General features: G+C 48.0%; 47 protein-coding genes and 1 riboswitch (2 of these 48 only partly in view). Of the genes, 34 read left to right on the top strand and 13 right to left on the bottom strand.

All coding sequences use genetic code 11. From position 1 onward, the window contains the following. Window positions 1–39, top strand: partial view of a DUF6544 family protein gene (locus EI981_RS01875; RefSeq protein WP_126994918.1) — the 3' end only. 804 nt of this gene lie to the left of the window's left edge; 39 of the gene's 843 nt are visible here — the last part of the coding sequence; its start codon lies beyond the left edge, outside the window; the stop codon is at window positions 37–39. 113 nt (window positions 40–152) lie between these two features. Here the strand turns inward: EI981_RS01875 and rhaM are convergent, their stop codons facing one another. Both rhaM and EI981_RS01885 read right to left on the bottom strand, forming a co-directional pair. Continuing rightward, a complete protein-coding gene (gene rhaM, locus EI981_RS01880) occupies window positions 153–467 on the bottom strand; it encodes an L-rhamnose mutarotase (RefSeq protein ID WP_126994920.1) in 315 nt (104 codons plus the stop codon). A gap of 242 nt (window positions 468–709) precedes the next feature. Beyond that, complete coding sequence (locus EI981_RS01885; RefSeq protein ID WP_126994922.1) at window positions 710–1630, bottom strand: hypothetical protein; 921 nt, start codon at window positions 1628–1630, stop codon at window positions 710–712. Window positions 1631–1911: 281 nt separating this feature from the next. Here EI981_RS01885 and EI981_RS01890 point away from each other — a divergent pair, with 281 nt between their 5' ends. The 5 genes from EI981_RS01890 (at window position 1912) to EI981_RS01910 (ending at window position 8459) form a co-directional block, all read left to right on the top strand. Then, window positions 1912–2874, top strand: a complete 963-nt coding sequence (locus EI981_RS01890) for an ABC transporter permease (protein ID WP_227011650.1) — start codon at window positions 1912–1914, stop codon at window positions 2872–2874. Window positions 2875–2887: 13 nt separating this feature from the next. Continuing rightward, window positions 2888–3787, top strand: coding sequence for a carbohydrate ABC transporter permease (locus EI981_RS01895; protein ID WP_126994924.1), 900 nt, complete (start codon window positions 2888–2890; stop codon window positions 3785–3787). Window positions 3788–3819: 32 nt separating this feature from the next. Next, window positions 3820–5490: a type 2 periplasmic-binding domain-containing protein gene (locus EI981_RS01900; RefSeq protein ID WP_227011651.1), complete on the top strand. Its 1671-nt coding sequence runs from the start codon at window positions 3820–3822 to the stop codon at window positions 5488–5490. Between the two features lie 34 nt (window positions 5491–5524). Beyond that, window positions 5525–7120: a hypothetical protein gene (locus tag EI981_RS01905; protein ID WP_126994926.1), complete on the top strand. Its 1596-nt coding sequence runs from the start codon at window positions 5525–5527 to the stop codon at window positions 7118–7120. 67 nt (window positions 7121–7187) lie between these two features. Further along, a complete protein-coding gene (locus EI981_RS01910) occupies window positions 7188–8459 on the top strand; it encodes a Gfo/Idh/MocA family protein (protein WP_126994928.1) in 1272 nt (423 codons plus the stop codon). 102 nt (window positions 8460–8561) lie between these two features. Here EI981_RS01910 and EI981_RS01915 read toward each other — a convergent pair whose 3' ends face one another. Continuing rightward, window positions 8562–10874: a helix-turn-helix domain-containing protein gene (locus EI981_RS01915; RefSeq protein WP_126994930.1), complete on the bottom strand. Its 2313-nt coding sequence runs from the start codon at window positions 10872–10874 to the stop codon at window positions 8562–8564. Window positions 10875–11069: 195 nt separating this feature from the next. On the opposite strand from EI981_RS01915, the gene EI981_RS01920 reads away from it, so the two are divergent. The 8 genes from EI981_RS01920 to EI981_RS01955 all read left to right on the top strand — a co-directional run bounded on the left by EI981_RS01920 (window position 11070) and on the right by EI981_RS01955 (window position 21277). Then, window positions 11070–11570 carry an RNA polymerase sigma factor gene (locus tag EI981_RS01920; RefSeq protein ID WP_162616057.1) on the top strand — a complete coding sequence of 167 codons (501 nt, stop codon included), beginning with the start codon at window positions 11070–11072 and terminating at the stop codon, window positions 11568–11570. 3 nt (window positions 11571–11573) lie between these two features. Further along, window positions 11574–13484 carry a TolB family protein gene (locus tag EI981_RS01925; RefSeq protein ID WP_126994934.1) on the top strand — a complete coding sequence of 637 codons (1911 nt, stop codon included), beginning with the start codon at window positions 11574–11576 and terminating at the stop codon, window positions 13482–13484. A gap of 93 nt (window positions 13485–13577) precedes the next feature. Then, window positions 13578–15317, top strand: coding sequence for a sensor histidine kinase (locus EI981_RS01930; RefSeq protein WP_126994936.1), 1740 nt, complete (start codon window positions 13578–13580; stop codon window positions 15315–15317). Window positions 15318–15396: 79 nt separating this feature from the next. Then, window positions 15397–16947 carry a response regulator gene (locus EI981_RS01935; protein WP_126994938.1) on the top strand — a complete coding sequence of 517 codons (1551 nt, stop codon included), beginning with the start codon at window positions 15397–15399 and terminating at the stop codon, window positions 16945–16947. A gap of 214 nt (window positions 16948–17161) precedes the next feature. Continuing rightward, the gene (locus EI981_RS01940; protein ID WP_126994940.1) at window positions 17162–18439 is read left to right on the top strand and encodes a sugar ABC transporter substrate-binding protein; all 1278 of its coding nucleotides are present in this window, start codon (window positions 17162–17164) and stop codon (window positions 18437–18439) included. Between the two features lie 298 nt (window positions 18440–18737). Beyond that, window positions 18738–19610, top strand: coding sequence for a carbohydrate ABC transporter permease (locus EI981_RS01945; RefSeq protein WP_126994942.1), 873 nt, complete (start codon window positions 18738–18740; stop codon window positions 19608–19610). Then, on the top strand, window positions 19610–20446 hold the full coding sequence (locus EI981_RS01950) for a carbohydrate ABC transporter permease (RefSeq protein ID WP_126994944.1): 837 nt from the start codon (window positions 19610–19612) through the stop codon (window positions 20444–20446). The genes EI981_RS01945 and EI981_RS01950 overlap by 1 nt, the downstream gene beginning before the upstream one ends. Before the next feature lie 54 nt (window positions 20447–20500). Further along, window positions 20501–21277: a ChbG/HpnK family deacetylase gene (locus tag EI981_RS01955; RefSeq protein WP_126994946.1), complete on the top strand. Its 777-nt coding sequence runs from the start codon at window positions 20501–20503 to the stop codon at window positions 21275–21277. A 29-nt stretch (window positions 21278–21306) separates the two neighbouring features. Here EI981_RS01955 and EI981_RS01960 read toward each other — a convergent pair whose 3' ends face one another. After that, window positions 21307–21948, bottom strand: coding sequence for an HD domain-containing protein (locus tag EI981_RS01960; RefSeq protein ID WP_126994948.1), 642 nt, complete (start codon window positions 21946–21948; stop codon window positions 21307–21309). Window positions 21949–22460: 512 nt separating this feature from the next. On the opposite strand from EI981_RS01960, the gene EI981_RS01965 reads away from it, so the two are divergent. The 3 genes from EI981_RS01965 (at window position 22461) to EI981_RS01975 (ending at window position 25273) form a co-directional block, all read left to right on the top strand. Next, complete coding sequence (locus EI981_RS01965) at window positions 22461–23804, top strand: NRAMP family divalent metal transporter (protein WP_126994950.1); 1344 nt, start codon at window positions 22461–22463, stop codon at window positions 23802–23804. Between the two features lie 111 nt (window positions 23805–23915). Next, a complete protein-coding gene (locus tag EI981_RS01970) occupies window positions 23916–24197 on the top strand; it encodes a DUF3973 domain-containing protein (RefSeq protein WP_126994952.1) in 282 nt (93 codons plus the stop codon). 209 nt (window positions 24198–24406) lie between these two features. Further along, complete coding sequence (locus EI981_RS01975; protein ID WP_126994954.1) at window positions 24407–25273, top strand: EamA family transporter; 867 nt, start codon at window positions 24407–24409, stop codon at window positions 25271–25273. Between the two features lie 88 nt (window positions 25274–25361). Here the strand turns inward: EI981_RS01975 and EI981_RS01980 are convergent, their stop codons facing one another. Then, window positions 25362–26468, bottom strand: coding sequence for a Gfo/Idh/MocA family protein (locus tag EI981_RS01980; RefSeq protein WP_126994956.1), 1107 nt, complete (start codon window positions 26466–26468; stop codon window positions 25362–25364). 110 nt (window positions 26469–26578) lie between these two features. Here EI981_RS01980 and EI981_RS01985 point away from each other — a divergent pair, with 110 nt between their 5' ends. Next, a complete protein-coding gene (locus EI981_RS01985) occupies window positions 26579–27421 on the top strand; it encodes a LysR family transcriptional regulator (RefSeq protein ID WP_126994958.1) in 843 nt (280 codons plus the stop codon). A 346-nt stretch (window positions 27422–27767) separates the two neighbouring features. On the opposite strand, the gene EI981_RS01990 is transcribed toward EI981_RS01985, so the two are convergent. Next, complete coding sequence (locus EI981_RS01990) at window positions 27768–28895, bottom strand: DUF4261 domain-containing protein (protein ID WP_126994960.1); 1128 nt, start codon at window positions 28893–28895, stop codon at window positions 27768–27770. A gap of 388 nt (window positions 28896–29283) precedes the next feature. Further along, a riboswitch (glycine riboswitch) is annotated at window positions 29284–29401 on the top strand. Window positions 29402–29576: 175 nt separating this feature from the next. Here EI981_RS01990 and EI981_RS01995 point away from each other — a divergent pair. From EI981_RS01995 to EI981_RS02030, 8 genes are all read left to right on the top strand, one after another. Then, a complete protein-coding gene (locus EI981_RS01995) occupies window positions 29577–30968 on the top strand; it encodes an alanine/glycine:cation symporter family protein (RefSeq protein ID WP_126994962.1) in 1392 nt (463 codons plus the stop codon). Between the two features lie 481 nt (window positions 30969–31449). Beyond that, entirely contained in the window at window positions 31450–32553 is a 1104-nt protein-coding gene (locus EI981_RS02000; RefSeq protein WP_227011652.1) for a sensor histidine kinase, read from the top strand. A gap of 99 nt (window positions 32554–32652) precedes the next feature. Further along, on the top strand, window positions 32653–33408 hold the full coding sequence (locus EI981_RS02005) for a response regulator transcription factor (RefSeq protein ID WP_126994966.1): 756 nt from the start codon (window positions 32653–32655) through the stop codon (window positions 33406–33408). Between the two features lie 216 nt (window positions 33409–33624). Next, window positions 33625–34365, top strand: a complete 741-nt coding sequence (locus EI981_RS02010) for an ABC transporter ATP-binding protein (RefSeq protein WP_126994968.1) — start codon at window positions 33625–33627, stop codon at window positions 34363–34365. Beyond that, entirely contained in the window at window positions 34343–35044 is a 702-nt protein-coding gene (locus EI981_RS02015) for an ABC transporter permease (RefSeq protein WP_126994970.1), read from the top strand. The genes EI981_RS02010 and EI981_RS02015 overlap by 23 nt, the downstream gene beginning before the upstream one ends. 11 nt (window positions 35045–35055) lie before the next feature. Further along, window positions 35056–35814, top strand: a complete 759-nt coding sequence (locus tag EI981_RS02020; RefSeq protein WP_162616059.1) for a DUF4097 family beta strand repeat-containing protein — start codon at window positions 35056–35058, stop codon at window positions 35812–35814. 136 nt (window positions 35815–35950) lie between these two features. Beyond that, complete coding sequence (locus tag EI981_RS02025; RefSeq protein WP_126994974.1) at window positions 35951–36169, top strand: hypothetical protein; 219 nt, start codon at window positions 35951–35953, stop codon at window positions 36167–36169. 95 nt (window positions 36170–36264) lie between these two features. Continuing rightward, window positions 36265–36849 (top strand): DUF1349 domain-containing protein, encoded by a 585-nt coding sequence (locus EI981_RS02030; protein ID WP_227011858.1) that lies wholly within the window; start codon window positions 36265–36267, stop codon window positions 36847–36849. Window positions 36850–37146: 297 nt separating this feature from the next. Here the strand turns inward: EI981_RS02030 and EI981_RS02035 are convergent, their stop codons facing one another. From EI981_RS02035 to EI981_RS02050, 4 genes are read right to left on the bottom strand one after another with little or no spacing between them, the layout of a single operon-like run. Continuing rightward, window positions 37147–38010, bottom strand: coding sequence for an MBL fold metallo-hydrolase (locus tag EI981_RS02035; protein ID WP_126994978.1), 864 nt, complete (start codon window positions 38008–38010; stop codon window positions 37147–37149). A 32-nt stretch (window positions 38011–38042) separates the two neighbouring features. Further along, entirely contained in the window at window positions 38043–39680 is a 1638-nt protein-coding gene (locus EI981_RS02040; RefSeq protein ID WP_126994980.1) for a type 2 periplasmic-binding domain-containing protein, read from the bottom strand. A gap of 55 nt (window positions 39681–39735) precedes the next feature. After that, a complete protein-coding gene (locus EI981_RS02045) occupies window positions 39736–40638 on the bottom strand; it encodes a carbohydrate ABC transporter permease (protein WP_126994982.1) in 903 nt (300 codons plus the stop codon). Between the two features lie 14 nt (window positions 40639–40652). Then, window positions 40653–41600 carry an ABC transporter permease gene (locus tag EI981_RS02050; RefSeq protein WP_126994984.1) on the bottom strand — a complete coding sequence of 316 codons (948 nt, stop codon included), beginning with the start codon at window positions 41598–41600 and terminating at the stop codon, window positions 40653–40655. Window positions 41601–41895: 295 nt separating this feature from the next. Here EI981_RS02050 and EI981_RS02055 point away from each other — a divergent pair, with 295 nt between their 5' ends. Beyond that, on the top strand, window positions 41896–44202 hold the full coding sequence (locus EI981_RS02055; protein ID WP_126994986.1) for a helix-turn-helix transcriptional regulator: 2307 nt from the start codon (window positions 41896–41898) through the stop codon (window positions 44200–44202). 124 nt (window positions 44203–44326) lie between these two features. Here EI981_RS02055 and EI981_RS02060 read toward each other — a convergent pair whose 3' ends face one another. Further along, entirely contained in the window at window positions 44327–44977 is a 651-nt protein-coding gene (locus EI981_RS02060; protein ID WP_126994988.1) for a TetR/AcrR family transcriptional regulator, read from the bottom strand. A 271-nt stretch (window positions 44978–45248) separates the two neighbouring features. Between EI981_RS02060 and EI981_RS02065 the strand changes: the two genes are divergently transcribed. The 4 genes from EI981_RS02065 (at window position 45249) to EI981_RS02080 (ending at window position 49049) form a co-directional block, all read left to right on the top strand. Then, window positions 45249–45449: a copper ion binding protein gene (locus EI981_RS02065; protein ID WP_068779339.1), complete on the top strand. Its 201-nt coding sequence runs from the start codon at window positions 45249–45251 to the stop codon at window positions 45447–45449. A gap of 217 nt (window positions 45450–45666) precedes the next feature. Beyond that, a complete protein-coding gene (locus EI981_RS02070; RefSeq protein WP_126994990.1) occupies window positions 45667–48087 on the top strand; it encodes a heavy metal translocating P-type ATPase in 2421 nt (806 codons plus the stop codon). Between the two features lie 58 nt (window positions 48088–48145). Next, the gene (locus EI981_RS02075) at window positions 48146–48349 is read left to right on the top strand and encodes a cation transporter (protein WP_126994992.1); all 204 of its coding nucleotides are present in this window, start codon (window positions 48146–48148) and stop codon (window positions 48347–48349) included. A 184-nt stretch (window positions 48350–48533) separates the two neighbouring features. After that, window positions 48534–49049 carry a ClbS/DfsB family four-helix bundle protein gene (locus EI981_RS02080; RefSeq protein ID WP_126994994.1) on the top strand — a complete coding sequence of 172 codons (516 nt, stop codon included), beginning with the start codon at window positions 48534–48536 and terminating at the stop codon, window positions 49047–49049. 23 nt (window positions 49050–49072) lie between these two features. Here the strand turns inward: EI981_RS02080 and EI981_RS02085 are convergent, their stop codons facing one another. Further along, window positions 49073–49885, bottom strand: a complete 813-nt coding sequence (locus tag EI981_RS02085) for an ABC transporter permease (protein ID WP_126994996.1) — start codon at window positions 49883–49885, stop codon at window positions 49073–49075. Continuing rightward, complete coding sequence (locus EI981_RS02090) at window positions 49882–50910, bottom strand: ATP-binding cassette domain-containing protein (RefSeq protein ID WP_126994998.1); 1029 nt, start codon at window positions 50908–50910, stop codon at window positions 49882–49884. Before EI981_RS02090 ends, EI981_RS02085 begins: the two co-directional genes overlap by 4 nt. 297 nt (window positions 50911–51207) lie before the next feature. On the opposite strand from EI981_RS02090, the gene EI981_RS02095 reads away from it, so the two are divergent. The 3 genes from EI981_RS02095 to EI981_RS02105 all read left to right on the top strand — a co-directional run. Then, on the top strand, window positions 51208–52254 hold the full coding sequence (locus EI981_RS02095; RefSeq protein ID WP_126995000.1) for an NAD(P)/FAD-dependent oxidoreductase: 1047 nt from the start codon (window positions 51208–51210) through the stop codon (window positions 52252–52254). Window positions 52255–52501: 247 nt separating this feature from the next. Next, complete coding sequence (locus EI981_RS02100) at window positions 52502–52813, top strand: hypothetical protein (protein WP_126995002.1); 312 nt, start codon at window positions 52502–52504, stop codon at window positions 52811–52813. Window positions 52814–52996: 183 nt separating this feature from the next. Then, window positions 52997–57671, top strand: the 5' portion of a protein-coding gene (locus EI981_RS02105) for a BREX system ATP-binding domain-containing protein (protein WP_126995004.1). 389 nt of this gene lie beyond the right edge of the window; 4675 of the gene's 5064 nt are visible here — the first part of the coding sequence; the start codon lies at window positions 52997–52999; its stop codon lies off the right edge, out of view.

Genomic DNA, 57671 nt, shown 5'->3' on the forward strand with positions numbered 1-57671 from the left:
GATAGTGCTAATTTTATGATTGCGTATGGAATGGAGTAACCGTGAGTACTACATCCGCAGAATAACTTTTATAAATTTAAGAGCAGAATACAGTGCCTTTGTGAGTAAAGCTGTTAAAAAAATGAGCCGCAGGCATGCGGCTCATTTTTGAATCATGGCAAGTAGAACACTTGCTTCAAGTTTTTAGCCACGGGGCTGTTGTCTGGATTGGACTTCATAATGGGGGCCATGTAGGCCCACCACTTTTTGCAGATGTCTGTCTCTGCGATTTTATCGAAATCGGCTTTGTTCTCAACCTCCAGATAAGCGAACAGGGTATCGGCCTCCTGGTCGAGGAAGATCGAGTAGTTGGAAGCGCCGTGTTCCTTCAGGGCCTGCTTCATGTCCGGCCATAGCTGATTATGGCGTTTGTGATATTCAAATTGATTCCCTGGATGTAAATACATGATGAATGCGATTCGTTCCATGACTGATGATGTCCTCCTCTCGGTGTGATCTCGTTGAACAAATGATGATCCGGATCAAAGCAACCGGAATGTTCAACTTCTATAGTTAATGACTCTATCGCTTAAGAAGTACCCTTTCTTCATAAGCTTTTGCTCTATGATTTCCTCACTTCTACGCCCTTTATAAAGGGAATATCAGATGTGCCGCTGCAGAAGCGTTCTAGTGTTTGAGCTACAGCATTCTATATGAGGGCATATATTCTTTATAAGTTGATCACTACAATCGCCAGCACACCAAGCGAGATGCCGATCCGGCCCAGGCGGCTGAGCTTCTCGCGGAAGATAAGAACCGAGCATAGGGTAATCGACACAATAATGCTTCCCTGCACGAGCGGGAACAGATAGGAGCTGGGCACCACTCCGGCCAAATCGGTGATAATTAGATTGCCGATCAGCGAAGTAGCTGCCAGCAGTAGGATCGGCACTATATTTTGATACAGTAGAGCGCTCTCCTGAGATAGGGAGATGCGTTCTTTTTTATTCCCTGTAACGGCCAGCACTGTATAAGTTAATACATAAAACAGACAGGCGAATAAGAAGCCGATAAGCATCAGTCCCTTGGATTCGGTGCCCTCCATTCTGAATTGATGGAGCCGTTGAATAACCGCTAACATCCCGTTGCATAAGAAGGTTAACAGGCAGTACAACTTCCACCTCGATCTACTCCTATCCCTCGCCGTATCTATATGGCCCCTTGGTTCGCTATTATCCGAATTCATATTAATGAAGTAAAAGGCGGCCAGGAACAGCAGCACTGCCAGGGCGACAGTAAGCTTCAGCGCTTCGCCAAAGGCAGCTATGCCGGTGAGCGCCGGGATAATCATGCTTGCTGAGAAGTAGAAGGCTGTGTAAGAGAGCGGCCCTGCGCTAATCGCCAGATTATAGAAGATGATCGTCAGCGTAAAGCAAAGTCCAAATAAGATTCCTAATACCCATGTATTGGCACTAACCTGCCGAATATCGGGCTGAGCGAGACTGAACAGCAGCAATCCCGTAGACGCGATCAGTGTAAACCCGGCATTGATAAGTAATCTGTCTCGTAGATGCTGTGCCTTGATCAGCTTCATAGATAGCGTCTGCCCTGCGAACAGTAGAATGGCGACAACAATAAGTAGAATATTCAACCCTAGCCCCTCCAATAACAATGTCACAATAATCAATAAGCCGGGTTGCTGTATATGTACTATTAACAGTCCAGCTTACACAGTAAAGACAGTATATGCGGCGGGTCTCTGTTCGTAAACGATCATCATTTAAGCTAGGCATTCATTTTTTAAGATCATAAATTTTGAGTGTCGGAATTAAATAACGGCGATTTACGGACCGGCAAGCGGCCTCTTATGATTAGGGCAGGTTATCGTCGACGGATAGCAGCCTCATTCATTTACAACAGGAGGGGACAAATTTGTTAATAGCCAAGAAGCAGCGTGCTCCTGCGAGTACAAAGACAGCGGCGGGCAGGAATTATAAATGGCTGATGGTGAAACGCAACAAGGCGCTATACTTATTTATACTACCGGCATTTTTATACTTCTTTATATTTGCCTACATTCCGATGTACGGCGTGCAGATCGCGTTCAAGGATTTTATCGCCACGAAGGGCTTCGGAGGCAGTCCGTGGGCCGATCCCCTATTTAAGCATTTTATAACCTTCTTCAGCTCGGTGCGGTTCGGTGAAATATTCTGGAATACAATCCGGATCTCCCTGTATTATTTGCTTATCAGCTTCCCGGCTCCGATTATACTGGCGCTGATGATCAACGAGGTTCGCGGCACCCGGTTCAAGAAGCTGGTGCAGAATATTACCTATATGCCCTACTTCATCTCCACCGTTGTTTTGGTAGGCATGATCGACCTGTTTTTCTCCAACTCGGGGCTGGTCAACCAACTGACAGGGTTATTTGGTCTCGAACCGGTATTATTTCTGCAAAAGGAAGCGTTATTCGATCATATGTATGTATGGTCAGGCGTGTGGCAGGCGACAGGGTACGGCTCGGTCATTTATTTTGCGGCGCTGGCTGGAGTATCGCCCGAGCTGCATGAAGCGGCTACAATCGATGGGGCGACTCGCCTTCAGCGGGTGATTCACGTCAATATTCCGGCAATTATGCCGACAATCATAATTATGCTAATTATCAGCGTCGGCGGGATTATGAACCTGAGCTTTGAGAAGGTGCTGCTGATGCAGAAGGATATCAATATCGCCAGCTCGGAGGTGATCTCGACCTACGTGTACAAGCTGGGGATTCAGAAGGCGCAGTACAGCTTATCGTCTGCGGTCGGCCTGTTCAACAATCTCATCAATCTGGCTCTGCTCATCATGGTTAACAGAGTCGCTCGTAAAGTTGGCGAGACATCATTGTGGTAAGGAGGGAGATTTCGTGCAAGTACAAGAGACAAAGGCTGATAAGCTGTTCAATACAACGAACATCGTTATTCTGGTTGTTATTTTGCTGCTCACGCTGTATCCGTTATGGTTTATTGTAAGCGCTTCGATCAGCAACCCGGATCTGGTCAATTCCGGCAAAATGCTGCTATGGCCCAAAGACATCTCCTTCGCCGGCTATAAGAGCATCTTCCATGATAGCAGTATCCTGAGAGGGTACTTCAACACGATCCTCTATACGGTTGGCGGAACGGTAATCAATTTAATTGTGACCGTGATGGCGGGATATGCGCTGTCGCGCAAAGATTTTGTAGGAGGTAAATTTTTCACCATTATGTTCCTCATCACGATGTTCTTCTCCGGCGGTCTCATTCCGACATTTATGACGGTGAAGAGCGTAGGGCTATACAATTCACCCTGGGTGATGGTCATTCTGGGAGCTACATCCATGACCAACATTATTATTACGAGGACCTTCTTCCAGACAACGATTCCGACGGAGGTTCAGGAAGCGGCGCAGATTGACGGCTGCTCCAACATACGCCTGTTCCTGCAGGTCGTGCTCCCGCTATCCTCGGCGATCGTGGCTGTAATGGCATTGTTTAGCGCCGTCGCTCACTGGAACGGTTACTTCACCGCCTTGATCTACATCCGGGATGAGCAGTGGAAGCCGCTGCAGATTGTGCTGCGTGAGACGCTGCTGAAGAGTCAATTCAACGCCAATCTGCTTCAGCAGGGTGGCGATACGGCAGGACTGCTGCAGGAGGAGCTGCGGGCGGCGGAGCAGATCAAGTATGCGCTGATCGTCATTGCGTCTTTGCCGGTTATGGCGATGTATCCTTTTGTCCAGAAGTATTTTGTCAAAGGGGTCACGCTCGGATCGGTCAAAGGCTGACAATATAAACATAAATAGAGGAGGAGCAAGGAATGAAAAGAGGGGTAAAAGCAAGAGGCTTCGCAGGGTTCATGGTCATGATTCTGGTGTTCGCCTCAATGGTGGGCTGCTCGACATCGACCAATTCGGCTAACTCGGGTAATGGGACGAAGAATAATTCCTCAGCCTCGAACAACAAAGGGGCCGCGGGTGAAGGCCCGGATTACTTGAATCCGGTCGGTGAATATCCGATTACGAAGGATAAAATTACGCTGACGGTGATGGGCAAGAAGGACCCGGGCGGCACCGAGTGGAGCGAGCTTGAGATCTTCAAACGGTTGGCGGAGAAGACAAACCTTGATCTGAAGTTTGAGCTGGCTGAGGGCGACACCTTCAACGAGAAGAAGAATATTGCGCTGGTTGGCGGGGAATATGCCGACATTATCCTGAGAGGTGTAGAGAAGACCGATGAAGAAACCTATGGGCCGCAGGGGATCTTCCTCGACCTGACCGATCTGATCGATAAGTATGCACCGAATATTAAGGCGCTGCTTGACAAGGAGCCGGCTGTCCGCGCCGCTGTTACTTCAATGGATGGGAAAATCTACGGTCTGCCTTACTACTTCAAGACGGCGACAACACAGGGGCATCTTAGCTTTTTTGATTCACAGTGGATGAAGAATGTCGGTATCGAGACCCCTCCAACGACAACGGATGAGCTCTATACGATGCTGAAGGCGTTCAAGGAGCAGGATGCGAACGGCAACGGCGACCCGAATGACGAAATTCCGTTCTCCGGCGTCGGCCTGATCGCAATGCAAAACCTGCTGATCCCTGCATTCACCGGAATGACCGGCGGCATCGGCTTCGATGTCAATGATGCGGGCGAAGTAGTCTATGTTCCGGCGATGCCTGAGTATAAAGAGTTCCTAGCCTACGCCAACAAGCTGTATAAGGAGGGCCTGATCGACCGGGAGTTCTCTACCCAGACTTCCCAGCAGTGGCAGGCGAAGGTGAAGGGTGGATTGGTAGGCGTATACAACGCTTCTCCGACCCTGCTTGACCCTGAGACGACAAAGACGGAGCAGCTTAGTCTGGTTCCGCTTACATCACCGACGAATGATAAGCGAGTTGTGAAGACGCCGGATAGTCTGTATACCAGCCGCGCTGTCATCACCGATAAATGCAAATATCCGGAGGCCGCGATCCGACTGCTCGATATGTTCTATGCGACGGAGGAGAACGCAGTAGACGGCTTCTATGGCAATACGGTCTTCCTGGGCTATGAAGGCGAGCATTGGAAGTACACGGATGACACTAAGACCAAGTATGAATGGATTTCGCCGATCACAGGCTTCAGCGATATTAATAAGTCAGTCTCCGTGAACATGGAGCTGCCTGGGCTGCTGGACTTCACGGCTATCCCAGCGAATTATCCTCTAATGGAGATGAAGGTGAATCAGGTCAATCAGAATCAAGTTCCGTATTATCGAGATGCCTATCCGGTTAACGCCCGCTTCACGACGAAGGAATCAGAGAGAGGGAATGTCATCGAGAATGATCTGTTCTCTTATGTCAACCTGATGACAACGAAGTTCATTATTGGCGAGGAGAGTCTGGATAACTTCAATAGCTATATTGAGACGCTGGATAAAATGGGGCTGCCGGAGCTGATGGAGATTAAAACGGCGGCACTGCAAAGGTGGAACGAAGCGATAAAATAATCAAGTATTCTATCGGAAGGACGGAGGGATACCTGTGATCTATCATATCGACTCGATTGATGAATTAATGGCCTTGCCTATGGAGGGGCTGCAGAATGGCGATGCCGCCATTCTGTCCGGCCTGTCTGACTGCGTTGGGTCAGGCGGATTCGCTGCAAGGCTAGAGTGGCAGCCGGATTGCACGCTAAGCCATAACGGCGGCACGGTGATCGCGCCTGAGGCAGTGCGGCGTGTCAGCGAAGCCGGGCTCGCGGGCCAGAAGTCTGCCGGGATAGCCGGCGTGTCTCCTGGCGAGGCAAGCGCTCTGCTGCCTCCTGGAAGATGGCGGCTGCTTCATGGGGGTGTAGGCGATTTCCGCTATTTTGGTATCTTTGGCCCCGAGCGGCCTGCTGATCATGCGCTTGAGGCGATGGTGAACGATCCGGAGATCAAGCGTATTGAGGCCTATACCGATCTGCGCTTTACGAAGCGCCACAAATTTCACCGCAGCGGGCTGGAGCTGGACTTCAACAACTGCACGGTTACTGCGGATGGCATCGAGCCCGCTCAGCCTAATGATCCTTTTGGCGCTATTATGCATTTCTGCGGGAGACTTACCGGGAGCACACAGCAGTTAACACTGACCGAGCCGCTGCGGGAGTTGGAGGACATTTTCGAGGTCGCGGACAGCAGCGCCTTCCAGCTGTACGACTGGTGGGTAGTGACGGTAAACCCTTTGGCTGGCAAGGAAGAGAAGGAGATCGATAAGCTGTTGATGGTGACTGAGATTATCGATGCGACACATGTACGGCTCAACTATAAAATGGGCTGGGAACTTGCTGAAGGACGCATTCTTACTTATCGGAGAGCCCAGCCTGTTCGCCAGATCCATGTACGCAATATGGTGTTCTGGGGGAATGCTGGAGGCGAGGAGCAGGGAGCCCAGCCATTAGCGCTCGAATATGCGGTGGAGTGCAACGCCTCCGGGCTTAAGGCTTATCACACCTATTGGCCTGTCATTATGCGCAGGCACAATACTCATTATGTGACCGAGGGCTGCACGCTTGTTAATCCCGTTGAGGTGATCGTAGGCGGCACGGGTTATTTAACGCAACAAATTCATTGCCTGTATGGTAAGGTACGTGACTGTACGACCAGCAATGCGCGTCATCTGAACGACTTTACTGGCAGCGCCTACTGTATGGTCGAGAACTGCCATGGCGATGGCGACTATCATGGCGCCTTCGTCACGCATGGCCAGTTCGAGCACGATTTGACTTATATCGGAAATTCCGGTCTGATTTCCTTCGCCAACAGCGGGCCGACCTGGGGGGAGAGCGCCAAGAGGATTGCTGTGAAGCGGCATTCCGGCTGCTGGATGATCGCCCGGTCCAAGGTCTCCGACCTGACGCTCGAGGATGTGCATATCGTGAAGACGCAGAATTATCCGCAGTGCGGTACGATGCTGATTAATGCCGATGGCGTGCAAATCCGCGGCTGCACCGCCGATAAGCTGATTTTTACGCAGCGGAGTTCGCGTTCCCGGCGCCCGAATGTTGTTCAGGACTGCGCCTTCGCGGATGGAATTGAGATTGCACGCCAGGGGGCGCAGGCGGTAAAGAACAAAATTAGGATTCGGGACGAATTGTAGAATTAGCGGATTCCATGCTTACTCATGAGGAATCATTCATATCAGGACTTGAGGAGAGGGTTGCATCATGGCAAAAATTACGTTGGCTCTGGTTGGAGCAGGGGAGCGAGGGCAGTTCTCTTATGCTCCTTACGCCAGAACACATGAATATGAGCTTGAATTTATGGCAGTGGCCGACCCCAATGAGGGCAGACGTGCGTCATTCCAGAAGGAATATCATATTAAGGATGAGATGGCGTTCGCTTCAGGCGAGCAGTTCTTCGCCCAACCGAAGCTGGCGGATGCGGTGCTGATCTGTACTCAGGATAACCAGCATTTCGATTACGCCTGTCAGGCGATTCGCAAGGGCTATATCATTATGCTGGAGAAGCCGATATCTCCCAATTTGCAGGAATGTCTAGAGCTGCAGAGACTGGCGGAGGAGTATGGAACGACGATTGTGGTATGCCATGTTCTACGTTATACGAAATTTTATCGCAAAATGAAGGAGCTGATCGATAGCCGAGTCATCGGCGACATCGTCTCTGTGACTCATGCGGAGAATGTGGCATATTGGCATTATGCGCATAGCTATGTACGCGGCAATTGGCATGTAACGGCCGATTCTTCGCCAATGATTCTGGCCAAATGCTGCCATGACATGGACATCCTCGCTTGGCTGCTGGATTCGAAATGCAGTACCGTATCCTCCTTCGGCGATCTGAAGTATTTCAAGAAGGAGAACGCGCCCGAAGGCTCGCCGGAGCGTTGTACCGACGGATGCAGTCATAGCGGCACCTGCCCGTATTATGCGCCGAACATTTATCTGACCGAAGACACCAGCTGGCCGACCTCCTGCCTTGGCTCGGACATGAGCTACGAAGCGAGGAAGCGGGCATTAATGGAGGGGCCCTATGGCAAATGCGTATTCCATAACGATAATGATGTAGTCGATCACCAGGTTGCGACCCTGCTGTTCGATAACGGAGTAACTGTAGCCTTCACCATGAGCGCCTTCACGAACGATTGCGACAGGACGATGAAATTCATGGGAACGAAGGGGGAGATCCGGGCCTCGATGGAGAAGAACGTGATCGAGGTTACGGAATTCGCAACCGGTACGACGAATGAATACAGGATTAATCCGAGCAGCGCCAAGCACAGCGGCGGAGATGAAGGCATCATGGAGGAGCTGGTCGCGATTATCAAGGGGGAGAGGGATAACACCAATCTGATCCAGCAATCGGTTCACAGCCATGTGATGGCCTTCGCCGTCGAGGAGTCGCGCCTGACCGGGAGAACCGTTCAAATCGCTGATTTCGAGAAGCGGGTGATGGACGCTCAACAAGTGAGCGTGTAGCTATATTTATTTCAGAAACATAAGGGACAGCCATTTCTACACTTGAATTGTGTAGATGGCTGTCCCTTTTTTAAGCAGCAGTAACAGATACAGCATTCGAAGCTACGGCTCATTCCGGCTATCCTTATATTCCAGCCGATAATCACCTGGCGTCATCCCCTCGTATTTCTTGAATAGTCGGGTAATGCCGACTTCACTTGCATACCCCAATTGTAGGGCAATCTCCCTGATGGACAGATCCGTCTTGACGAGCAGTTCCTTAGCTCTGCCCAGCATATGCTTGGCGATATAATCTTTGATATTTTCATGCTTATACTTCTTGAATACATTGGAGATGTACTGGGGCGTTACCTCGAATTCCTGCGACAAACGATTCAAATCAAGCCATTGCTCTCCGGCGTTTTCATCGATATATTCGGCAATTTGCTGAACCAGCTTTTCCGTTTTGCTGATCACTCGATGCTCCGACAGCCGAGCGATGTTGTCAATCATATTGAGGAACCGCCGCTTGGCCACATCGAGTGAAGCATGGCCAATCATCTGCTCAATGATCCGTTCATCGGTCACAGGATCATCTCCTTTGGTGACAAGGGAGAAATTCATCACCTTCAGCAGAGTGGAGGCCATTTCGTAGAGCAGCAGCTTGGCTGCTCCTACCCCGATATTTTTAGACGTATTAATCTCAAAGATGGTATTCAGGAACTCCTTGGCCTCTTCGTATTGCCCTCTCTTCAGCAGCTCAATGAGCTGATGCTCTGTCTCCATCGAATAATAATAGTCAAAATGCAGATGGCCCAGATCACCGAAGCAGACGGTCTCATATACATCCCGCAGCTTACTGTACTCCAGCGCCTTCTTGGCTTCATCGTAGCAATTCTGCAGATTGACTAGCCGTGAATGAGGGGTACTGATGCCCAGGTTCAAATTCAGCCGATAATGCTTAGCGGCAAATTGGATCAACGTATTCGCCTGCTGCTTGGCCATTGCAACAGCTCCGGTAGGATCGAGACCTTCGCGCAGATTAAGCAGGTAGATCGATTGATTCCGGCCGGCGTCTAGGAAATAGCATATGAAATACTCGCTCATCAGCTCGCAGCCGACATTCTCCGCTACGACGCGTGTTAGCGACAGGCTCTTCTCTGACAGATTGGCATGGTCCATAAAAAATGAGCTGTCCATATCGATCTCCAGAGCGCCGATTAGGAAGGTATCACTAGCGAAAAGGATGCCGATCGAGGAGATCTGCTGAGCGGCCTCATCATAATTCGTCATCATGCCCCGGATCAGGTTCAGCAGATAATCGCGCCGTACGATCGGAATTTGCTTCTCAATCACCTCATTCATCTCTTTGCCGTTCTTGATTTGGTCAAGCAGCGTATTTTTAATATTCTCATATTCGTTCCGGCTGTCTCCTGGAGCTTGAGCATGCGATTGGATCAGATCATTGATCTCCTTCAGTGGCTTATAGCTGCGTTTGGCCAGGAAGCGGACGATGAACAGCCCTCCGATCAGATAGATGAGGAAGATGGCGATAAAATTCATTAAGTATTTTGTATTCTCTTTGAAGTACAGGCTCTTCGGTGTGGAAGAGATATATTTCCATCCATTCTTCTCAGATACGACCTTATTGATAATTTCTTCATGCGAGCTCCTGCCGTTTACCAACCCGTCTATCTTCTGCATATCGATTTCCGGTGCATTGTCCGAGCTGATGATCAGTCGGTTATTCTTATCCAGAATATAAACATCCGAATTGGTGACTTGGCGCATCTGGTTGACAAGGGTGAACATTTTCTTAGCATCGATGAAGAAGATGACTTGACCTAGAGGATCGGAGCTAGTCGTCATCGGGAACGACTGGATATAGGGAAGCACCTCAATTGTGGTGCTCTCATATTGATTCATTGTCTGAATGGTCATATATTCCTGAAAATGATTACCGTGCAAATAGTCCTTGGCGAAGGTGCCATAATCCAGATCCTTGAATTCGTACATCAGATGGAAGAACTTCCGGGCATCCATCTGAATATTAGGCGTAACAATCTCATCTGTACGATTCATATAGACGAAATAGTCGAACAGAAGCTCACGAGGTTTTCTTTTACTAGCCATGTCCTTCATCAGCTCGCTGTAGCTGTCTGTAGCCCCTTTGGCGGCAAGCTCCAGCTTTTTATTGAATACAATCTCATTGCTCAGCTCGCCTATATAGAGAAGGTCGTCCTCGATTCCCGTCTTAAGCTGATTCAGCAGAGTCACGGTGGATAGCTCGGTCTGCTTCGTAATCCGCTGGTTGATCTCGGCATAGTAGACGAACGCGCTTGAGAGCGTAAGAATTAAGATGGAGACATAAGACAAGACGAAGATGATATAGACGCTATTCTTCTTTTTGAATCTCGGCTTGTAGGACTGGAACAATGGCTCACTTCCTAATGTTAAAATAATTAAATCAGGATCAAATTTAGCGTACCACGCTTTTAAAGCGTTTTCAAAGCATTAAGTTATGCATTTTTATCTATTATTGCTAGGGTGTAAATATATATTTTTTCTGAATGATACAAATACAGGGGCTTCATCGTTACTTCCCATGAAGAGAGGAAAGGGAGTGAGAGGGTGGACACATTTTTGAAAATATACGATTGCTACTTCGACGATTTGTACCGGTATGTGCTGTTCCGGGTCGGCAATCGTTGGGATGCGGACGATCTAGTTAGCGATATTTTTCGCAAGGCGCTGGAATACAGCTGTAAGCATGGTGGAACGATCCCGGAATACGACCGGGCTTGGTTGTTCGCCATTGCACATAATCGGATTGTTGACCATTATCGTCGCAAGAAGGAGGCCGCTTACGGCGTTGATCCGGAACAGGGAGGCTACGAGCATATCCGGGAGATGTTCCAGGAGACGTCAGTTCAGAACGAATGTCTGGAGGAGGCACTGCTTCAACTAGAGAATGAGGATAGGGAGATGGTGCATCTGAAGTATATGGTTGGCTTCGCCTACCATGAGATGAGCCGGATGCTGGACAAGACGGAAGGTTGGCTGCGTACGCGCATGCATCGGATACGGAAGAGACTAGCAGTCGACATTGATCGCTGTCTGGAGGAGGGATGAGTCATGTCTGAGCAGAATCCGAAGTGGGTGGATGATCTGAAGAAGGTTCACGATCGGTTGCAGGTCGATGAGACGTTCAAGGCGGAGCTGCGGCGTTCCCTTATTGAGGAAGGGCAGAGCTATCCGCAAACAAGGCGTTCAAGGCGTCCGCAAGACAAGCGGAAGCAAAAATATATAGCTTGGGGTGCTGCAGCAGCAGTGGTTGCGATAGTGGTACTGCTCTGGAATTTGCTCCCCGTTCAAGACATGCCGCGTGTTAACGCCGCCGATTTGAGGTTGAAGCTGCAGTTCAATACGGTGCAGCAGCTCGGACAGGAGACGAGTGTAGCTATGGCGATGGATCAGGACGTAACTTATTACGCGATACCGACGGAAGGAGTCTACCGTCAGCATGGAGTTAGCTATGAACAGATCGTAACGGGAAAGGTGTCGGAGCTTGCGATCTCACCGGATGGGAAGCGGCTGGCTTATGTGGACGGGCGTGAGCTTCATATCTGGGAGGCGGATACGAAACAGACCAAGCGGGTCTTAGAAGCACCGGTACCGCTCGGCGAATTGGCCTGGTCGCCGGATGGGAAGCAGGTTGCCTATGTGCGGCATGATCCGGCCACGGATACCCTTTGGGAAGCGCAGCTATCCTCTGGTGAACAGCACTATTTGACCAAGGGAAGCTCTCTGTCTTATTTTCCGAATGAGGAGAAAATACTGTATGCCCGGCAGGAACAGATTTACACGCTTGATCTGGAATCCGGTACAGAGAAGCTATGGGGCGATGGATATTCGCCAGTGATCTCTCCAGACGGCAAGTATGTGCTTTATGTGCGGAAGGATGGTGGCGATCCGCAATTGGAGGATGCTTGGGTATCCGATTTGGATCGTCAGACCGAGCAGAAGATTACGCATAACCGCCCGATGGATGCCTGGGAGGATGGTCAACCGAAGGAAGGGGAGTATCAGTCTTCCTACAGCCTGGAAGGTCTCGTCTGGAACACCGATGGCCAGAGCATTGCCATGTATCAGGTTACGGAGACCAATGTTGAGTGGAGGCAGCTTGTCCGATATACGCTGGCAGAGCGGGAGGCTGGTCCAGAAGAAGTGGTAGGTCAGGCGGTAGAGGCGCTGATTTACCGAGATGAACGGCATGCCCATGACTTCTTCAGCTACGATCCCGGTTATCTAAAAGGAACCTCTCCGCGTCAAGTTGGCTATACAATTGTGAATACTGCAACTGAAGCGAACGGCAAGGCGGTGGTTACTGCAAAAATAGATTACTCCTATCAGTTCCCGTACTATAAAGTGGAAACTTACCAGTTCACCCTTACACGAGGAAATGACGGATATTTGATCGACAACATGGAGGAAACAGATAGCATCCGGATCTCGGATTGGAATGGCGAAATGGTCACGACGACGGAGGATGATCAGCGGGATCAATTGATTTTTCCTCTCGAACAAGTTCCGGTGGACAGTGGCTGGACCCATGTCGGTTTCGGAAATATCGTCTACCGTGAATCGGATCACGGACGCACGATCTGGTTCCTCGTCAAACAGCAACAGGGCGATCATTATCGGATGCGCCTAATGCGTTACAATTGGGATAAGGGAACGTTCAAGTCCTTAGGCACTCTTGACGGGGTGACGGAGTCGTCGATGATGATTATTGACGAAGCGGAGCAATGGGCTGCCATTGATGTTTCGCTTGGAGAAGAGAAGCGTGATATTGCCGTACTGTCACTTAAGGGGGCAGATGCTTCTCCGGTATATCTGTCTGACAAACTGCAGGGGCCGGGGAATTATGAGGATATAGGTACTCGCTTGTGGAAAGGGAAGAGCCTCAGCTTCTACGTAGAGTGGAACAGGCGCGATGTGTTTTTTAATTACAGTGCGGATACAGATACGACACAGAATAAGTAATTGTTTGATAGATATAGAAGATTCTTCTGTTACGGGAGAATCTTTTTTGTTTTAAAATAGAGATAACTTTTATGGTTATAGGAGAGGATTAGGATGTTCCTGATGAAGCGGAGTCTGTTCGCCAAGATCCTGCTAAGTATGCTGATTACGACGACAGTTCCCCTATTAATCACCAATTATATGTCCTATCATACGATCGGGCGCGCGGTCCAAGAGCAGTTGGTCGAATTGAACCAGAGTTCGATGGCGATCAAGATGTCGGGGATCACGAAGTATATTCATGACGTATCGCTGCTCTCCTATACGTACTACGGCGACCCTGAGTTAATGCGGCTTCTGACCAAGAGGGAGACGCAGACTCCGGCGGAATCCGTATATATCAAGCAGAGAATAGGGCGGAACTACGCGGCTTTTCCTGAGATCAGGTCGATCATTTACAAGAGTGCGTTGACGAATAAGCCGTTCATTGTAAAATCCGATCTCAATGAGCGTATCCCGATGCCGGACTTTGCCGAGCAGCCTCAGGCTGTGGAGGACGGTGGTGAATTCAGTCAGGAATATTCGATTGTGGAGTGGGGCGGAGAGAAGAGACTGCGGATTAACAAGACCTTCATCGATACATCGGACCGAGAGCTACTCGGGATGACGACGATGATCGTACGGGATACGGAATTGAAGCAGCTGGCCAATCCTCTAGGAACCGATGAAGATAGCAGGACGTATATTTTCCTACAGGATGATCTGCAGCTATTGTATGCGACACCGGGTCCGGATGAAGATCAGGATTGGATAGAGCGGCTGCGCGAAGAACCCAGAGCGGTCAAGGGACTGATCAATGATCCGAAGGGAATATACATTTACTATAAGGATGATGCTTACAATCTTCCGATTACACTAGTACGGTTCATCCCTCAAGCGGTTATTGACCAAGCGGGGAAGAAGGCGCTGAACGAATCCTTCACCATTCAGCTGATTGTAACCGTGTTTATCACAGTGATGGCGGGTCTGATCTCGTACTTCATGCTGTTCCGGATTAAGCGGATTCTCAGGCATATTAAGCATATCCAGATGGGTAATTTCGACATCCAGGCGAATTCGACGAGCTCCGACGAGCTGGGCGTTCTGGAGGACCGGTTCCAGGAAATGATTAAGCAGCTTGATATCCTATGGAATCAGCAGTACCGCTACCAGCTAGAGGTCTCGACGGCCCGTCTGAAAATGCTGCAGGCCCAGATTAATCCTCATTTTCTGTTCAATACGCTGCAATCCATCGGTTCACTCGCTATTAAGAAGAATGTGCCGGAGGTCAGCGATAAGCTAGCAGAGCTAGGGGCGATGTTCCGCTACAGCATGGATATCGATACGGAGGAGGTTCGTCTACAGGACGAGCTGGAGCACTTGAATTACTATATTTCGTTGCAGATTGGTAGATATCAAGATAGGATACAGTTCAAGCAGAGCTGTCAGGAGGAAGCGCTGGGCATTCCTGTTCCCAAGATGGTGCTACAGCCGCTTGTTGAGAACAGCATCGTGCATGGCATTGAGAGGGGCGAAGGTATCGGCGAGATTCATGTAGAGATTGAGGCGGCTGAGAAGCTGATCATTCGTGTTATTGACAACGGGCGGGGCTTCAGTGAAGAGACGATCCAGGAGATTCGCGATCAATATTCAGAACAGTTAATCCAGCAAGAATCCCGTTCGAGAATTGGTCTGATCAATGTATTCAAGCGTCTGCAATTATATTGTGGAGAGGGCTTCATCTGGAGTATCGAGAGCGAGCCTTACATTCGCACGACGGTAACCTTGGAAATCCCTTATCAGCATGGGAGTTGAACTAAGGAAGAACATCTCACCTGGATGTCATCATCGGTACAATCTCTAGTTCGACTTATACAAAAGAAGGAGTGTGAAGATGATGAAAGTGTTGATCGTAGATGATGAACAGCCTGTTCGGGAGAGTGTAGAGTTGTCCATCAAATGGGCCAAGCACGACATTACTGAGATATATATGGCTGGAGATGGAATAGAGGCGTTGGACATCGTCCGGCGGGAGGCTCCGGAATTGATTATATGCGATATGAGCATGCCACGTATGGATGGGACTGGCTTTCTTGAAGTACTACGCGAGGAGGGCTGGGATTCTAAAGTCATTGTATTGAGCGGCTACCAGGAATTCCGTTATGCACGGGCTACTCTGCTGGCTGACGGTGTGGATTATTTGCTGAAGCCCTTCAAGATCGACGACCTGGATAAGGCGATTGCCCGGGCTGTCCAGTCCATTCTGGGGAGCAAGCAGAATAAGAGCGAGGAATGGAGAAGGAGCCATCAGGTAAATGAGGCACAGGTGCTGCTCAATGAACAGAAGATGGTGACTTATCTCCAGAACGAGACGGTGAATCACGAAGGAGTCCGTCAATTGCTAACAGACGAAGGCTTCCCGCTGGAAGACTTCTATATTCTGCTCTTCCTGCCCCGGAATGTCGGCGAGGTCGTTGATCGGTATTTTATGGGGGATGAGTCGTTACTAATGTTCTCAGTTAGGAACATTCTGCGTGATGTGCTAAATCCGCTAGCCCATTACTATTTCTTCCGGATGGAATCCTTCCTCTGTGTACTTACAGTAGGGAATATATCAGCCGTCGAGATGGACTATTATCGCCGGAAACTGGAGGAGTCCTGGATGTCCACCATTCGAGTGGAGACCTTCTCAGGGTTCTCCCGGCAGAAGTTCGGCTACAGAGATATTCTGAGCGGATTGAAGGAGGCGAAGACGGAAATTCTGAAGTCTAATGTGCTTAATGGGCAGCGGATAGAGGATGATCAGCGGCAAATGCCTAGCCTCATGGATAAGGAATTACTGGTGCTGGAGGCGTTGAAGAAGCGGGACAAAGAGTATTTGGGCGAATTGATCCGCTCCTTTGTAATGGAACTGCGGGCTAGGGGCTATTTATCATTAAAAGAACTGCAGCATTATACCATCGAGGCCAATTTGCTCATTATGCGTGTTTCCCGGCAGCTTGAGCTGGAGCAGCATATCGAGCCTTTATCACTGTGGATTAGCGATCTGGAAGAATGGGAGAAGGCCTTGACACATACCTTCTGGATGATGATTGAATCGGAGGGGGAGAATCTGGCCTCGTTGCGCAGCATTCATGCGATCCGGCATTATATTGAATCCCATCTTGGCGAGGAAATCAGTCTGACTGTGCTAGCTGACAGGTTCTATTTCAGTCCGCAATATATTTCCAAGAAGTTCAAGGAGAACTATGATATGACGATCATGAACTATCTGACGCAGCTGCGGATGGACAAGGCCAAATCGCTGCTTAGTCATTCGGACATTAGCATTATCGAGATATCTCAGCTTGTAGGCTATGAAGATGATAATTACTTTGGCAAAGTGTTCAGGAAGCATGTCGGTGAATCTCCTTCTCATTATCGCAAGAAGCAGCAGGAACGTTGAGCGCCCGGAATGATTCAGATTTTACCTATACTGGCGAAGAGTTTACCTATTGGAGACCGATCTTGTCGAAATATAATTAACTTAGCAGCAGTAAGGGAACGATGGTTTGAAAACGTTGTCAAAGCAATCCGGCAGAAGTTTCGAACTATTGTCTCTAAGGAAACTGCTCAACAATGAATCGATCTGGTCAAAAATATCTAACGGGGGCGAAAGCATGAAGAAGACAAAAAAAGTATTTGGTTTCCTGGCGATGATGGTATTGATCGCATCTCTCGTCGCTTGTGGTGGCAAGACAAATAGCAATTCCGCCAATTCAGGCACAGACACGAACTCTTCGAATACATCCGGAGGTACAGAGAAGCAAGCGAAGATCTCGCTCTTCCAGAGCAAGGTTGAGATTGCTGAAGCGTTGGAGGAACTGGCCAACAAATACAAAGAAGAGACTGGGAATGAGGTTGAGGTTTGGGGTTCCGCTGGTGATGCTTATATCACTCAACTACAAGCGAAGCTGGCCGCTAAGGAAGGACCTACGATCTTCAGTATAGCGTCTGGGGCGGAAGCGGAGAAATTTAAATCCTACTATTACGACATGAGCAATGAGAGCTATGTTAAAAATATTGCTCCTAACATGGCGCTGGAAGTAGACGGCAAGGTTGTCGGCGTTCCGATAGGGGTTGAAGGCTTCGGTCTGGTGTACAACAAGAGTCTGGTTGATCCGAAGGACGTAACCGATCTCGCATCCTTTACGAGTAAAATGGAGAGCTTGAAGGCAGAGGGAATTAACGGGTTGAGCCTGTCCCAAGAAGCTTACTTCCTGATCGGACATATTCTGAACACACCATTTGCCCTTCAGGCAGATCCGATTGACTTTATCAATAAGCTGAACAATGGCGAGGTCAAAATGGCCGACACGAAGGAATTCCAGGAATTCGCCAAGTTTATGGAAGTGATTAGACAGAATTCTGTGAATCCGATGGAAGTTACTTATGATACTCAGATGGGTGATTTTGCGACGGGCAAGACGGCAATGGTACACCAAGGTAACTGGAGCTATGGTATGCTGGCGGATTATGGTGATCTCGACATCGGCATGATGGCGTTGCCGATCGCTGGAAATAACAAGCTGTCTGTCGATATTCCGGGCGGCTGGGTTATCAACAATGGGGCGAAGCCGGAGGAGATCAAGGCGGCTAACGCATTCCTGGATTGGCTCTATAACAGTGAGACTGGTAAGGATACGATCGTGAATAAATTCAAGTTCATTCCGGCAATGACCAATATTGAAGCAGACGGACTGGACCCATTGTCTCAAGCTGTATTTGAAGCAACGAAGAGTGGAAATACCATTCCGTGGGCTATGAACTATTTCCCACAAGGCATTATCGTGAATGATCTGACACCAGTAACCTCTGAATTCTTCCTGGACAATGGTATGACTGGTGAGCAGTACTTGAAGAATCTGGATGATGCATGGGCAAAAGCCGCTAAATAATCGATTTGAACAGCGTGGATGAGACACTAGAAGTGTGTTCAAAAAGAGCGGTTTTCAGCACCAAGAAGGTTGGATGAAGCTAGGGCCTGAGGAGCGGAGCGTACGTGTAGGTACGTGAGCACTGGAGGGCCCGGCTGAATTCAAGATTCGATGCCGAACCACTAACTTGATTCACTTCGTGGTCAAAAGCGGACTTTTTGAACTACCTCTAAAAAGCCTAGCCTATTCCCTAGTGTTAGGCTTTTGTGTTTCATAATCCCCGTTTCAAATTAGACTGAACTGGAGAGGGCGTGTGGTAATGAAAAGAAAAGACAAACTTTGGTTCGGGTTATTTACGATGCCCTTGTTCACCATTTTTACGATCGTCGTCATTATTCCGTTTATTATCGGGATTGCCTATTCATTCATTAGCTGGGATGGTATCTCGGCTAACCCGAAAGTATTTGTTGGTCTGGATAACTACGTAACGATATTCCAGGATGAGCGGTTCTTCTCTTCCGCAGGGCATACACTTAAGTTTACACTCCTAGCACTTATTAGTGTGAATCTGCTGGGCTTAACCTTCTCATTGTTGGTTACAAACGGGCTGCGCACTAGCAAGCTGGCGCGTACCTTCTTCTTTATGCCGAATCTGATCGGCGGATTGATCCTCGGTTACATCTGGAAGTTCATCTTCACGGATGCGTTCAAGTTCCTCGGTGGTAAGACCGGGCTTGAGGGGATATTCTTCAACTGGCTGATCAACCCTAACTTCGCTTTATATGCTCTAGTCATCGTATTTACTTGGCAGATGGCCGGATATACGATGATCATCTATATTGCTGGGATTCAGGGAATTCCTGATGAGCTGTTAGAGGCAGCCAAGGTGGATGGCGCGAATATCTGGCACAGGCTGACGAAGATCACCTTCCCGCTGCTTATGCCCTCCTTCACGATCTGCTTCTTCATGACGCTATCCGGTGCGTTCAAGATTTATGACGTGAACTTGAGCTTGACGAACGGCGGACCGGTTCATTCGACGGAAATGTTCGCGATGAACATCTTCAATGAGATCTTCGGCTATGGCCGCTATGGAGTCGGTCAGGCGAAGGCGATCCTGTTCTTCTTGATCGTGGCCCTGGTGACATTGACGCAGGTAATCATCACGAAGAAGAAAGAGGTGCAGATGTAATGAGACGAACTAGCAGAGCAATCAGCTCCATTCTGTTGGCCCTTCTTGCACTCCTGTTCCTGTCGCCGATTTACATTATGCTCGTGAACTCCTTTAAGACGCGGGCAGAATTGTATAATAATGCGCTGGCATTGCCGGAATCCTTCAGCCTTCAATATTTTGAAGCAGCGATGAAGAAGATGAATTTCTTGACCGTTCTGGGCAACTCGACCTTTGTTACCGTGATGACCGTGATCTTCGTGGTCGTTCTTGCCTCCATGACCGCATGGATGCTGGTCAGAACCGATAATAAACTAAGCAAATTGATGTTCATGGCGTTTATCTCGACGATGCTGATTCCATTCCAGACGCTGATGATGCCGTTGATGCAAGTGATGGACTGGATTCGTACCTACCTTCATATTCCGATGCTGAATACGCATGGTGGACTGATCTTTATGAATATCGGCTTCCACGCTAGTATCGCCGTGTTCCTGTACCATGGATTCATTAAGTCGATTCCGATTGCATTGGAAGAGGCGGCGACACTGGATGGCTGCAGCAAGTTCGGTGTGTTCTGGAGAATTGTGTTCCCAATGCTGAAGACGATAACGATTACTGTCGCAATACTGGATGTAATCAGCACGTGGAATGACTATCTGCTGCCTTCCTTGACGCTGTCTGATAAGGGGCTGCGGACGATCCAACTGTCGACGTTCTACTTCTTCGGCGAGTTCACGATCGTCTGGAACCAGGCTATGGCTGGTTTGACTTTGACCATTATACCTGTCGTCATCTTCTATGCCATCGCCCAGAAATATATTATCAAGGGTATTGCCGAAGGGGCTGTAAAGTAATAGAGGCTGGAGTAGCGAAATGGGTTTGTTCCGTAATAATGCAGGAGGTGTCATATGGCTAGAGAGATCTGTATCATCACGAGAGCTGACGATTGCGGAAGCAGCCACTCCGCGAACCTGGGTATCGAGAAGGCGCTGGAAGGTGGAGTATTGAGAAATGTCTCCATTATGGCGACCTGCCCTGCCATTCGCGAAGCGGCGGAGATGTTCGCAGGGAGGGACGACGTCTGCTTTGGACTGCATTTCGTCTTGAATGCCGAGTGGAACGATATCAAATGGGGTCCGGTGGCGGACCCTACATCGGTTCCTTCCCTGATTGAGGCAGACGGCTGGTTCAGTCCGCATCCTCACTACTTCGAGGAGCATCCGCCCGTCATGGCGGAGGTAATGCTTGAACTCGAAGCTCAGTTCGCCAGGCTTACAGAATTGGGCTTTCCTATCACATATGTCGATACGCATATGGTGCCCGAATCAGCGATCCCTGGTCTTGAAGATGAGCTTCGTGCCTGGTGTGCTGCTAGAGGACTGATCTATTGGTGGGACTATATATTTCAGAATATAAGCATAAGCGCGAATGATGATGCTGTTATCGAGCACCTTGGGCAGATCGAGGCCCTTGGGACAGAGCGATATTTACTTGTGACTCATCCGGCTGTGGACTCTGAGGAGATGAGAGCATTAGGCAATGCCTATGAGTCGGGACAGCAAATTGCCAGAACCCGACAATATGACAGCCTGTTCTGGTCAAATCCGCGACTATCTTCTGAATATAAACGTAGAGGGATCAGGCCGATCCGCTATGATGAGGCAGTTAAGCTGAATCTAAGTTGAAAACTTGTCTTTTGAGGCTGAAGCGGGGGTTAAGTGTGGGAGACAGCGGCCAGTGCTTCATTCGTAATCTGTTCAATGTCGACCGGAGATTGTGAGCCTTCACGAACCAGGTCAGGCAGAATTTGATGCAGGAAATAATCGACACAGTGCAGCTTGATCTGTTTGATCTTAATCAGAGCACTACGGTACATCGTGATGAACTCCTTCTCGGTGTTCCCCCGTTGCAACTCAGCAAATGCTTCATAGATCTGATCCATCTTGTCGGCAACCTCAAGGATTTGTCCTTCCACAGAATCGTCTTTCCCTTCGCGCAGCTGTCTGCGGAAGATAGCTTGAAATTCCTCAGGTATATGCTCATCAATAAAATGAGCGACCATTCCCTCTTCAACCTGCTGCAGCATCGCTCGCAATTCCAAGGAATAGTGCTTCACAGGTGTCTTGATATCCCCAATGAAGATCTCACCGTAATCATGGCTACTCGTAATTTCGTATAGCTTCTTCCAATCCACAGTGGCTCCATGGCTTTCCTCGATGTCCGCAAGCGTCTTGGCGTATTGTACGACCTTCCAGGAATGTTCGGATACGCTATGCTCCTGGAATTTGAATCTGCCTGGACAGCGGATGATCCGCTCTAAATCCGTCAATGATTGGAAATACGTATGGATTCCCATATATTTTGCATTCCTTTCTTTAAGTGCGTGTTCAAAAAGTTCGGCTTTCAGCACCGAGAAGGTTGGATGAAGCTAGGGACTGAGGAGCGAAGCGTACGTTTTGGGTACGTGAGCACCGGAAGGCCCGGCTGAATTCAAGATTCGATGTCGAATAAGCTCTCAGTGTCACTTCGTGATCAAAATTGGACTTTTTGAACAACATCTTCGAATAGTGTTAGATGTGTTGCTGTACGTACAGTATATATCCGGTTTGTTAATGGATCGTTAACTTGGAGTAGAAGTTTATGGAGAATATTGTTTTTATGTAAAGAAGCAGGCCGCTAAATCCCGCGGTGTTGCTTCTTTTGTTTCTTATAGCTTCTCGGTGTTGAAAATCGGCTTTTTTGAACATACATTTTAGGTGTATAGTGTTGAGATTTTTTCAACAACGTTGAGATGGCCATGCACATGTTTCAATACTCCGCAATAATATAGCCATGTAACGACTACAACATATGGGAAGTGATAAGTGAATGAGCGAAGTGCAATCGGGTGTAGCTCCTTCAGAAGGAAGTCAATCAGACATAAGTATCTCCTTTCGAGAGAAGGCGACCAAAGGTAAGGTGGGATTTAAAAGAAAGCTGTGGCTGTTCTGGGCGCTTCTGGGACCAGGTATTATTTCCTCACTATCTAACAATGATGCTGGAGGCATGATCAGTTATACGATGACTGGAGCCGTATTTGGCATAAGCTTCTTCCTCCCATTATTGTTCCTGCTCGCGCCGATTGACTATAACATGCAGGAGATGTCGATGCGTCTAGGGGCGGTCACCAAGACCGAATACAGGGAACTGCTTCTTCGTTATTTCGGGAAGTTCTGGCATTACACCAGTGTAGCGGCCTTAGGGCTGGCCAACTTGATGTACATTATAACCGAGTTTGTGGGAATGACGGCTGGACTGACCCTTATGGGGCTGCCATTATGGCTAGCCGATCTCATCAGTTTCGCCTTTGTCAGTTTTGTAATGTTCTTTATGGGGTATTGGTCAAAGGAACGGTTAGGAATACTGGTCGGGGTAGTCAATGTTGTATTCATCATCGTCGCCTTTATGACTCATCCCGATCCGGCTGAGATCGGTAAAGTATTTACCAGCTGGCCGAGTATAACTTGGGATTTAAAATCAGATGGAATGCTGGTATTTATCCTAGCGACCATCGGAAATGCCATCGCTCCATTTATGCTGTATTACAACAACAACACGACGCTAGACAAAGGGTTAACACGTAAAGATCTGCGGTTAGGACGTATCGATATTGCCCTTGGCTCTTTGCTTCAACCGATCTTTGCGGCGGCCGTTATGATCTGCGGTGCTGCACTGATGGGCCATGTGGCTAATCTCGACGATTCCAATCCGGCAGATTTGATTACCGCATTCGTACCGGTTACCGGCCGCATAGGCAGCATTTTGTTCGCCTTGGGATTGTTTAATGCGGGCTGGCTCGCTGCTATTACGATCTCCTTTTCTTCAGCCTATACCGTTGCCGGAGCCTTTGGTTGGAAGAGAAGTCAGAACAATAAAATATCGGAGGCGCCGAAGTTCTATGCTCTCTACTTTGGCTGTCTGTTACTAGGAGCTATAGTTATATTAATTCCGGACTTACCGCTTAGCATGCTGGCTGTCTTTACGCAGATTTTTGCAACCATGCTGTTTGTTCCAGATTTGATCTTCCTAGTTCTGCTTACCAACAATCGAAAGATTATGGGGGAATACGCCAACTCGGGATGGAAACGCCTGCTTGGATGGGGAATCATATCGCTTTATTCAGCGGTGTCGGTGGTAACGATTATTTTAACACTAAATGGTACCATGTCTTAAAAATGAAGGAGGGCATCTTTTACTTAATCGATTGCGTTATGTCGGCGATAATAGCTTGTTCTCTCGGAATACGTATCTTAAATCAATTTCATAAGAAGAGGTGAAGAAGTCATGTACTATTACTGCATCGTGTGTCAGGGGCTTCATGATGAGAGGTATACGGCTGGGAAAATTTTTAAGAGGGGGTATTTTATTGATGATACAGGTACGGGAATCAAGTTCCATCTAGGGATGTGTGATCCGGTCGTTAAAGGAGATCATTTACACATAAGAAGAGATTGCTCATTGGAGACGGTAGATCGCTGGATGCCCATTTATGACTTTATTCAATCTGACCGGGAGTTCGGCGGGGAAGTCAGCGCAGTAAAAGAACCAGCCGCTTGGCCGCGATGACGGGGATAGAAGCCAAACCAATATCATAATACGATGGGGATGGAAGCAAAAAACTAGCATCATAATACGGAGCTGTCTCAAAAGGGATAGCTTCTTCTTTCGTTAGTGTTTACATTTTGTCAGGGATATAATAGGTTTGTACATTAGAACGGCTATTATTAGAGTTGTCCTGTGCAGATAGAACAATCATTCATAGGGATGTGGTATATATGTGGCTCCTGTACGCTTTTGGTTCGGCGCTATTCGCGGGTATGACATCTATTCTGGCCAAAATCGGGATAAAGAACACGGATTCAAACCTGGCTACGGCACTGCGGACGATTGTTGTCCTATTGTTCTCCTGGCTTATGGTTTTCGTTGTCGGCTCACAGCACACGATAGATTCAATATCCGCCCGCACACTTCTATTTCTAATCTTATCCGGCGCTGCGACCGGTGCCTCATGGCTATGCTATTTTAGGGCCTTACAGCTAGGCACGGTCAATCAAGTCACTCCGATCGATAAGAGCAGTGTGATACTTACGATTCTGCTCGCTTTTCTGTTTCTCGGAGAGGTACCGACGTTATTTATGGGAATCGGGATCGTCCTACTTGGGCTGGGGACCTACCTGATGATCGAGAAGAAGGCAGATTCCACAGGGGCTGCTGGCACAAGGCGAAGAACTTGGCTAATCTATGCGGTGCTATCCGCGATCTTCGCTGCTCTGACCTCGATCCTTGGCAAGATTGGTATCCAGGACATCGAATCCAATCTGGGTACAGCGATTCGTACGATTGTTGTACTGATCATCGCCTGGGGGATCGTATTTTTCCAGAAGAAGTATACCCTGATGAAGGACATCGATAAGAAGAGCTGGCTGTTCATCGGTCTGTCCGGTCTAGCAACGGGGCTGTCCTGGCTGTGCTACTATCGAGCTCTGCAGGATGGTAAGGCTAGTCTCGTGGTACCGATTGATAAGCTGAGCATTGTTGTTACAGTAATTTTCTCGTACATATTTCTCAGAGAGAAGTTGTCGGCCAGATCCTTCACTGGTCTATTACTCGTCGTAGGGGGGACTCTACTGCTGTTGTTCTAGGGAAGGGCGCATCAGATCATGTCTTACGTAATAAGGACACCTTCTGAGGTGTCCTTATTTATGTTGATTTAGCGGAGGAGCATCCTCGTCAAATCAGGTCCATCCGTCTGCCAGTTTGAGCTGATTCCTCTATTGCATTGATCAATCGATGCAAGTAAGCAGCATAATGAAAGTCTGGCGTCTTAGGGTTAACTGAATTGGCCAGAATGTCTTCGGCAAAGGACTGGTGGGCCCGAGCTACGTTGGTGAGGGGGAATTCCTTCGTATCCTCCATCACCAATGTGAAATCATCGTGCTGACTAGAAGCAATCGCTTGACTCGAATCGTATTTCACCAAGGACACACTCAGACCGCCATATTGCGGATGCCCGATAGAGCGGTTCTGATAGAGTCGGATAATCCCCAGTTCTCCCTGGACTTCCAGTATAAATTGAGGGTAGGCTCCGCCCTGAAGATGGATCGAAACGGGGATCTCGCAGTTGATTTTGCCCTGGATGATGTACTGATCTTCTATACTTTTGTTGATCGTACGGCTCTGATCCGTAATATGGGCTTCGTTATAGTGCGTATGGTGGCTGGCCTGAACTTCGCTAAAATGACCAAGCAGATAGCTCACAATATCCAAAGCGTGACCACCGTTGATCGTCAGTAGTGTCGCTCCATTGCTGCGTTCCAGAATATAGCTGCTGCCGGAGTCCACCCAATTGCCCTTGGCCTGTGTTGAGGACTTTATATTAACGGCCAGAATTCTGCCGATCTCTTGATGATTGATCATCTCCTTAACCCTGCGTACCTCGTCGGCCTGGCGTGACTGTAGGCCGATGGCATGTCGGGCCTGAGAGCCATTGATCTGCACCATGATCTCATCGACTTCACTCGCAGTAACAGCCAGAGGCCATTCACAGTAAATATGCTTATTGGCACGAATTGCATTCAGAATAATTTCATGGTGATAGGGGGCTTTAACGCTGACAATAACCATGTCTACATCGCTAGATTCGAGCATTTTGGTGTAATCGTCATAGGCGCTGACATTTCCAATCCGGTCCGCCGCTTCTTGGGCTGAAGCCATATTTGTGGTCGCTATTGCCGTGATTTCATGAAGCTCGCTGTGGAGCAGAGCCGGAATATGTGTCGAACTGGCCCAACGGTTCCGAATTGAACCCCCGATGATGCCTGTTTTTATTTTCTTCATTCGATAACCTCCCTGTCTTTAGCAGTAGTATAATATTGCTGTCATATTAAAAATAATGTATATATTTAATCTATATATCAAAATAAGTGATACGTAAGAGGTGAAGTCCGTTGGATATTGAGAATATGAGAGCGTTCATCGCGGTCGCAGAGAACGGAAGCATCTCGTCTGCTGCGCAGGAGCTGCATCAACTGCAATCCAATATGACGGCCAAGATCAAGAAGATCGAGAGCGAATTTGATACAGAACTGTTCTATAGAAGACCAAGAGGGATGGAGTTGAATGAAGAGGGCAAGAAGCTCTATGCCCAATTTAAGAAGATCGTATTGTTATGGGAAGAGACCCGGAGCATGATGAATCAGGAGAATGCCGTGCTGAGGATCGGACTTATGGTAAGTAAGAACCCGCCTAATTTCAATCAAGCGATGGGAATATTATATGAGAAATATAAGAACCTGGTAGTGACGGTGAGGACTGGGAATACGCAGAAGATCGAGAATGAGATTGCCGACGGGATGATCGATATCGGCTTCCTGGTTGGGAAAACAGATGCGAAGCTGCTTCATTATAAGAAATACGGAACCGAGAGATTAGTATTGGTCGGCAGAAATACCGATAAACCGCTGAATACGCTCCTGAAGGATGAGAATCTGATTATCTCCTCCGGCAATTGCTATTACAAGAAGGTGTTCGATCAATTGCTTGAGGATCATCACGTGGTACGCACAGATTTCGTAGAAATTGCTGCTTTGGAGTCTCTGGTCAGCATGTGCCAACTCGGCATGGGGATAAGTCTGATCCCGGAATCGGATACAGTCTCGCTAGGAATCAGGGATTATCGCGTGATCGACCATGACGCTTGTGAGCTTGAGAAATTTATGTGCTACAGAGTAAATCATAAAATTACCGGAATGGAGCAGCAGCTCATGAACATGATTTCAGCTGCTAATTAACAGCGTGCGGTGGGGCAGAGACTAGAGATAACCGTGGAGTTGTAGATGCTACTGCAAACTAACGATACAGCAGGTAAATGGGCAATTCCTGCAAATATGCAGTTTCTTATCGGGATGCCGCCCCACATTTCGAAAATTCCTGCGAATATGCATCTTTTTCTCCCATTTCAGCTCAATTCGAAAGAAAAAAGCGAAAAAGCCTGCAGATTTGCAGGCTTTTCCTAAAACAAGCGATTTCGTATATAAAAAACTGCAGATTTGCAGTTTTTTAGCCCTTTGTCGACTGATGTAGGCAGCGGAAGGGACAAAATTAATTCTAACATTAAGATCATACCCGAAGGCAGCGTCAGAATTTAATTTTTACACTATCCCCATCCACGTATACACCTTCGGATCGGGTGATCGGTAGCTTCTGCTCTTCGGAGAAGCCAATCGTTTCTCCGTCCCGCAGAGTAACGTTATATTCAAGTACATAATCAGTAATATTGATCAGGAAGTCGCGCAGCTCGCTCGGTATGGCCTGGCTGTCGATGATCTCAATCTCATCCTTGCCGAATGCTCTCAAACCATAGGTATAAGCCCCCGACCCGGTTTCTGTTCCGACTAGACCGAAGTGGACAAGATTTAGCAGTGGCAATATGTTCTCTTCCTTCATGATCTCGGTCATCTCTATATACATTTCAGGCTGGAATACAGTTCCTGCCGTATAAATTCCTATCGCATTTGGCAGCTTCAAGCAGCTTGCCGCCAGCTTCGTAAATAGCTTGGCGCTATCGAGAGATGAGCCAGAGCGCGTAAAGACAGCCAGAATGATCTGGGAGACATGTGTGCTGGTTACCTGGGCAGCCTCTTTCCAGAGGTAGTTGGCTTGTGCGAAATGCTCGGCCTCCCCATCCGGTATAGGCGCATCTACAAAGCTGAGCGCCAGAGTGAAGCCATCTGCTTCGAAGACGAGAGTTCCTTCGTTCTCCGCAGAGCTTGCATCTTCCTCATCAGCCGGCGGACAGACGATGCCCCAATCTTGCTGTAAAGTCGTCTTGATCTGCTCAAGATCGCATTCGTGGGTATTCAGCAGGACGAATCCGTTGAATATGCCAGATGCACCTTCCTCCTCTTCCGTATCCTCATTCTCCGATTGTTCGGCTTCAATGGCCGCCGCTTGCTTCATCCAATACTCGCGAATCATCTCGACCATCGCGATGGCTTCTTGTTCGGCAGTGGCCGGGTTATAAGGCTGCATCTCACTGAAGATGTGACCACAATGCTCTGTGTCAGATGACTCCTCATACCCGCCACAGACCCCGAGCAGCCACTTGCCCAGCATCGACTTTTTATACTTAAATATGTAATAGTGCATGTCATGCAGATCAAATTCTCCTGCAATTTCAATTTTGCTAGGTTTTCGTCCAAGCTCATTCTCATGCTCCAGCCATTCAATCATAGACTGCAGAGCTGCTTGTTGCTGAATCGTCATTGTATTCTCTCCTTTATCCATACGGTTTTCTAATTTATTCCTAAATAATAGTATGTTACCAAGTATAAGAATGATAGGCAATGGTGCTGGATGGCTAATTGCGTAGGAAATCTGAACATTTAGTCGCAAGCTTGAAATCTTTGTTATTATAGAGATTATTTTTATCATCAGAGGCTCGATCAAGGGCCATTTTTTGGGGTATGGGAATTAACGTCAATATTGCGAACCTCCTTGTCAAATCACTCAAGAGAATCTATAATGATTAGCGTCTAATTGCATACACACTGGATGAAGTTTACGGGAGATAAGCATCGGGCTTGGCCGAAGGGGCATTAAACTCTCAGGCGCTATAAGGATGGGAACACCCAACCTAGGCAGGACCGTAAATGGACAGGACTCTGGAGAGACTCCGTCAATGGAGCACCGAAGGGGCAATACGCGCGCAGGCAGGGCAACCCATGAACCGCCGCGTTAAAACTCTCAGGTAAAAGGACAGGGATTGCGGGATCGGTATCGGAATTTATATGTGGTATATAACTTCAACCTATATGTGCATACTTTCACACATTGCAGGTTGACGTACCGACAACCTGCAATATGTCCCCAGGGTCAAATCTTCGGATTTGGCTCTTTTTCATGTCTACTCTTGGAGAATGCAACATCATGAGGGGGGAGAAGCAAATGCAAGTATTAGAGCAGATTAATCAATGGGTGTGGGGAGCGCCCTTGCTCATCTTATTGGTAGGGACAGGTATATGGTTGACCTGTCGACTCGGGCTACTGCAGGTCATCCGGCTGCCTCTCGCTTTAAAGCTGGTATTTAAGGCGAAGAACGAAGGCGAAGGAGACGTGTCGAGCTTCGGCGCTTTGGCGACGGCGCTGGCTGCAACAGTTGGCACAGGGAATATCGTCGGGGTGGCCACTGCAATCCAAGTTGGGGGTCCCGGAGCCTTGTTCTGGATGTGGATGGCCGCATTTTTCGGGATGGCGACGAAGTATGCTGAAGGCTTATTAGCTGTGAAGTACCGGACGATGGATGATAAAGGTCAGGTCTCTGGCGGACCGATGTATTATATTGAACGGGGGCTAGGGAGTAAGTTCAAGCCTCTTGCTGTATTCTTTGCTATAAGTGGGGTTCTAGTTGCACTCTTCGGCATCGGGACGTTCCCGCAGGTGAATGCGATTGTATCATCAACGCAGTCGAGCTGGGGCGTACCAGCTATCGTGACGGCGGGGATTATGACAGTGTTAACCGCTTTGGTTACCCTTGGCGGGATTAAGAGTATATCCAAGGTCTCAACGAAGGTTGTACCGTTAATGGCTATTCTTTATATTGTTGCTGCTCTCGTCGTGCTGTTCACCTTTGCTGATCAAATCCCGCATGCGGTGGCGCTGGTCTTCGAAAGTGCATTCCAGCCAGCAGCGGCGGGCGGGGGCTTCCTCGGTGCCACGGTGATGATGGCGATCCGTAACGGTGTTGCACGCGGAGTATTCTCCAATGAATCGGGTCTCGGGAGCGCGCCGATTGCGGCTGCTGCTGCCAAGACCAAGTGGCCGGCGGAACAAGGACTAGTATCGATGACAGGGACCTTTTTTGACACGATTATTATTTGTACCCTAACGGGATTAACCTTGATCGTAACAGGGGTATGGCAAGGCGCTGAGCGTGGAGCGATGATGACCCAAGCCGCTTTTGATGCTGCAATCCCATATGGCTCGATCATTCTCACGCTATGCCTGATGCTGTTTGCATTTACGACGATTCTGGGTTGGAATTATTATGGCGAGCGCTGTATTACTTACTTGTTCGGTGTGAAGTCGATTCTGCCTTACCGCGTTGTATTTATCCTCTTAATCGCTTTTGGTGCATTTATCAAGCTGGAGGCCATCTGGCTGCTCGCTGATATTGTGAACGGGCTGATGGCACTGCCGAATTTGATCGCTCTATTAGGCTTATCAGGAGTCGTAGTGGCAGAGACCCGTCGCTATTTGCAGCATATGAAGGAACAGAAGCACTCAGAGCGTACCGCCCCGAAAGCGGCTATGCAGTCGGTCTTGGCAGAGGAAGAATAAGGCTGCGGAAATATAGCGTCTGGTATGAATTTATAGAGCACCTCTCTTCAGGGAACGTGGGTCGATGGCTTACTGAATCCTGATGGGGGTGCTTTTTGATTTTTCTAGGTGTCTATTTTCAAGGATATGTTCACCAAGACATTTTCGAATTTTAGCTTTAAAATGAAAAGTAATGCAAGAAATCCCTTTGAGGTACCGGGTTTTTGAATAGATGGTGGTGCATGTAATGTTCAATCTGATTATGGCGATTCAAATTTTAAGCTTCTTTTTTATTTTCAAATCCGTTTCACGCTACTCATTTACAACTAGAGAAGTGATAGTGTGGTTAGCGGTCTTTTTAATAGTAGGCTGGGCTTCAACGTATTTCATCGGGGTCTGGGGGGCAGTTTCGTTATTTGCATGCTTTGTCGGCATCTCCTACTACAAAAATCGCAAACAATTTTCCGCTTTGGGTATTTTTTATGGGGCATATGCCTTGATTATGAATTCATTCTTGGGGTATTTGGCCGCGATTCCGATCACTTGGCTCGTTCAGTTGATCTTCCGGCAGTCATCAGCCAATATCGAATATCTTCCGTATCTTTTCACGGCGATGGCACCGCCCATTCTCAATGAAATTCTGCTTCGATTGGTACGTCGCTTTGTTCCTCAACTGGGCAAGCAGCTCATACGAGAATACGGTAAAATCATTTTTGTCCCTGTGATTGTTCTGTTCATCATTATTATTGTTTCGGTGTATCCGATTTTGTCCATTAGTAATCAGACGGGGGATGACAGCTCATACCATCGAATGATCCTCTTGAGCATGTGGCTGCTGTTTGTTGTTGCTTTGCTGTATATGCAGTTCCAGTATCATTACATCCGAAAAAAAGAGCTGGAAAGGTCCAAAAGTGAGCAATTGGTACAGCTTAAGGAGTACACGGCACAGCTGGAGAAAATCTATGATGAATTCAGAGGCTTCCGCCATGATTATGCGAATATTCTCCTGACGCTGGAGGACGGGATTCACAGAGAGGATTGGGACCAAGTCAGACATGCATTTGAAAACACCGTCAAACCGACTGGGCAGTTCCTGCGTAAGAACGAATACAGCTTCGTGAAACTGCGGAACCTTCATATCTCAGAGGTAAAAAGTATCCTGGCGGCCAAAATTATGCTGGCACAGCAAATGAAAATCGATGTTTCGCTGGAAATCGAGGAGCCAGTTCATGTGATCCCGATGGAACTGATTTCTTTTACTCGGATTCTCTCCATATTGCTCGATAATGCGATTGAAGCGGCTGCCGCCACGAAAGAGCGTAAACTATGGATCGTATTGTTGGAAGATCCCGGTGCGCTGCGGCTGATCATTGAGAATAGCAGTGAAGAACGGATTGATCTGCGAAGTCTGGGGGAGCGGGGGTACTCAACCAAAGGCGAGGGGCGGGGATTAGGCTTATTTAATGTGCAGCAAATGCTAAATGACCATAAGTATGCTTCACTTGAATCGGAGAGCCAGCCTCATTTATTCTCGCAAACACTTATATTACGTGTTCAAAAAGATCGGTTTTCAGCACCGAGAAGGTTGGATGAAGCTAGGGACTGAGGAGCGGAGCGTACGTAGTGGGTACGTGAGCACCGGAAGGCCCAGCTGAAATGGACTTTTTGAACAACATCTTATATTAAGGAAGTCTGGAGAACGATCATGAATATATTTATTTTGGAGGATAATCTGATCCAGCAGCAGAGGTTAGAACGAATCGTCAAGGAGCTATGCCTCAAGCATCAAATCCGTTACCGGAACCTGTTCTCGACAGCCAAACCGGACCATTTGTTGGCCCAAATCGAGAACGCTGCCGATCATCAGCTTTATTTTCTGGATCTGGAAATTAAAAACGAGAAGCATACCGGGCTTGAAGTGGCGCAGGAAATCAGGCGAACAGACCCATATGGCACGATTGTTTTTGTCACTACGCATTCGGAGTTGGCGCCCAAGACCTTTGCTTACCGGGTAGCTGCCCTGGATTTTATCGAGAAGGATTTGCCAGAGGATGAGTTTATCCACAAGGTAGAGGCTTGCTTGCTTCTTGCTGATGAACGCAGGACCGTGCCTATAAGTACCGATCTGTTCTCTTTCGAGAATAAATACACCAGCTTCCAAATTCCTTTTTCGGAAATTTTATATTTTGAGACGATGGAAATCGCACATAAAATCAGGTTGATCGCGAAATCCAAAACGTTCGAATTTTACGCTGAACTAAATGAAATCGCAGGGTATGATGAGCGCCTCTTCCGTTGCCACCGGGCATTTGTCGTCAACCTGGCGAATATCAGATCGATTGACAAGAAGAACAGGCTTGTCTTATTCGCCCATGGTGCAAGATGCTCCGTCTCAAGAAGGTTGCAAAAGGAAACGATTGAAAAAATGGAGTCCTTGAGGCAAAGAGAGTTCCCTGACTAATATTCCATATGAAGTGCCGGAAGCTATTTATAATAGCGGCTGGCGCTTTTTTTAATACCGTTGATGAAGGTTAAAGGACTGTTGGCGATGTAGGCATCCCGAATAGGAAAGAAAAGCCTTACCCTATGAATGAAGCAAGAGGCTGGCGCGGACCTTTTCAGATCAAACTGGCTTGGTCTGGCGCTTCATCTAAACAGGATGAAGGAGAGGAAGCTGATGGACACAATGATCGAAATTGATCGATTATCAAAAGCATATAAAGGCGAAGAAATCGTGTCGGATGTTACCATGCATATCGAGAAGGGGGAAATATACGGTTTCCTGGGACCGAATGGCGCAGGCAAAACGACCATTATGAAGATGATTCTGAATTTGGTCAAGCCCACATCAGGCGAGATTCGTATACTCGGGCAACCTATATCTCACTCGTCTTATCAATACTTGGAGCATATTGGCAGCATCATTGAATATCCGGTTTTTTATGAGCGTCTCACAGCTATTGATAACCTGAAGCTTCATTGCAAATATATGGGGTGTTCAAACGAGGAACGTATTCCTGAAGCACTTAGGATTGTTGGTCTAAACGGGGTAGAGCATAAAAAAGTACACGAGTTTTCGTTAGGAATGAAGCAGCGATTGGGAATTGCCAGAGCGATCATTACAAACCCGGCCATTCTAATTCTGGACGAGCCAATCAATGGTTTGGACCCCGTGGGGATCATAGATATCCGGGTTTTATTGCTGAAGCTGAAGAATGAGTACGGCATGACCATTCTAGTCTCCAGCCATATTGTGTCAGAGATTGAGTCGGTTGCGGATACGATCGGGATTATTAATCAAGGGAAGCTGCTGAAGGAAGTAAAGATGTCGGAGATTAGGGAAGAGAGCAATTTGGAGGAGTATTTTCTAAAACTGATTCATGGGGGAAGCAGGCATGTTAAAACTGATCAAAATTGAGTGGGATAAAAATCAGATAGCAGGATACGGTATCAAAGCCGTGATTAGCATGGCGATTATTTTAGTATTGTCGGCAGGAATGGCTTTAATGTCAAATGCCCAGGATGAGCCCATGTTCTACAATTTTGCAGATTTCATGTCGCTTGCGAATATATTCATCCGCATTACCTTTGTCGTATTCTCAGGGATTCTGATTTCCAGAATGGTGATCGAAGAATATAAGAGTAAGACGATGCAGCTCTTGTTTACGTATCCCTTACAGCGCAAAAAGATCATCCAGGCCAAGTTAATGATTGTTCTCGGTTTCTGTTTCGCTAGTATAGTCATTTCCACCTTGCTCATTGAAGGAGTGACGGTTTTATTGAATCCGCAGCTTCATTTTTTCGAGGACCCTGCAACGATGACCGACCTATTTGCTACCGTTCCTTCGATCCTGATTGCTTCAGTCATGACAGCCGGACTAAGTCTTATTTCATTGTTTTTCGGCATGCGTAAAAAGTCCACTGCGACGACTATTACGAGTTCAGTCATTATAGGAACGCTATCTAATGCAATGGTCTCTAACGGAAGCAGCTCAGTCAGTATGTTTCAATTTATCGGTATACCGGCTGTTCTTTGCTTACTGGGATTAGCTGTAGCTTATTTATCGTATCGTAGAATTGATAGAATTGATGTTTAGAGGAGAACATGATGAAGACGAATAAATGGATTTTGATATTTTTGATGGTCGTAGTAGTAGGAGTGCTTGTCATCGGATTGACAGTTGGCTCAGAGAATGTGGAGATAGTGAAGCAGATACCGGTGGATGAAATTCAAAGCATTGAAGTCTTTAATGATTCATTGGATGTTGAAGTGAAGTCATCTACAGACAATCAAGTACACGTAGATATTAAGGGGAAGCAGAAGGATAAGAAGAAGATTCCAGTTAAGATAACTCATCAAGATCATAAATTAATCATTCAACAGACGAGCCAAATGGGAGGGGCTTTCTCGGCCTTTACTTGGGGCAAAGAGGGGACGATTCAAATATCTATTCCCCAAAACACAGTAGAGCAGGTTACGCTGACGAGTGATGATGGAGATATTCATATTCATGGGTTATCTCTCTCAAGGCTGATGGTTCAAGATCGGGCGGGTTATGTCAAGCTTGATGAAGTGGAAGCAGAAGTTATAACGGCTTTCTCCAAGACGGGAGATATCGTCTTAAGAAGAGCTAATGAACGGGGCGAAAGGAACATTGAAACCGAAACAGGTGATATTCAAGTTGTTTATCAGACTGTGCCAGCAAGCTTGAAGCTGGAGGTAGAGAACATCAAAGGAGATACTGCGGTTCACTTGGAAAATCTCTCACGTACGACCAATACTGACAAGAAAATCAGCGGAATCATAGGCGCTGGGGAGAACTCATTAACCGTCAGAAGTCGTTCAGGAAGCATCGATATTAAATAGAGGGCCATTGCTGGTCCTCCTTCCTCCTCCAAATACTAGATGTGATAAATGTCATCGGAAGAATTAGCTTAAATTTTGAATAATAGGAGGTGATAGCCTAATGAGAAAAGTCACATAGGAAGGGAGCGTCAGATCATTGGTACTTAATCGTGGAGCAGCAGATCAAGACTATATCATTGAGCAGGTGGTCCAATTATTTCAATGCAGGGTATTGTGGAGCGAAGGCCGTCCGTGCCTGGAATATAGCAGTTTGGAAGAGTTGGATAAGGTCACCGAGTACGTCAAGGCTAAATTCGATATAGATATGTTTGATGTGTTCTTTACAGCAGTTGAGAGTCTTCCACTGGACGACTGATTATTAATTAGACCACTCTCTATCGTTTCCATGGAAGCATCTGTTAGTATATTCAGATATAAGCTATAATGGGAGCAAACTTCATGTTAGGAGAGATGGTCTTGCATATATTTAATCATTGGTTGAACGAATCTCAGCTTGAAATGAATGGTGATTTGTTGCAGATCTCGGCTCCAGGGAAGACAGATTATATCATCAATCCAGAGAGTGGCGATGTTAAGAACAATGCGCCTTTCTTATATGCCAATGTGCAAGGTGACTTCGTGCTTCGCGCCAAAGTAAGACATGACTTCATATCTACCTTCGATGGAGCTGCTTTATTTATTATGGATAGCGAGCGAGAGGATCACTGGGCCAAGCTCTGCTATGAATATACGGATCTCAATACATATTCGGTAGTTAGTGTCGTTACCAATGGAGTATCTGACGATGCCAACGGCCAGAACCTGACAGATAAGAGCGTATGGCTGCAAATTGGCCGGAAGGGCGATGCCTTCTCCATGCATTACTCTACGGACGGCTCTCATTATCAAATGGTCAGAGTGTTCAACTTGAAAGCCTCGAATACGCTCAAGGTTGGACTGGTCTCTCAATCACCAGCTGGCGAGGGACTAATTAGTGACTTCTCGGATGTTCATCTTGAGCAGGTAACGATGGAGAGCATTAGAGCAGGCAAATAGCCAAAAACGATCGTGCCAGCATGGCAAAACTGCAATAATACAGTTTTATTCTCCTAAATGACCTTGTGAAGTGACAATTCCTGCGAAAGTGCAGTTTTTTTTGAGATAAAATGTCCAATTTCAAATGGAAGACCGAAAAAGCCTGCAGATTTGCAGGCTTTTTGCTAATTATGGCCATTTAAAGATAAATAGATGCAGATTTGCAGGTTTTCCGTTTCATGCAGAGTCGCCGCCGCTAGGCGCATGCACGACGACCTGCCCCGTCGGTATTGAACGGTTTCATTTTCAATCAATCCACTATTCGGCGATCTCCATCCCATCCCAAGTCACGGTTATTTCGCACGGGAAATCCTGCTTGGCGAACCACTCCGTCAGCTCGGCATGCGTTGAAGTGTAGTGGTTAATATGGGTCAGGTAGATGCGGGAGCCAGCATGAATCGTTCCTTGCTCCAGCAATTTACGGAACAGCTCCATACAGCTTAATGCGTCTAGATGCCCATCCGGATGGAGCCCGCGCCCCTCAGTCAGGCCGAAGGTGCACTCACTGATCAGCACATCAAGCGCTGCGCCTTCCAACGCCTTGAACGTATCCGGTAAATACCACCCCGTATCGACGCCATAATAGTATTTCTTCCCGTCGGCCATTTGCAGCAAGTAGTTGGCGCAGTTCTCACCCATATTGCCGATATGGTTACCGCGTAGCGGCGTTACGGTCATGTCTGCGATCTCTACCGGCTTATTGAATTCGAGCTTATGGAAGGTGATAATGCCGCGGTTCTCCAGATCCGCTGTCATCCCCTTGATGATCGGACGGCTCTGCCGATAGAAATCAACGATCTCATAGGCTTTATCGGTGAAGTAGTAGTGTAATGGTTCATCTTGGCGTTCGATGGCCATATTGCGTACATTCATCATCATATAATTCAAATGGTCTTCATGAGTGTGTGTTACAAGTACCTCCTTAAGCTTGGTGAAGTCCCCATATTCGATCGCTTGCTGAAAGGAATCCGCGCTCAGATCGATGCATACCTGCTCATTGAGCCGGATCATCGAGCGGCGCCGGATCTCTGAACCGCCCGTTCGCCGGGCATTGTCGCATACCGGACAGGAGCAGAACGGATTAGGAATCCCTTCGGCTGCGCTCGTACCGTAAAATTTCATGCTGATTTCCCCTTCCCGTCTTCCATGGATAGTTACTGCTGATTCCAGCGGTCATAGGCCGCCTGGTAAATCGCAAGATATTTATCCAGATGCATTTTATTGAGTGTACTCACATAATTATCCCACTCATCAAGTGATTTGGCACCTGTAATGAATTTGACAACCTGTTCCTCGGTATATGCTTCGATATCTGTGGCATAGGTACTCAATTGGATATTCTCGTCCTCGGAGAAGTTCGGGATCATCAGCTTCTCATCGGCTACGAGATAAGGACGGACGACATCCTTATTAGCGATCATCTCAGGAAGTACAGCCGCGCTCTGATCGACCTTCTGTGTAACCCGCTGCGGTATCTGTCCGCCTTGGAAGATCGTGTAATCGGAGAGCGCTTCGTCTACAGTAAGGCCATCAGGGTTATTCGCGTATTCATCCTTCAATTTGTAGAATCCGTCGCTGTCGATCGTGTAGGTCACATCTTGGATCCCCAGGCGGGCCATGGCGGTCCCTTCTTCACTGAGGAAATAGTCCCCCCAGCGCAGTGTAGCTTCCGGATTCGGATTCTTGCTGGTAATGACAAAGGAACCGATATCCCGTACCTTCGGGCTGACACTTGTCCAATAGACATCGCCGTCGATCGCTCTCATGACCGGATTCTGCACGTAATCTCCGCGGTTCTTGCCCATCCATAGATTGTTGTTACCTTTGGCCACGTAGCCGATCCGTTCCTCATCCACCTTGGCTATAACCTGGTTCATATCCTGTGAGAACATCTCCTTATCGATCAAGCCTTCTGCCCAGAACTTGCTGAAGTAGGTCAGCATCTCCTTGAACTTCTCATCTGTGGCAATATAACGGACCTTGCCATTATCATCTACATCCATATAGGGTGCGATAATTCCCGAATTGCCGCCGAAGCCCCAGTTCCCGTAGAACGATTTGAAGAATTCGTTCCCGTTATTGGCTTTCTCCTTGTATCCGGAGAGCGGGATTTCATCAGCCTTGTTATTTCCGTTGGGGTCTTGTTCCTTGAACGCCTTCATGACCTGATAGAATTCATCCATTGTTGTCGGCATTTCAAGTCCGAGCTTGTCCAGCCACTTCTTGTTAATCCATGACGAACCAATGCGCCCGTCGGCTTCGCTGATATTGGGTAGGGAGTAGATATGGCCATCCGCCGAGGTGATCGATTTGCGAATCCCTTCATCCGCTGCCATCAGCGCGGATAAATTAGGCGCATAGCCGGCTTCGATCAGATCATCAAGCGGGATAATTTGACCCGCGGCCGCATACGAAGTGATGAGCTGTGGTGTCAGACCGGCCCGCATGACGAAGTCAGGCAGATCATTGGAAGCGAACAGAAGGTTTCGTCGCTCTTCAAAAGCGTTCTGTGGCACACTATCCCAGTCAATGATGACATTAGATTTTGATGCGTAGTCTTTTAATCCCGTATGTTGGTTCCAGTCTGTAACAAGCTCGTATTTGGCAACAAGCCCCTGGAGATGAATCGGCTTATCGGCGATAGGAAGGCCAGTCTTTGTAATATTGGCCGCGGTCTCTTCATCTTTGGCCGCAACGTCCGCATTTCCTTTGCTGGTCGTCCCACAGGCAGTTAAGGTGAGAAGCGACGCGATTTGCACGAGCGTAATCAGCAAGATAAGTCTCTTTTTCATTATCGTAAGCAACTCCTTTTATATGGTAACTTGTGAATTCGTTCTCTCGAAAGCGTCATCCCTTAAGGGCACCGATCATCATTCCTTTTACGAAATACTTCTGAAGGAACGGGTAGAGCATGAGGATCGGTACGCTCGATACGATAATTACTGCATATTTAACGCCTTCCGCGACGAGGAATTTGCTCGTGTCCATCTCGATGGAATCCATCATGACATTATCCGATTGGTTCATCACGAGAATCTCGCGGAGGAATAGCTGTAGCGGATACAAAGTCCGGTCTTTGAGATATATCATCGCCTCGAAGTAAGAGTTCCAGTGATATACGGCATAGAATAGAACGAGTACGGCCATAATCGGTGCGCTAAGCGGCAGCACGATGGAGAAGAAGGCGCGTATATTGCTGCAGCCGTCGATATAAGCCGATTCATAGATCTGCTCGTCTATGGTCGTCTCCAGAAAAGTCCTTGCAACAATCATGTTATAAACGTTGATTGCAGTCGGCAGGATCAAGGCCCACATTGAATTATACAAGCCGAGATCGCGGACGAGTAGGTACATAGGGACGATCCCTCCGCTAAAGAACATCGTGATCGTAAAGAACACCATGCAGGACCTGCGCCAAGGGAAATTCCGGCGTGACAGTGGATAAGCACCCATCATGGTGAGCGCGATATTGACGGCGGTGCCGATGACTGCATACAGAATCGTATTGCGATATCCGATCCAGATTTCGTGATTCATGAACACCCGCTGATAGGCTTCCAGATTGAACCCCTTCGGAATCAGTCCGACTTTTCCGGAAATGACCAGCTTGGGATCGCTGAGTGAAGCGCTGACTACATAAATGAGCGGGTAGAGGATAGCCAGCACCAGGATCCCGATCAGAATATAAGTAATAGTTAGAAATACGCGATCTCCCTGAGACTCCCGAATGCGCTGTGAAGCTGCTTCCATGGTTTTCCCTCCTTCTAGAACAGACTACTGCTGCTGTAGCGTTTGGCGATCTTGTTGGCGGCCAACAGCAGTACGATGTTAATGACGTTATTGAAGAGTCCCACGGCAGTAGAGAATCCGTAATCCATATTGATCAGACCTGTCTTGTAAGCATAAGTAGATATGACTTCGGACGCCTCAATATTGAGGCTGTTCTGCATGAGAAGAATGCGCTCGTAGCTGAGAGTCATCATTTTCCCCATCTGTAGAATGAATTGAATAACAATGGTCGGCATAATACAAGGGAGATTCACATGAATAATTCTCTTGAACCGACTGGCCCCGTCAATCTGCGCTGATTCATGCAGTTGGGGGTCCACTCCCGATAATGCGGCAATAAAGATAATCGAGTTCCACCCGCTATTACGCCATATATCAGAGCCGACATAGACTCCGGAAAAATAATCGGGAGAGGTAAGAAAGGGAATTGGAGCGATTCCAAACATCTCCAGAACATTGTTGATATAGCCGTTCTCTCCGGTGAGGAATAAATTGATTATCCCGACGAAGACAACCGTGGAAATAAAATATGGAGCGTAAGTGATCGTCTGAAATGTCTTCTTCAATCTTTCCCGTCGAATCTCATTGAACATAAGCGCAAGGATGATTGGTATTGGGAAGCTGATGAAGGTTTTAAGCAAATTGATAACTAACGTATTCTTTAAAATACGGGCAAATTGGAAAGATCCAAACAGCCGCTCGAAATTATCCGTTCCGATCCAGGGACTCGATGTGATCCCAAGAGCCGGGTTGAAGCGTTTGAATGCCAGCTGTACGCCGTACATCGGGCCATAACAGAAAATAAGAAAGTAAAGGATGACCGGGATAATGAAGATCAGGTAATCCCAGTTGTTCCGTATGCCTAGTTTCTTTCTGGCGGATTTATGGACCGAAGCAGGCGCCGATTTAGCCTTTACAGGCATAAGTTAAGCCTCCTTCTCCTTAGCAGATCATAGGTTGTATATTTTGTGGATCAGAACCGAGTCCGGCCGGAATCGCGTTTCTATGGCCTTGATATTAAAGAATCCGCCTGGATGGGGCAATCACCGGAATTTGGCTTTTGACGGCAAGGATTGATATTCAGCGTGAAATCGAACCCGGCAATTTTCGCAGTGAATCGTCTTTTTTTGCTATTTAGCTCAGATGAATTGATAACCCAGGTCAAAATTCGTATACTCGATATAATCTTTTTTGCATATTTCATCATGGGAAGTGAGTATGGTGCGGAAAGCCCTGCAATCGAAGCTGTATCGAAATTTTCTTGGCAGGTATTTGCTGATTCTGGCAGTGTCAGGTCTATTGCTGTTAATTACTAATATTATTTCTCTCTCTAATACCTATCATCGTCTGACGGAGAATACTCATCGATTCATGGCGCACATGACCGAGCTGTTGGATACCCGGATCCTTGATCTGCAGAAGCTGACCTTATCCGTCTCACATGACACCAGGCTGCTTCCTTATCAATTACACGAGCAGATCAATTACCCGTATTTGATTGCTGATGAGCTGGACAAGTTGAAAGCGCCTTCTTCGGAGCTTGATTCGATCGGTCTATTTTATAGGAACACGCCGTATAGCTCATTGGAGGATGTCATCTTTACAGATACGGGGATGTATACGGCGGAGAGCTATGTCCAGCTCATCTGCCGGAGCAAGATCGCACCGGAGAGCCTGCGTTCGCTGATGGAGGAGTTAAAGACGCCGATGCTGCTGTCCTCATTAACAAACGAGCATAACCAAGGGGGCAGGGATCACGTATTGTTGCTTCTAGTACCGTTGGACAGTACGCCTTATTCAAATGGAATCATGATCTATAAATTGAATTATGCGGCTATGATAGACAGCTTCCAGAGGACAATCGACCCGGCAAGCAGTCTGATTATTTTTGATCGCTACGGTACGCCGTTCATCTACCTGGACGGAAGTCCTGATTTGGATTGGAGAGAGCTGGCGCTTGCTGTCCAGAATTCGGAGCAGAGGTTCCGTGGATATCTTCTCTTGCAGGAAACCTCTGAGAAGCAGCAGTTCCATGTGGTGAACGCTACCCAGCGCAATGCTTATTTCCATGAATATTATGTTGCGCTTACGGTCTCGCTCGGAATTGTACTGCTGTCACTGGGACTTGGACTGGTGCTTAGCTTCCGCTCGGCCCGCAAGAGCTATGAGCCGATCCAGGAGCTGTCCAGCCGTCTTCCTTCGCTAACGGAGAGATCCACCGCTCATGATGAAGATGAACTTGCCCAGCTCACGCGTTATATCGAGCAAATGAGGGACGAGAGCATCAATATGTCTCATATGATGCATAATCAGGAGATATTGACTCGGAATCAGCTGCTGCTCGCCGTGTTAATGGGCAAATTAAATGTAGATAACACGACGCAGGCTAACCGCAGCGTGCTCCATAAGCTGCTTGGCAGCCGAGAATGGGGCAATGTGCTGGTGATTATGTTCGATGACTACAATTCGAAGGTGGGTAAAGAGCCGCTGAGCGAGCAATGGCTGTTAAAATACGCGGTATGCAATGTGTTTGAGAATTTGTCTGGAGAGCATGGTATTAATTATGCGCTGGATCTGGCGATCGATAACGGCATTGTAGGCATCGTATCATGGAATAAGGAGTTCGTAGATCAATGGGAGGAGCGAAGTCGGGCATTCGCAGCCCAGGTTCTGAAATTTATGGACAGGCACTTTAAACTTTCCCTGTCCTGTACGATCGGCGAACCTCAATCGGCGGCGGAATTGTACCAATCCTATAATTCAGCCACATCGTTGGCTGAGTACCGTATTTTTGCAGGCAAGCAATCGATCATCACCCAGTCGGAGGTCTTGCAGCAGCAGAAAATAGAGGGGCATATGGTCGGCGATAAACGCCAGATTACCGATATGGCGGAGGAATTACATGCTGCGGTATGCTCGAAGGATCCGGAGAGATTACAGCGATTGATTCAGGAACTGAAGGAGAGGTTCACTTGGCTGGAGGATGCTTCGACCTTTCGCCTAACTTTTCTGCAGATGATATTTACTTTGAATCAAATCGTGAACAATATCTCACTTTCCCACCGCGAAGCGATTAAGTATAAACTGGAGACGCTGGCTGATCAACATTCCGAGACAGTCGGGGAAGCCTGCGCCAATCTGCTTGATGTATCCCGCAGCATCCAGGACAGCCTTGGAGAGGATTCGAATGAGGACCGCCTGTATTCGTCAATGCTGAGCTATGTGGCCCAGAATTATGCGGATTACAATCTGAGTCTTTCGACGGTGGCTGAGCAGCTATCTTTGACGCCTTCTTACGTAACACGCTATTTCAAGAACAAGAACGGGCTTCCTCTTATGCAATATGTATCTAGAATTCGTATTGAGAAGGCTAAGGAACTGCTCGAGACGACCAACTTCTCCATCAAAGAAATTGTAGAGCAGGTTGGATTCGTGGATGAGAACAATTTCTCGCGGGCCTTCCGTAAACGTGAGGGGGTTTCTCCCACCAAATACCGCTCCGTCAGGCAGAATCTTTCGAGCTGATGCTTCATCTCACTATTAGACAGAGAGGCCCGCTAATGGCGATTCATTAGCAGGCCTCTTCTCAAATTATACAGTTCTTCATTGTGGAACATTGAATAGCGATTCATACGGCTCATGGCTGAGCTTAACCCTTAAGATAACTAAGCAGGATATCCTTCAAAATCAGCAGTTGTTCCTTCGGATCCAGGTCAGGCTCGACGGTGAGAATGTTTTTCTGAAGGGACAGCTTTCTTGCGAAATTCCCGAATGTGTTGATGACCGTTGTCAGTACTTTATCTACCGGAATATCGTTCCTTATGGAGCCGTCCTCCATCCCTTGCTGGATAATGGTCGAGAAGACGTCGGAAATTTGCCGATATATCTTATTGAAGATATCGATATCCTCGATGGGTTCTTTGTAGTAGGCGGCATAGCTCTCAAAATTTTCAAGCAGCTTCACATTGGAACTATCGTCGCTATTGAGTAGAGTTATGAAATCATCAAAGAGAAGGCTAATCTTCTCATAACAGGACACCTTCATTTCGGCGATTGTATGAAAGGTATGCAGTACCGTCTCCAGATTTCTTGTCGCCACGGCGACAACAAGCTTCTCCTTCTTCGGGAAGAAGCGGAATACGGTAGCTACGCCAACACAAGCTCGATCCGCGATATTCTGCATCGTCGTCTGATCAATTCCTCTTTCTTTGAACACTTCTTCGGCCGCTTCGATGACGAGCTGAATTCTACTCTGTTTCCCGCGCTGTAATTCGTTTCTGTGCCTCGTTTTCGGATCCATACGGAAGCCTCCAAAATCGTCGTTATCGTATTATTATAACGTTCCTCCATTTACTGGACAATGATGGATGTCTGCTACGAATTTAACATAGGGAAATTTTTATTTGGGATTTGCTGAGAATAAGCATTGACTAAATATAGGGTAGGGGGGTATACTATGTTTGTAATCAGGCCGCTCAATGATATGTACTATATGGTTATGGAATTGAGGAAAGATAATAATAACGCCATAAGTTATTGGCAAACTTTAAACAACTCAGGAGGGAATCGAAATGGAAAATGTATTGCTTAACGTGAAGGGAATGTCTTGCAACCATTGCGTCAACTCGGTGGAGGGTGCTTTGAAAGAGATCGGGGCAAAAGGAACGGTTGATCTGGAGAAGGGAACGGTTGCTGTAGAGTTCGACGAGAGCAAGCTCTCCCTGGACCATATTAAGGAAGCCATCGAGGATCAAGGCTACGACGTTGAGTAATAAAGGTAGTTCAAAAAGTCCCCTTTTGATCACGAAGTAACACTGAGAGCATATTCGACATCGAATCTTGAATTCAGCCGGGCCTTCCGGTGCTCACGTACCCAAAACGTACGCTCCGCTCCTCGGGCCCTAGCTTCATCCAACCTTCTCGGTGCTGAAAACCGGACTTTTTGAACATGCATTAGAGTATTATCCTAATTTTAAGCGGGTGATATAAATGGAAGGAACGAAACAGACATCCTTGCAGATAACGGGGATGACTTGTGCGGCCTGTGCGAATCGGATTGAGAAAGGTTTAAATAAGCTCGAAGGCGTATCGGAAGCGAATGTGAACTTCGCGATTGAGCGGGCGACAGTTACCTATGATCCAAGTGTCGTCGATGTAGCAAGGATGGAGCAGAGCATCCAGAAGCTCGGTTATGACACCATCAAGGAGAAGGTAGAGCTAGAATTAAGCGGCATGACTTGCGCAGCCTGTGCCACGAGAATTGAGAAGACACTGAATAAGATACCCGGTGTGAGTCAAGCGACCGTGAACTTTGCGATGGAGACCGCTCATGTGGAGTATAATCCGGCTGAAGTCAGCGTCCCCGATATGCAGCAAAGGGTAGAGAAGATAGGCTATAAAGCCTCCCTCAAGCAGGAGCAAGCGGATCCATCCGAGCATCGTAAGCAAGAGATAACCCGTCAGAAGCGCAAGTTGGTCGTGTCGGCGATCCTCTCCTTGCCGTTATTGTGGTCGATGGTGGGTCATTTCTCCTTTACATCATGGATCTGGGTCCCGGACCTTTTCATGAATCCATGGTTCCAACTGATTCTGGCTACGCCAGTTCAGTTCTATATAGGTAGACAGTTCTACATCGGAGCGTACAAAGCGCTTCGCAACGGCAGTGCCAACATGGATGTGCTCATCTCACTTGGTACCTCAGCAGCTTATTTCTACAGCTTATATCTAACGATTGCGTGGGCTGCGAACGGTGCCGATGTTCATCATGGACCATCGATGTATTATGAGACCAGCGCCGTGCTAATTACGCTGGTAGTCATGGGTAAGCTGTTCGAAGCCCTGGCAAAGGGACGTTCGTCGGAAGCGATCAAGTCGTTGATGGGCTTGCAGGCGAAGACAGCTCTAGTCGTCCGTGACGGTCAGGAGTTAAGCATTCTGATCGAAGAAGTGATTACGGGGGATGTCGTACTCGTTCGCCCAGGCGATAAAGTTCCGGTTGACGGCGTAGTGCTGGAAGGCATGTCGTCGGTGGATGAGTCGATGCTGACAGGTGAGAGCATTCCCGTAGAGAAGAAGGCGGGCGATACCGTTATCGGCGCAACCATGAACAAGAATGGCATGCTCAGAATTAGTGCGACCAAGGTTGGCAAAGAGACGGCACTCGCGCAGATTATAAAAGTCGTGGAAGAGGCCCAAGGCTCGAAGGCGCCGATTCAGCGTGTAGCTGATGTGATTTCCGGCATTTTCGTTCCGATTGTGGTTGGGATCGCGCTGGTTACTTTCCTTATCTGGTACTTCCTTGTCTCGCCGGGGGACTTTGCCGGTTCCTTGGAAAAAGCGATCGCCGTGCTCGTCATTGCCTGTCCTTGTGCGCTCGGTCTCGCTACTCCGACTTCGATTATGGCTGGATCTGGCCGTGCGGCAGAATTCGGCATCCTGTTCAAAGGCGGCGAGCATCTGGAGCAGACGCATAGGATCGACGCCATTATCCTGGATAAGACAGGAACAGTTACCAAAGGCAAACCTGAGCTTACCGATGTGCTGACAGAACGGAATGAGGCTGAGTTCCTAAAATTAGTTGGTGCAGCGGAGAAAAATTCGGAGCATCCGCTCGCTGAAGCGATCGTTGAGGGAGTCAAGGCGAAGAATATAGAGCAGCCGGGTACGGATTCCTTCGAGGCTATTCCTGGATTCGGTATCAAGGCTGTGGTCGAAGGCAGCGATATGCTGATTGGTACGCGCCGTTTGATGGATAAATTTAATGTAGACGCGACAGATGCTTATGCCTCGATGTCGAAGCTGGAGGAATCCGGCAAGACGGCGATGCTGGTCGCGATTAATAACGAATATGCGGGTATGGTGGCTGTAGCTGACACGATTAAGGAGAGCTCGGCGGCAGCGGTAAGCCGCTTGAAGGAAATGGGTCTCCAGGTCATCATGATCACCGGCGACAATGAACGTACGGCTAGAGCGATTGCCGACCAAGTCGGTATCGATCACGTTCGCGCCGAGGTATTGCCGGAAGGCAAAGCCGAGGAAGTGAAGAAGCTTCAAGCAGAAGGCAAGAAGGTGGCTATGGTCGGCGACGGCATTAATGATGCTCCGGCGTTGGCAACCGCAGATATCGGCATGGCGATCGGTACAGGTACAGACGTAGCTATGGAAGCAGCGGATGTAACCTTGATGCGCGGTGACCTGTCCAGTATTCCGGATGCGATCTTTATGAGCCGGAAGACGATGCGCAACATTAAGCAGAACCTGTTCTGGGCACTCGGTTATAACACCCTGGGGATTCCGATCGCAGCATTAGGATTCCTGGCGCCTTGGGTAGCTGGAGCTGCCATGGCATTAAGCTCGGTATCCGTTGTTCTGAACGCACTTCGTCTACAACGTGTGAAGGTACGAGGATAACTGATAAATAGAGAGCAGCAATAAGAGCTTGGAACTCAGTTAGGGAGGAGGTGAGAATATGCAAGAAACAACAGTTAAAGTTGAGGGTATGAACTGCGGTAAATGCGCGAAGAAGGTCGAAGGTGCGCTTGAAGCGATTGGTGCTGAGGGACAGGTAAACCTTGAAGAGCACACCGTGAATGTAAAATATGACTCATCCAAAGTGGGACTTTCAGATATTAAAGCAAGTATTGAAGCGAAAGGCTACCGCGTAGCGTTGTAATCATAAATAGAACCCTTGCTGGTCATAGTATCTTCCGGATACTTTAACCGCAGGGGTTCTTTGGCGTTCCATAGATGATCGATGCGTGCTCTCTAGAATGTGATGATAATATTGTAAAATAAGACAGACAGCTGTCACTTGCAATGTGGTATAACTACATCAAGAAAACAAAGGAGTGTTAGCCATGGCAAGTTACGAGTATGCATCCAAACAGGACCTAATTGATACGATTCATTCCCGTTACATACAGCTTGATGCTGAGTTTGATGAAATCGAGAACAGCCAAAAGGACAGGCGCATTCCTGAAGTGGACAAGACGCCTGCGGAGATCATCGCATACCAGCTGGGCTGGCTATCCCTCGTTATGGGCTGGGACAAGGATGAGCGTGAAGGCCGGGAAGTACGGATGCCCGCGCCGGGTTACAAATGGAATCAACTTGGCGGATTGTATCAGTCTTTTTACGATGAGTACTCCTCTAAGTCCCTGCCAGAGCTCAGATCCTTATTCCTTAAGAAGGAACAGCAATGGTTGGAATGGATCGAGACTCTGACGGATCAGGAACTATTCACGCAAGGTGTCCGTAAATGGACGGGAGACAAAGAAAACTGGCCGATGGTCCGTTGGATTCATATTAACTCGGCGGCCCCATTCCAGAATTTCCGCTCCAAGATTAGAAAGTGGAAGAAGTACACTACATAGAGCGGCTCGACAAAATTAATGCATTAAGTCCGGCGCATATAGGCACGCACGGTTAACGGCGCAAAGATCAGGACGATCACCGCAGCGCCGATCAAGGAAATTCCCAAGTCCCAGCCGACAGTGCCAGTGTTGGCCAGATCACGTACGGCCGTTACCAGATGCGAGATCGGATTGAACTTCACGAACCACTGCAGCCAGTTCGGCATCGTCTCCACCGGTACAAAGGCGTTGGAGAGGAATGTGAGCGGGAACAACACGATCATCGAGATTCCCTGTACGCTTGAGGCTGTGCGGGCAATGACGCCAAAGAAGGCGAAGATCCAGCTGATCGCCCAGGAAGAGGCAATGACGATAATCCCGGCAAGGGCGACATACTCCAGGCCTCCGCCTGGACGGTAGCCCATAATATAGCCCATCACAAAGGTCAGCACGGTCGCAATTGTATAACGGATCGTATCAGCGAGCAGCGCTCCTGCGAGCGGAGCAATCCGTGCGATCGGCAGTGATTTGAAGCGGTCGAACACGCCTTTGTCCATATCCTCGCGTAGCTGGACGCCGGTCACGACGGAGGTCGTGATCACGGTCTGGACGAGAATACCGGGGATAATGACCGGCAAGTAGCTGGCTACATCGCCAGAGATCGCCCCACCGAAAATATACGTGAACATTAATGTGAACAGGATTGGCTGCAACGTGACGTCGAATAATTGCTCAGGCGTACGGCGGATTTTGAGTAGTCCGCGGTAGGCCATCGTAAGCGAATTACGCAGCGATTGCATGAAGCTGGTGTTGTTTTTTAATTTGCGTTCAGATACAGCTTGAATGGAAGTTCTCATACTGTCGTTCCCTCCATGGTTTTGGATTCATAGGCTCGTGCAGTGGCATCCTCCGCCGCATCAGTTGCCCGTTGGCCGGTGATCGTCAGGAACACCTCGTCGAGAGTTGGTTTCTGTACGCTCATCTCGGAGAGAGTGATTCCTTCGCCACGGAGTGCGATCAGCAGATCGGTGACGAGATCAGCATTCGCCATCGGCGCCGTGATCTCCCCGGCTTCCGAAGATATGCTCGACGGCACCTTCAGCACCTGCTCGATCATACGGCGAGTCTTCTCGATGTCTTGCGCATGCTGCACCCGTATATGCAGGGAGGAAGTTCCGACGGACATCTTCAGTTCATCGGCAGTGCCTTCGGCGATGACCCGTCCATAATCAATTACGGCAATCCGGTCAGCCAGTTGGTCGGCCTCTTCCAGATACTGCGTCGTCAGTAGCACGGTTGATCCCGTATCTACTAACCGGCGTATCGTATCCCACATCTGGGAACGCGTACGTGGGTCGAGCCCGGTAGTCGGTTCATCGAGGAAGATGAGTGGTGGCTGGGCGATCAGGCTGGCAGCCAGGTCCAGTCTGCGCCGCATGCCACCGGAGAAGTTTTTGAGCGGACGCTTTGCCGCCTCGGACAAGCCGAATTCCTCGAGCAATTCCACTGCCTTAGTCTTTGCCTCTTTACGCGAGAGGCCGAGCAAGCGCGAGAAGATGATCAAGTTCTCGGTAGCGCTGAGCGACTCGTCGACGGAAGCATATTGTCCCGTTACGCCGATCAACTGTCGTACAATCTGCGATTCCTTGACCACGTCATGACCGAAGATCTTCGCTGTTCCGGCATCCGGACGCAGCAGCGTGGCTAGCATACGAATCGTCGTTGTCTTGCCCGCTCCGTTAGGTCCAAGCACACCATAGATCGAACCTGCGCGTACATTTAAATCCACACCATCCACCGCACGATTATCTCCAAATACTTTGACCAGACCACTTGCCTCCACGGCCCAGTTACTATTAGTCTCTTTGTATTTCTGTCCCAATTTAATTTCCTCCAATCCACAACATATAGATTCAGAAAGCTTGCTTCCCTGTGCTAAAAACCGTACTTTTTGAACCCTTAATTGTTATCGTAACCGGATCATATCACCGCTTTTTAAACAGAATGTAAACAATGAAAAGTTGAATAAATATAAGACAATCATCTTTTTTGTCCATTGACAATGATAATCATTTTCAATGATAATGGATTTGGATTATAAAATATGGTAATGCCATAAGCGGATCTGGGGCTGATCGAATCTCCGGATCATTAAAATATAGAGGGGGAAGTAATCAGGATGGGGGACCCATTGGAGTTGTATGATGTTACGATCATTGGAGGCGGACCCGCAGGAATGTATGCTGCTTTCTACAGCGGCATGCGCGATATGAAGACGAAGCTGATTGACGCGAATCAGGAGTTGGGTGGAAGAATGCTGTTGTATCCAGAGAAAATGATCTGGGATGTCGGCGGAGTAACTCCAACTTTATGCGGTACGCTGATTAAGCAGTTGGCTCAGCAGGCGCAAACCTTTGACCCTACGATCGTCCTCGGTGAGCAGGTAAGCGAGTGTGAGCGCCAGGAGGACGGTACCTTCCTCTTAAGAACGGCGTCGGGCCAGGTTCATTGGACGCGTACTGTCATCATGGCTATCGGCTATGGTATTCGTAAGATGGCCAAGCTAGAGATCGAGGGAGCGGATCGGTTTGAGGTAACTAACCTGCATTATACGGTACAGGAGATAGAGGCATTCCGAGGCAAGCATATCGTCATCTCGGGCGGAGGAGATTCCGCGGTTGATTGGGCTAACGAGCTTCAGTTGGTCGCTGCATCTGTAACGATAGTGCATCGGAGGAATGAATTCGGAGGACATGAACGAAATGTGACCCGCATGCGGGAATCGACTGTAAATGTCCTTACTCCCTATGTAGTAGATAAGCTGCACAGTCAGGACGGGAACCTCATTAATCAGGTAAGCATTACCCATGTAGAGAGCGGTCGATCTGAAACTCTCGATGTGGATGACGTGATCGTAAATCATGGAATGAGGAGCGACTTCGGGCCTGTCCGCGATTGGGGCTTGAATATTGGAGAATGGACGGTGAACGTAAATACCCGGATGGAGACGACTACACCAGGCATTTTTGCAGCCGGAGATTTCGTTGATTATGACAACAAGGTTAGACTTATCGCCGGGGCCTTTACGGACGCCGTCCTGGCTGTAAATAATGCCAAACTGTTCATAGATCCAGGAGCGGAAAAGGTGGCTTATGTGTCGTCGCACAACAGCCGCTTCAAAGAGAAGAATCGTGCGCTTGGTGTCATTGAAGAAGACAGGCATTGAAATACTATTCTTTAAACGGGGGCTTGGCGTTACGAACGCTGGGCTCTTTTTTAGGTTCTCCAAAGGGTATGATTTCTGTCACATGACAAAAGTGATGACAACACTCACTATTTTGTCGAATCACAGTATATTACTATGGAATATATAACGATGATTATCGGATTACATTTGCCATTACAGTTTAGACTGGGTGGAGTTAGATGTAGTAGGATTGTTTGATATTTCAGAGGAGGAGAGTACCTGGAATATGATCATGTTGATAACCATGGTAACCGATGCTGTTATGTTGGCGAATGTCGAAGGAAATCTTGCCAGCCAAGTATTCGAACTTAAGGAACCTCCGAGTCATTATGCGAAACCGATTGTTCTAACTCTGAAATTTGATCCAGAGAAGATTGGACCGGGGAAGCAGGCTGCTGTACATTATTTCGATGAGACGAATAAGGTATGGAACGAGCTTGGAGGACAAGTGAATGGTAGCCTGATTACAGTCCGGATCGAACAAATGGGGAAATTTGCTGTACTGGCCGTACAGAATCAAATGCAGGCTATGGAGTGAAACTGCTTTCAGACAACATACTTAAAGTAGGCAAGAGACAAGGAAGGCAGGTTATCTCTTTGGGGACTGCCTTCTTTGTTGTCGATATGGTATTTAATCAACACGGTATAATTCAGGCGAATTCAAATGATATAATGATTAATATTTCCCAGAACGATGAGAAGCTGCAAGGAGGATAGTGAAATGATCGAGTTACTGGGCTACGAGACAATCGGCAGACTGAGCAGCAATGAGGAGGTTGTGTTGTACCGATTGCGTTGTCCTTCGGACGGACAATATGTGATCGCCAAGACAACTTGTGAAGAATATCCGCAGCAGAAGCTCACAGACTCCTTCCAATATGAGTTTGACCTTCTCCATAAGCTAGATGGGAGAGGGACGGCAAAGACCTATGGGCTGCATATGCTGAAGAATCGGCCTGTTCTGCTTCTGCGCGATGATGGGGGCATCACGCTCGATCAATTCCTGCGCTCCGGCAGCAAACCTTTGGATTTAACGACTTTTCTCGAAATCGCTATAGAGATCGTCCGATCCCTGATGGTTCTTCAACGCGAGAATATTATACTTCATGAGATCATTCCCCTTTATATCTATGTGAATCCGTCTGCGAAGTCCGTCAGATTCATTGATCTTCGCTTATGCTCGACCGACCTGAATCAGAGTCCGCTCTCGATAAGGAGCCGCCCTGAATCGGTATTGCCGTATATGTCACCTGAACAGACCGGAAGAACGGGGAGAAGAGCGGATTTTCGCACCGATTATTACTCACTTGGAATCACATTATATGAACTGTTATCGGGCAGCCTGCCCTTCGATCTTCAGGATGTATCGAATATTGTCTATCGCCATATTGCCCGCACGCCAGAACCTTTGCATCCAAAGTATCCCTCCATACCGGTAACCGTATCAGATATTATCGCAAAGTGTATACAGAAGACTCCCGAAGCCCGCTACTCCAGTGCATATGGGATCAAGTATGATCTGGAGGAGTGTCTGTTCCGCTATCAGGCCTCTGGAAAGATCGATTCCTTTGTTCTAGGCAGTCATGATGTTCCAGAGCGATGGAGCGGCCCCATAAGTTACTATGGACGGCAAGCGGAGCAACAGCAGCTATTGGACGTATTAGATCAGGTATCCGAGGGAGGGGCGCAAGTAGTATTGGTGCAAGGGGAGTGGGGGATAGGAAAGACATCTTTCGTCCAGCGGACAATTCTAGATCATGCATCTCATGAGGGATTCTTCGCCCAGTCCAGGTTAGCCTCTAATCCGTCGGCATCCCCTTTTGACGTATGGATACAACTTATCGATGAATTACTTAATCGGCTGTTCATGGAGAGAAAGGTACAGATTGAGATTTGGAGACTTCGTATATTAGAGGTATTGGATGGCTTAGGTCAATTGCTAGTTGATCTGGTCCCAAGACTTGAATTGTTGATCGGCGAGCAGCCTCCGGTACTTTCGCTACCGTCACTAGAGGCGCAGCAACGGCTCCATATGCTGATGAACCGATTTATCCAGATATTCGCGCAGAAGGGTCACCCGTTGGTCTTATTCATGGATGACCTGCAGTGGATGGATGAAGCTTCGCTGCAATATCTGACCCATTTATTAAATGATTCCGAGTTGAAGCATATGCTAGTCATCTTGGCTTGCAGGGATATGGAAGGCTCCGCAGCCGATTCTGCAATGCTTCTGGAAGGTCGGCTGAAGTCGGCATATGTGAAGAGGAGTCATATTCTTCTACGGGGGCTTGATCGGGTCGCTATACAACAATTGCTCAAAGACACGATCCACTATGATGCTTCCCAAGATGAACGGCTGGTTCGCACTTTGTTCTACAAGACGGGAGGCAACCCGCTATTCCTGCAGCGTCTTCTACAGGATTTGGTCTCGGAGAGAAGAATCTTTTTTGATGAGGAGACTCGTGGCTGGTGCTGGGATCTTCCGTATATCGCGGGTATGAATGTTCCGGGAAATGCAAGCTCTTACGTGAGGGATAAAATGAAAGCCCTCTCAAAGCAACAAGCCAGTATATTGGGACAAGCGGCCTGTCTTGGGAATGGATTCAGCCTGGAGCTGCTCAGCTTTATCACTGGACGGTCTTTGGAGGAATTTAAGGAGATAATGGATTTTGCCAATCAGGAGCATTTCATCCATATTTCCGATGATGGGCAAGGATATCAATTTCTCAATGATTACGTAAGGCAAGAAGCCTATGAGTTACTTCCCGAGGCTGAGCGTCAGAAAATACATCTGCGATTCGGCCATTATTTAGTAGAACAATTGCATAATGGAGATGAATCCGATGTATTTACAGCGGTGAATCATTTGAACAAGGCGCTGGAGCTGCTTAATGAACCTAAGCAGAGAAGACAAGCGGTGGAACTGAACCTGCAAGCGGGCCTGAAAGCCAAGCAAGCTACGGCTTATGAGACAGCGCTTATTTATTTGCGTAATTCGTCTAGTCTGCTGACAGAAGAGAGCTGGGATAGCGATTATGCGCTGACTTTTCAAATTTATCGTGAAAGGGCAGAAGCCGAGTTTCTCTGTTCTCATGTGGAAGAGGCAAACCAATTGTTCAGCCTGCTGCTTCATCATGCGGAGAGTTCTCAAGATAAGGCGCTTGTATATATGATTAAGCTCCAATTAGAGGCATCCAATGATAATCATGAAGAGGTCATATCTCTGGGCATGAGAAGTCTGGAATTACTAGGTGTGAAGCATACCTTTGAACCCAGCACAATTGGACTCATCCTCCGCCTTCTAAAGGTGAGCCGGATGCTTCAGCAGCATTCGCCAGAGACCTTGCTTCAGCTGCCAGCCATGACTGATGAGGCCCGCAAGGCGGCTATGATGACATTGGTATATACAAGCAATGCCTGCTTCCATGTGAATCAGAAGAGCTGGGTCTCTTCCATCTGCACGATGATCGAGATGACATTGGACTATGGAATGACCCCGGAGGCTTCCATTGGCTTTACAGGCTATGCGCTGTTTCTTTACTATCAATTTCAACGTGATGAAGAGGCTTTTAAATGGGGGACGCTCGGTTGTAAGTTGGCGAAGCCTTATCCTGCGCTCTACGCCAAGGCGCTTACTTCCTTCTCACTCTGCTTCGATAGCTGGCGTCAATACGATCCAGGACTGCTTGATATTTTTTGTGAATATGCAGGGAAGGTCGGGCTAGAGTCCGGGGATCTATGGCAGGGCAATCAAAGTGTTCTGATCAATGGGGCAATGCTGCTGAACTATGGGCATCCGCTCGGGGACATCTATGAAAGTCTGCTTGCCCACGCCGGGGATTTCATGAGACATAACAACAGCTACCACTTGAAGCTGACGGCGGTATTTACCGCTCTGCTCGCCCGTCTGACAGGTTATAGATCAGCGGAGGACCCTTTTGCACGAATCGATGTGTCCAGCAGCGAGTTCGCTCATGGTGATGAGCTCCATGTGATCCAGGAGCTGGTCTATATTTATCAATACGTGAGCGGATATGTGCTAGGAGAATATCAGCAAGCGGAGGAAGCGCTGGGTCAGGCAGCGGTTATTGCGAGAGCTCGTTCTAAACAATTCGATCATATACTTCAGGATACTTATGAATCATTGGTGTGGGCTCAGTTATACGAGCAGGCATCTGTATCTAAGCAACGGCAATATAGAGCAGGTATACACAAGCGTTTGAAAAAATTGAAGAAGTTTGCCGATCGCTGTCCTCACAATAATCTGCATAAATACCAGTTGATTCGAGCTGAATGGTATCGGATTAGCGACAAGTTGCATCTGGCGGAAGAATGGTATGAGCAGGCGATCGAAACCGCACGTAAGTACGGACATACTCATGATCTAGGCATGGCAGCGGAGTGTTACGGCCAATATTGGCTCCGAAGAGATAGGCTGCAATTGGCGAAGCTCCATCTATCGGTGTCCTATGATGCATACAAGAAATGGGGGGCGGCTGCAAAGTTATCTTCTATGGAGCGGCAATACGGCTATTTGTTGCCAAGAAGGCAAGAACTGGGCTTAGAGAATATCGATTATATATCTGTTATGCAGTCGGCGCAGGCGATATCCGGAGAGATGGAAATGAACCGTCTGCTTCATAAGCTGATGAGTATTATGCTGCATAATGCTGGTGCAGATTCAGGAGCGCTCTTATTTGATCACCATGGACAATGGGTGATTGAAGCCTACGGAACCCCTGAGGATCTCCAGATCGAATCTATCCCGTATGAGGAGGATTTGGCTCCTATTCCTGCAGCTATTATTGGCTATGCGGCTAGAACCAAGGAGGAGATCGTGCTTCATGACGCCGCGAAGGAAGGCATGTTTGCGCGGGATCGCTATGTCCGTGACCAGGGACTGAAGTCGGTCATATGCCTGCCGATCATGTATCAGAATAAATTGATCTGTCTGCTCTATATGGAGAACCGGCTATCTACCGGTGTATTCACCCCGGAGCGGCTTGATATATTGAAGCTGCTCGGCTCGCAATGTGCAATTTCCATTGCTAATGCCGGGCTGTATACCGGGATCCAGATTCTTAAGGACAGTCTGGAGGAGCAGGTTGCTGAGCGAACTAGCAGTTTGGAGCAATCGATGCATGAGACAGCTGTCGCACTGGCCGAAGTGTCGATCTATGAGGACCGGAACCGAATCGCTCAGGAGATCCATGATATTGTCGGCCACACGCTCACTTCAACCATTTTGCAAATTGAGGCGGGCAGGCGGTTGTTCTATAAAGATGCAGAATCCGCTTCAGAGCGCTTGAAGGAAGCGCAGGAGCTGGTCAGGCATAGTCTGAATGAAATTCGCGGAGCCGTTCATATGCTGAAGGAGGACAAGCATGCCGACTTCA

This window comes from Paenibacillus lutimineralis, from assembly GCF_003991425.1.
Taxonomy (GTDB): domain Bacteria; phylum Bacillota; class Bacilli; order Paenibacillales; family Paenibacillaceae; genus Fontibacillus; species Fontibacillus lutimineralis.

Bases quoted from the DNA above. Each gene is read 5' to 3' on its own strand.
- rhaM (WP_126994920.1), bottom strand. From the start codon at position 467: ATGGAACGAATCGCATTCATCATGTATTTACATCCAGGGAATCAATTT.
- EI981_RS01900 (WP_227011651.1), top strand. From the start codon at position 3,820: ATGAAAAGAGGGGTAAAAGCAAGAGGCTTCGCAGGGTTCATGGTCATG.
- EI981_RS01910 (WP_126994928.1), top strand. From the start codon at position 7,188: ATGGCAAAAATTACGTTGGCTCTGGTTGGAGCAGGGGAGCGAGGGCAG.
- EI981_RS01925 (WP_126994934.1), top strand. From the start codon at position 11,574: ATGTCTGAGCAGAATCCGAAGTGGGTGGATGATCTGAAGAAGGTTCAC.
- EI981_RS01930 (WP_126994936.1), top strand. From the start codon at position 13,578: ATGTTCCTGATGAAGCGGAGTCTGTTCGCCAAGATCCTGCTAAGTATG.
- EI981_RS01935 (WP_126994938.1), top strand. From the start codon at position 15,397: ATGATGAAAGTGTTGATCGTAGATGATGAACAGCCTGTTCGGGAGAGT.
- EI981_RS01940 (WP_126994940.1), top strand. From the start codon at position 17,162: ATGAAGAAGACAAAAAAAGTATTTGGTTTCCTGGCGATGATGGTATTG.
- EI981_RS01945 (WP_126994942.1), top strand. From the start codon at position 18,738: ATGAAAAGAAAAGACAAACTTTGGTTCGGGTTATTTACGATGCCCTTG.
- EI981_RS01950 (WP_126994944.1), top strand. From the start codon at position 19,610: ATGAGACGAACTAGCAGAGCAATCAGCTCCATTCTGTTGGCCCTTCTT.
- EI981_RS01955 (WP_126994946.1), top strand. From the start codon at position 20,501: ATGGCTAGAGAGATCTGTATCATCACGAGAGCTGACGATTGCGGAAGC.
- EI981_RS01960 (WP_126994948.1), bottom strand. From the start codon at position 21,948: ATGGGAATCCATACGTATTTCCAATCATTGACGGATTTAGAGCGGATC.
- EI981_RS01965 (WP_126994950.1), top strand. From the start codon at position 22,461: ATGAGCGAAGTGCAATCGGGTGTAGCTCCTTCAGAAGGAAGTCAATCA.
- EI981_RS01970 (WP_126994952.1), top strand. From the start codon at position 23,916: ATGTACTATTACTGCATCGTGTGTCAGGGGCTTCATGATGAGAGGTAT.
- EI981_RS01975 (WP_126994954.1), top strand. From the start codon at position 24,407: ATGTGGCTCCTGTACGCTTTTGGTTCGGCGCTATTCGCGGGTATGACA.
- EI981_RS01980 (WP_126994956.1), bottom strand. From the start codon at position 26,468: ATGAAGAAAATAAAAACAGGCATCATCGGGGGTTCAATTCGGAACCGT.
- EI981_RS01990 (WP_126994960.1), bottom strand. From the start codon at position 28,895: ATGACGATTCAGCAACAAGCAGCTCTGCAGTCTATGATTGAATGGCTG.
- EI981_RS01995 (WP_126994962.1), top strand. From the start codon at position 29,577: ATGCAAGTATTAGAGCAGATTAATCAATGGGTGTGGGGAGCGCCCTTG.
- EI981_RS02000 (WP_227011652.1), top strand. From the start codon at position 31,450: ATGAATTCATTCTTGGGGTATTTGGCCGCGATTCCGATCACTTGGCTC.
- EI981_RS02005 (WP_126994966.1), top strand. From the start codon at position 32,653: ATGAATATATTTATTTTGGAGGATAATCTGATCCAGCAGCAGAGGTTA.
- EI981_RS02010 (WP_126994968.1), top strand. From the start codon at position 33,625: ATGGACACAATGATCGAAATTGATCGATTATCAAAAGCATATAAAGGC.
- EI981_RS02015 (WP_126994970.1), top strand. From the start codon at position 34,343: ATGTTAAAACTGATCAAAATTGAGTGGGATAAAAATCAGATAGCAGGA.
- EI981_RS02020 (WP_162616059.1), top strand. From the start codon at position 35,056: ATGAAGACGAATAAATGGATTTTGATATTTTTGATGGTCGTAGTAGTA.
- EI981_RS02030 (WP_227011858.1), top strand. From the start codon at position 36,265: ATGGTCTTGCATATATTTAATCATTGGTTGAACGAATCTCAGCTTGAA.
- EI981_RS02035 (WP_126994978.1), bottom strand. From the start codon at position 38,010: ATGAAATTTTACGGTACGAGCGCAGCCGAAGGGATTCCTAATCCGTTC.
- EI981_RS02040 (WP_126994980.1), bottom strand. From the start codon at position 39,680: ATGAAAAAGAGACTTATCTTGCTGATTACGCTCGTGCAAATCGCGTCG.
- EI981_RS02045 (WP_126994982.1), bottom strand. From the start codon at position 40,638: ATGGAAGCAGCTTCACAGCGCATTCGGGAGTCTCAGGGAGATCGCGTA.
- EI981_RS02050 (WP_126994984.1), bottom strand. From the start codon at position 41,600: ATGCCTGTAAAGGCTAAATCGGCGCCTGCTTCGGTCCATAAATCCGCC.
- EI981_RS02055 (WP_126994986.1), top strand. From the start codon at position 41,896: ATGGTGCGGAAAGCCCTGCAATCGAAGCTGTATCGAAATTTTCTTGGC.
- EI981_RS02060 (WP_126994988.1), bottom strand. From the start codon at position 44,977: ATGGATCCGAAAACGAGGCACAGAAACGAATTACAGCGCGGGAAACAG.
- EI981_RS02065 (WP_068779339.1), top strand. From the start codon at position 45,249: ATGGAAAATGTATTGCTTAACGTGAAGGGAATGTCTTGCAACCATTGC.
- EI981_RS02070 (WP_126994990.1), top strand. From the start codon at position 45,667: ATGGAAGGAACGAAACAGACATCCTTGCAGATAACGGGGATGACTTGT.
- EI981_RS02075 (WP_126994992.1), top strand. From the start codon at position 48,146: ATGCAAGAAACAACAGTTAAAGTTGAGGGTATGAACTGCGGTAAATGC.
- EI981_RS02080 (WP_126994994.1), top strand. From the start codon at position 48,534: ATGGCAAGTTACGAGTATGCATCCAAACAGGACCTAATTGATACGATT.
- EI981_RS02085 (WP_126994996.1), bottom strand. From the start codon at position 49,885: ATGAGAACTTCCATTCAAGCTGTATCTGAACGCAAATTAAAAAACAAC.
- EI981_RS02095 (WP_126995000.1), top strand. From the start codon at position 51,208: ATGGGGGACCCATTGGAGTTGTATGATGTTACGATCATTGGAGGCGGA.
- EI981_RS02100 (WP_126995002.1), top strand. From the start codon at position 52,502: ATGATCATGTTGATAACCATGGTAACCGATGCTGTTATGTTGGCGAAT.